Genomic DNA, 57,671 nt, shown 5'->3' with positions numbered 1-57,671 from the left:
ACCAAAGAAGACTTTGATAGTTTTAAGAGATATAAATACGTCAGTCGTACAAGCTTAGGTGAGAATACAGCAGAAATACTTACATCAGAACTTTTAGATTTAATCAATAACAATCCAAAACCAGAGAAATAAGAATATTTAAAAAACTTAACTTTTATATTATGAGAAGATATTTGATCCTAATCCCAATATTTGTCTTATTAATTTGCTCTTCTTGCAAAGATAATTCAAAGCAAAATAAAGACTTAACCGTAAATGGTACCTCGACAATACCATTTGAAGTCACTCCCAGCAATGCCTTGGAAAATTACTTAAGGATAGAAGATAATGCATATCAATGGGAACTAAAAGATACTTTTGAGTTGGAGGGGGTTAAAGCATATGACCTATTACTTACTTCTCAAAAATGGAGAGAACACACCTGGAAACATCAATTGACCCTATTTGTACCAAAAACGATTACCTATGATGGAGCGTTATTATTCATTACTGGAGGTAGTTTAACAGATGGCATGCCCAATTGGAAAACGAAAGAAAAAGAAGGTAGAGAATCGGCTCCTATGGCTAAGATTGCACAGAAAAACAGTGCTATTGTAGCAGTCTTACGACAAGTACCCATGCAACCTTTATACGAAGATGATTTGGTAGAAGATCAACTTATATCGTTTACGCTTCATAATTTCAAAAATGATAAGGATTATACATGGCCCTTACTATTCCCGATGGTTAAAAGTGCTGTTAAAGGCATGGATGCTATACAAGAATTTTCTAAGAAAGAATTAAATAAAGACATCACCCGATTTACCGTTTCTGGAGCTTCGAAAAGAGGTTGGACTACCTGGCTCACAGGTGCTAGTGACAAAAGAGTAGAAGCCATTGGGCCCATGGTAATTGATGTGCTGAATATGCCAGTGAGTCTTGATTATCAATTGACGGCTTGGAATGAATATAGTATTCAAATTCAAGACTATACAAATTTAGAAATTCCTCAGGCAGTAAGTACTCCCGAGGGAAATGCACTTACGCAAATGATAGATCCTTATTCATATAAAGAGAAACTTACCATGCCCAAATTAATATTTATCGGAACCAACGATGAATACTGGCCAATTGATGCCATTAAAAATTATATAAAGGAAATACCAGGTGAAAATTACATTCATTACACACCCAATGCCGGTCACAATCTTGATGGAGGGGAAAAAGCGTTAAAAGCCTTGAGTGCATTCTGGGGCCAAACTTTGTCGAAACAACCATATGCCGATTTAGAATATGAACTGGTCACCGATAATACATCTGCAACTCTAACAGTAGATTCTCACTCTAAAAACCTTAAAGCTAGTTATTTGTGGCTGGCCGATTCTGATGATCGGGATTTCAGAGATGAAGAATGGATTTCTACCAAAATAAATTTATCTAGTAAAGGCGAAGTCATTGAGAAAATTCTATTTCCTAAAAAAGGATATAAAGCATTTTACATTGATTTTGAATATGATGATCCAAATGGAGGCACATATACCAAAAGTACACGTGTATACCTAGCTGATGATGATGAAGTTCTCTAAAAAAAAACGGAATTGGCTCATAGTAATACCCTTAATAGGGATATTCGGCTTTGCGATTTTAAAAATTTTTAGCGGTACCCAAAAAAGTTTACCGGTTATAAAATATTATGAATATGATCAGGCAATACCTTTAAGTGATTCTGTCGAGATATTGATAGACACCACCAGTTTTAAATTATTATACGTTAAATATACTAGTGTTAACGATAGAAAAGTTACTGGTCTTTTAAGTCTTCCTAAAAATGTCACCGGTCCATTACCGGTAATTATTTTAATGCATGGTTTAGGTGATCACAAGGCCGTAGATTATGTGGAGTTCGGAAATGATTTATTTTTAAAGAATGGCTATGCGGTAATGCGTATTGATATTGGTGACCACGGTGATAGAAAAGGAGAAGTTTTTGACTTTGATTTAACCGGACCTTATAAGTATTGGTCACGCAGTATCATAAGTCAAACCGTTTTTGACCTAAGACGAACAATTGATTTCATTGAAACCCGAAAAGAATTAGATTCAAAAAGAATTGGATATTACGGTATTAGTCTTGGAGGAATTATCGGCACTATTTTTTGCGGTGTAGATGAGCGTATAAAAGTACCTATTGTAGCACTTGCAGGCGGACAACTCAATTTACTTTACGAACAAAATGCCTTTTCTAAAGATGCAAAAGACTTTGTAAGCATTATTGAGCCTTTAAATTTTGTATCTCAAATTTCACCTCGCCCTTTTTTGATGCTGAACGCCAAAAATGATGAAATAGTACCTCCTACTATGAGCAAGTTATTATTTAATAAAGCAGAAGAACCTAAGAAGATTATTTGGTATAATGCCAAACATAGAGATGCCCCGTTAGACACAATTTATGGCGATGGCCTTAAATGGTTCAATAAAAACTTATAATCTATAAAACATGAAAAATTCATTTGTAAATAAATTGACGTTAGCGCTGTGTTTACCTTTATTTTTAGGAAGTTGTTCAGAAAAGAAGAAAAAAGATACTGAACAGGAAATCGTTTCAAACAATATTGAAATGACTAGTGAAGAACCAAACACTTGGGCCGAAAAGCTAGGTTGGCCAGCAAATAAAAAAGTAATCATCCTTCATGCAGATGATATAGGCATGTGTCCCGAAGCCAATATGTCCGCAAAAAGGCAATTAACGGAAGGGGTTATTCAATCTGCCGCAGTTATGATTCCCTGTCCTAGTGCACAAGAATTCATTACATGGGCCAACGACCGGCCAAATCTCGATATTGGTTTACACCTAACATTAACCAGTGAATGGAAAACCTACAGATGGGGAACGGTCAGTAACGCTGCAGAAGTACCTGGTCTTTTAGATGAAGATAAAAAAATGTGGCATGAGGTGCCTCAAGTGGTAGAGCACGCTTCCGCCGAAGAGGTTGAAAAAGAAATACGGGCACAGATTGAACAATCTATTGCTTGGGGTCATAAACCTACCCATATCGATACTCATATGGGTACCCTATTCGGACATCCAAGTTATGTAAAAGCATATATGAAAGTAGCTGAAGAATATGGTATTCCCGCCAATATTATTGATATATCAAACCCGAAAGTATTGGCAGAGTTTAGAAGCAAAGGGTATCCTATGGATGATAGCGTTGTAAAAATGTCGGAAGCTTATTCGCTTCCAAAACTAGACTACTTTACCAGCGCGCCCAATGGAAAAACCTATGAAAATAAAATTGAAAATTTCAAAACACTAATTCAAGGTTTGGATTCAGGGCTAACTGAAATCATTTTTCATCCATCTGAATTAACCGATAATTTAAAAACCATTACCAATTCATGGCAACAAAGATCTTGGGAATCACAGATGTTCTCTGATCCAAACCTAATCGAATTCTTAAAAAATGAAGGAATCATCTTTACCAATTGGCAAGAAATCATGGAACGTTTTAATACGTTGAAATGATAAAATATGATGTATAACAAATAAGATAGCATTAACAGGCTATTGTTTTATTGGGTTTCTTTGTAGGTAAACGCTTAATTTCTAACACTTAAAAAATGAATTCTACTACAGGAATCATTCTAGCTATTTCGTTGATTATAATTATGTTCGGCATGGGATTGTCTTTGACCGTTACTGATTTTAAACGAATATTTATTTATCCGAAAGCAATAATCATAGGTCTTTGTTGCCAAATTTTAATCTTACCATTAATTGGTTTTACTATTGCTACTACTTTAAACCTTTCTCCTACAATTGCAATAGGTATTATGCTTTTATCAGCATGCCCTGGTGGGCCAACTTCTAATATGTTAACATTTTTAGCTAAGGGCGATTTAGCATTATCAGTATCATTAACTGCTGTAGCTAGTATCCTTACCATTTTCACCATACCGATAATTGTTCAGTTTGCAATAGAAGAATTTTCAAATGAAAGTCAAATTATCAGTGTTGATGCCCCTACCATGATCAAACAACTAATGGTAATTGTACTTATTCCTGTTAGCTTGGGTATGTGGGTGAAACATAGATTTGAACGATTTGCCTCGCGAATGGAAAAACCAGTAAAAATCATATCTGCAATAATATTCATTTTAGTTGTCGTAGGAATTACAATTAGTATTCGAGATGTACTAATGACCTATTTAAACGAAGCAGGCCTTCCAGCTATTTTACTAAATGTTTGTACTATGACCATTGGTTTTACTTTGGCCATACTATTCAAATTGAACAAAAAACAAGCAATAAGTATCTCTATTGAAACAGGTATACAAAATGCAACACTAGCTATAACTTTAGCAACTATAGCATTGAACAATGCTGAATTTTCGATAGTGCCTGCTATTTATGGCCTATTGATGTATTTATCAGCTACTGCAATTATTTTAACCAGAAAATATTTGGGTGTCCCTAATTAAACAATCGAACAAACTATAATAACTACCAATATTAAATTTACCTTTATGAGAACAGCTTTTTTATTTGCTATTTTAGTCACTCTTTTTTCTTGCAAGGAAAAAGCATTTCAACTACCTGAAGTTATGCCTATTATCCATCCAGCGGTGGTTACGCAAGAATTCATCTACGAACTAGAAGATGCATTAACTCCTGAATGCCACGCATCTACAGTTGAAGTTAGTAATGGTGTAGTTGTCGCTTCTTGGTTTGGAGGTACTGAAGAAAAAAATAAAGATGTAGGCATATGGGTTTCTAGAAAAATCGATGGCAGCTGGTCAACACCCAAAGAAGTTGTAAACGGAATACAAACAGATGGCACCCAATACCCATGCTGGAACCCAGTTCTGTTCAAACCTAAAGGAGAACCTTTATATCTGTTTTATAAAGTAGGACGTAGTCCGCAAGAATGGTGGGGTCTTCAAATGACTTCTATTGATGATGGTGAAACTTGGTCAGAACCTACCCTATTAGAAAATGGTATACTGGGACCAATTAAAAATCAACCAATTCAATTGGCTAATGGGGTCATACTTTCACCATCAAGTAATGAAACTACAGATGGGGACTGGACCATTCATATAGAAACAAGCAGAGATAGTGCAAAGACCTGGACAAGCTCAGGGCCATTAAACAACCCTGAAATTTTCGGAGCCATTCAACCAGTAGTTTTAAATTACGGTGATGGAAAAGTACAATTGTTGAGCCGAACTAAAAATGATGTAATAAGTGAAAATTGGTCAACGGACAATGGAGAAACTTGGGGTCAAATGGACGCAACTTCTCTTCCAAATCCGAATTCAGGAGTAGATGGAGTTACTTTGAAAGATGGTCGACAGTTTTTAGTATATAACCCAACAGGTAAAAACTGGGGAGATCGTGTGCCATTAAGTATTGCGCTATCTACCAATGGAAAGAACTGGAAACGCGTTCTTGACTTAGAACCGTTAAGAGAAAACACAGACAAAGAAGGTGAAGAATATTCGTATCCAACAGTTATTCAGGCGGAAGACGGCAAAATACATCTGGTATATACTTGGAATCGGAAAACAGTTAAGTATATAGTTTTAGACCCTACTAAATTGCAATAAATGCGAACTAAAAAATGGCAGCGAAGGTTATTTCGAGTACTAGGTGTACTAGCACTTATTCTGTTGCTCATATTTTATTTTTCTACCAATACAATTGATACTACACCCTATTTTGAAACAACCTACTACAAGAATACCATTCAAAAAATGGATTCTGCAATTCAAGATATAAAAGTCTCGAAAGGTGAGTTATTGGCAGGTTTCGCAAAAATCAATATTACGCCCAAAATTGTAAAAGACCAACCAGACCCCTCCAAAGGGGAGTTCAATGCTATAAAAATGGCTGGCAATGGCAGCGGACAAATAGCGAAAAGAGTTCACGATTCAATTTTCGCAAAGGCAATAGCTCTGAATGTTGAAGGTCAAGAGGTGGTCTTTATTAGTGCTGATATGGTTATTATTCCCGAATTAGTAGTACTAAAAGTTGCCGAAAATTTAAAAGGAAGAATAGACAGAAAACAATTATTTTTTGGCGCCACCCATACACATTCTAGTATAGGAAATTGTATTCCAGGTTTCGTGGGTAAAAGTTTCGGTGGGGAATATCAACCTGAAGTTGTGGACTGGCTGAGCAAAAAATTCACACAACTTGTTCTCAATGCCCTTGAAGATGAAAAACCTTCAAAATTCTCAAATGGGTATATAAAAACACCTAATTTGATCCGTAACCGTATAATTGGCGAAACAGGTAGACTTAACGATAAATTGAACCTGATATCTTTTGTACAAAACAACGGTAGAAAAGCAGTTATTGGAATATTTGGTGCTCATGCCACTACCATTGGAACTTGGAACGATGCATATAGTGCTGATTATCCTGGTTACTTTCAAAGGAGTCTTGAATCCGATACTATTGATTTAGCACTATTCTTTGCAGGAACTGTAGGTAGCCATTCAAACAAAGGCGAAGGAGAAAAATTTGATAAGGCTCAATACATAGGTGAAACATTAGCAGATTCGGCCAAGACCTTGATACGTACTATGGTTTATGATTCGGTAATTTCTATGACTAGAATAACCAGCGAATTGGAAATACCCGAGTTACAGGCTTTTTATATTACAGACCGATTGCGGGTTTCACCCTTTATTAGTAAAAAACTAATGGCTGAGATGGGGCCAATTTATCTACAGGGATTAAAATTGAATAATTTTATATGGTTAGCTATGCCTTATGAACTTAGCGGAGAATACGGAATTGATTTAAAAAACGCTTTAGAATTGGAAGGCTACACCTCTGCTTTAACTAGTTTTAATGGGCAATACTTAGGATATATCGTACCACAAAAGTATTATTACTTTGATTCATACGAACCCAGATTAATGGGGTGGTATGGCCCGAGTATGGGTGATTATTTAATGGAGTTGAACTTTAAGCTGTCCAATGCATTGACCGATAAACGATTATAGAAAGTAAGGTTATGAAGAAGTTTTTTAAAATTTTAGGCATGTTAATCCTTTTGATCGTTTTGGTCATTGGTGGAATATTTATGTATAACTGGAGGGATAGGCAACCTGGTTATGCGATTGACTTAAGGTTAGAAAACCAAAATGCTACCACTATACAAGCTGGCTTTGCAAAAAAACCTATAACACCTACCATTGTTGATACTTGGAACGATGCCAATGCCGATAATAAATACAACAAGGACGATGGTGATACGTATAACGACATTAACAAAAACGGAAAGTTCGATGCTTTTTGGATTGCAGGTATGAGCAATGCTAAGCCTGCCCAAGGTGTACATGACGATGTTTGGTCACGCGTCATGGTTTTAGACGATGGAAAAAGTAGAATTGCTATGATTTCTATGGATGCCATAGGTTTTTTACATGGTGATGTTATTGATATAAGAAAGCGGATTCCTAAAGAATTGAATATTGATTACACCCTTCTTTCTTCTACCCATACACATGAAAGTAATGACCTAGTGGGTATTTGGGGAGAAAATATGTTTAATTCTGGCGTGAATCCAGAAATGATGGAATATGCAAAAGAACAAACAGTGGCTGCCATAATTGAAGCTGCAAAAAATCTGCGTCCAGCAAAGCTTGTCTTTGCTGAAGATCTCACAGAGAATGATTCTTTACTTATTAAAGATACCCGTAAACCCATCGTAAAAGCCACAGGAATTCATTTAATGCAGGTCTTAGATGCAGAAACTGACAATACATTGGGTACGCTTATCAACTGGTCAAACCATCCCGAAACCCTCTGGAGTCATAACCTATTAATAAGTTCAGATTTTCCACATTATGTACGAGAGGCTATTGAAAATGGGGTGTACAATGACAGTCAACTCATGCAAGAAGGATTAGGTGGAGTAGCTATTTATTTCACTGGGGCGATCGGTGGTCTTATGGCACCCCACCCATCAATTTCTATTATGGATCCTTTTACAGGAACAGCCTACTCAGAACCTAGTTTTGAAAAAACAAAAGCACTGGGTGACCAAATAGCACTAATGTCATTAGAAGCACTTAGAACAAAAGGTGATACGATTATAACCTCTAACATCACGGTAAGGGCTAAAACGATATTTGCACCATTAGATAATACAACATTTAAAATCGCAAGCGGAATAGGGTTGATAAAAATGGGCATGCCCGAATATTTTAAGACACGTACAGAGGTTGGCGCTATTCGAATAGGACCCGCAATGTTTCTTAGCATACCGGGAGAAATTTACCCAGAAATTGTTTTTGGTGGTGTTGAAGCACCAGAAGGAAGGGAATTTGATATTCAGCCCATTGAAACTCCGCCGATTCAGACTTTTATAAAGGATAAATACAAATTTTATCTAGGTCTTTCAAATGATGAAATCGGATACATTATTCCCAAAAGCGAGTGGGACACTGAGAAACCTTATTTATACAATGATGAAAGAGACACCTATGGAGAAGGGAACTCCCTTGGGCCTGAAACGGGACCTATCATTTATAAGTCACTTATTGAGGTAATCGAAGATTTAAATTAGCACATGATGATTTCATTACAAAGCTGCCTATAAGCTTTGTAGTAATTCATCTGTAATCTCAGAATAGTCGTCAACTATGCAATGGGCTAAGGTTAGTTTATCACGATTCTCGGTATTGGGCAGTGCAATACACTTCATTCCTGCAGCTATGGCAGACCGTATTCCATTTTCCGAGTCTTCTATTACTACACAATTATCACTAGATACTCCAAGTTTTTCGGCCGTTAACAAGTATGGTTCAGGATCAGGCTTACCTCTTTTTACATCGTTTGAGCTGACTATCACTTTAAAAAGGTTTTCTATTTCCAGTTGGTTAACAACGGTCTGTGCTTCTTCAAAGGTAGAACTGGTCGTCAGCGCAAGTGTATACTTCAAGCAGAGATTTTCAATCAATCTAATTACCCCAGGATAAATCTTCAAATTATCAGCAATAAGCTCTTGGTATAAGATTGACTTATCATTTATAATAGAACTTACCTCTTGGTCTTTTAAATGAAAATTACCGATTAAATCAACAAAGGCCGATGCATCTGTTCTACCAAGACAATATTGGCGATATATATCAGGTGTTATACTTAATCCAACTTTTTCAAAAGTTTTTTGAGTAGCTAATTCATGAAGGTCTTCATCATCAGTTATTACCCCATTCATATCAAAAATTACTGTGGTTATCATTATTGAGAATTAGAATAATTAATAAGCGATGAATTTTAAATATTTGCTTCCTTACTCTTTTGTTTTAAACGTAGCAGTTTTAGACCAAACGCTCCAGTTCAAATTTTGATCACGATACCTAACCCGCCAGAAATAAGTTGTATTTGCTTTCAAACGTTCGGTTTTTTCATCGGTAAGATCATCTGATTTCTGTCTATTTTCCAAATAATACCAATTCTCAAACTGTTTCCAGCTTTCGAATGCAATAGATGAAAAATCTTCGGAGGTAGATATCTGCCAATTAGATGCCGCATGAAAAGCTCCACTGCCGTTACTTTTAAATTTACCAGCTTTTAGTACAATTCCCATGGTATCGACAACTTCATTAATTGGGTAAATAGTCTCTGGCATTTGAGGTTTTCGCTCTTTTCTCCATACCGTAATACTATCGGTCATTTCATTATTGCGTACAACATTTGCATTCCCCCTACTAATTCGTTTAATCGTAAATTTTGGATCGTCAGGATTAGCATCCACTTCTACCACTACAAAACCATGTTGGTCTTGAGTCACTGTAAATTCGTCATAGTCCCTTCCTTCAAATTCCCCCCAATTATCCAAAGACCCACCAGCAGATGCCACATTTATCCAAAGGTGTTTATGGTCTTTTGATTGCCCTCTAGAATACCCGTGGGTATGACCAAAGAAATGAACACTAGGCTTACCGGTTTCGCTACTAAATTTTTCCAAAAGCTGTACTACTTTACCTGTACTCTCCTCCTCACCTGGTATCCATAGCTCAGACTTATAGGGATGGTGCAATTGTGCAAACACAAAATCAATATCTTGATTTTTGCTCGTGTCGTCCAAAACTTTCTCTAACCAATCATACTGTTCTTTTATATCTCTATAGCCATCGTTAGAATTCAAGCCAATTACTCTAGTATTACCATAATCCTTATACCACCAATGCTCAGCATAGGCAGGCGAACCGTTCTCAGGAAGACTAAAATATTTAAAGTAGTATGTGGAATTTTTCTCATGATTACCAAGCACAGGATAAACAGGCACTTGACTGAACAATTTCTCAGCAGGATTAAAAAAATCTTTTTTCCATTGGTCATATTTGGTTCCATTCTCTACAAGATCACCAGGAATCAATACCAACGCTAAATTATCGGGCAGTTTACCTTTCATTTCCTTTTTCAAATACTGCAAGACCCCATCATTAACTACCTCTGCCCATTTTTCAGGATTGTTATGATCAATCTGCATATCGCTCATGGCCACCATATTGAAGGATTCATGATCACTAGCAAAAGGAGGCGTCTTAAATTGATAAATTTCTGATACAGCTTTACCGGTTTTAACGCGATAATAATACTCCGTAAACCGATCTAAACCTTCAATCTTAACTTCATGTATACGAGCACTAGTAAAATTGACATCAAAGGCTATCCCTTTAACTTTTCGACCCAATTTTGGAGTTATACCAAATTCCACGAGGCTTTCCTCCCCAGAGTTAGTTTCCCAGGATACTTTTATTGAGTTGGGGGTCGCGTCCTGTAAATACGGTTGTATAGAAATAGTAACTTCTTCGCTCTGAGCGCTTAATTGAAATATAGCTCCTATTAGCAAAGAAACGTTTAGAATGGTAATTCGCATTTGTAGATTTTTATAATTAATATGAATGCTATGGCAATGACTTAAAACTCATCTCAAACTCTAATAAGTGATTAATACCTATTTATTCTTAATTTATTAAGTCAAAATGTAAAATAGGTTATCTATCATTAGCTCTAGAATAGCAACTTTGACGGAACAACCAATTTTTTAAAAAAATCGAAATATTTAAACGATAATTAGAAAATGGATGAAATCGAAAAGATTTCAAATTCCGTTAATTCTAAAGTATTATCCCGTTGAAATAATCAATGCCTATTTTAAAATAAATGTTTTTCACGACCATGTAGATGTGAATAAAAATCTTAACAATTTTTCGACTCCCCCTTATTTTGTTTTTCTTCTTTTAACTTCTATGGTATCAAATTCGTTGCCATCAATATCTATTACATGCAGAATAGCCTTTTTCTCATTCACTTCTATATTCATGAAATGTTCTATTTTTTTATAGGATACCGTTTCAGGTTGTACTGCATCAATATCATATAAAGGCGCACCTGCACCTGCAGAAGTAATGAAATGAATCCCATTATCTAAAGCGTGATGATAATGATGATCATGTCCATTTATAAATGTTTGAACACCATGTCTTTTAAAAATATCTCCCCAAAATTCACGCACCATTTTAGATTCTTCCACGCGGCTTTTCTTCACACTATAAAGCGGCAAATGCTGAAAAATAAATACATAACCTGCTTGTCTATTTAATTTCAACACCTCTTCAAGCCATTTTTTTTGTGTCTTCATATAATCGATCCCAGATTCCTCCCAATAAGCATCTTTCATATTATCGGTCGTAAAAGCAGGTATTGTGGTTCGTAAACCTTCACTATCCAATACCACAAACAATGCATCACCTACCGTAAAATAATAATAACGCTCATTATTAGGCAAGTCAAAAAAATCATAGTAATAAGGTGAATCTTTTTCATGGTTTCCCAACACCGGATAATAAGGTGTATTTCGCATAAAATCTTCATTAACCTCAAAGAAAGATTCCCAGTCACCCATGGATAATCCATTTTCCACCAAATCCCCTGAATTCACAATAAACTTGGGATTCAGTTTTTGTACTTGAGATATAATTTTTTTATGTACATTATTTCTGCTGCGTGTATCGCCAATAGCTACAAAATTAAAAGGAACAGCTTTTTCAGGATAAGTCATTAATGTGCCTTTACCTTCATCTGAACCATCATTCAGTACATCATAAGCGTATTTTTTGTTCGGCTCTAGCCCCGCCAATTGAACCTTATGCTGCTTGTAATTGCGTATGGTATCTTTTTTTCCATTTTCATCAGTAATTATTACTTCGCCTTCTAACGTAGACCAGCTAATAATGGCATCTTTCATATTCATCTGTTGAATATAAGGACCAAAAGCAATTTTTTCATTGGCCTGCGCAACCACTTGAGATACTGAAGAAAAAGACAGAATTATAATTAATAGGGCTTTTCTCATAAGGAGTTATAAATTTTAAATTAAAAAAACATAAAGTATTGATTACTGAATTTCAAATCCAGAAAAAGCACGTTGTCAAATATATCTTTTTCTATTAAAAGGCAATGAAAGTATTTTACACCAAACAGATGTTATGTTAACCTTTGTTCTATTTTTTTCGAATTATTTTTGTATAAATAGTTAATATTCCAATACATATACTTCTTTTAATCTTGTAACATTTAATATAGATGACACAAAACAAAATCGTTTTAGGTATAGATTTTGGCTCAACAGCTGTTAGGGTCTTAACCATGGATTTAGAATCTGGAAAAGTTCTAAATACTACAGATCAAGCATACGAAGAAGGGGAACATGGAATATTTCTTTCCCTAGAAAATAATCTTGTGGCTAGACAAAAACCATCAGACTATATCCGTTCAATGAAAAAGGCATTAAAAAAAACAATGTTGCAAAACAAGGTTTTAGGTTTAGAGATGGCCTGTGTTTCTGGAATAGGTGTAGATGCAACCGGATCTACTCCACTGCCAGTTACGCGAGAGATGTCTTCGTTGTCTGACTTGGATGAATTCAAGGATAACCTGAACGCATACGCTTGGATGTGGAAAGATCATAGTTCTCACGCAGAGGCAGAATTCATAACTGAAACTATTACTGAAAACCGACCTCAATACCTCGAAAAAATTGGTGGTGCCTATTCGTCCGAATGGTTTTGGGCTAAGATACTTCATTGCAAAAATATAGATGAAAAAGTTTTCAATGCGGCATTTACATGGATAGAATTAAGTGATTTTATACCAGCAATATTGACTGGTTGTAATGATGCTTTGACTGTAAAACGTAACATTTGCGCTGCCGGTCACAAAGGGCTGTACAATGAAGAATGGGGTGGTTTCCCCGATAAACAATTTATAGAAGAAGTAGATTCTTCTTTATTAAGAATTTTACAAACCTTACCTGCACAGACTCTTTCAATAGCAAACACAAGCGGAACTTTATCTAAAAAATGGGCCGAAGAGTTTGGTATGCTTGAAGGTATACCTATAGGTATGGGTATTTTAGATGCCCATGCTGGAGCTATCGGATCAGGGATAAAAAATGGTAGTTTGGTCAAAATTATAGGAACCTCAACTTGCGACTTGGTTTTGGCCGATTTAAATTCAGGTAAATCGAATATTACGGGTGTAGCTAGTGTTGCAGAAGAATCAGTTTTACCTGGTTATTATGGAATTGAAGCTGGACAAAGTGCCGTCGGTGATATACTCGACTGGTTTGTCAAAGTTATCTTGAATAACAAAAAATCCCATAGTGAGCTTACACTAGAAGCCGAAAAATTAAAAGTTGGTTCAAGTGGATTGATTGCGTTAGACTGGAACAATGGCAATCGCTCGATTCTATCAGACCCAATGCTATCGGGCATTATAATAGGCCAAAGTCTACAAACTAAAGATTTTGAGATATATCGAGCTCTAATTGAAAGTACCGCTTTCGGGGCAAGAACAATAATCGAAGATATGGAAAGGCAAGGGGTAGTCATCGACGAGGTTGTTAATTGCGGTGGCATTACCCATAAGAACAGTCTTTTTATGCAGATCTATGCTGATGTCATTAACAAACCCATGAAAATTGCAGCCTCTAACGAAACTGTTGCATTAGGTGCGGCAATAATTGGTGCTCATGCGGCATATACAGAAGAAGGCACCCCTATTTCCTTTAATGCCCTTCAGGATAAGAGCTGCAAGGTATTGGAAAAGGTATACACTCCGAATGCGAAAAATGTTCAAACATATAATGAAATATATAATCTCTATAAAAAGTTACATGATGCTTTTGGTATTGAAGGCATCAAAATAGAGATGTTCGGGATAATGAAAAATTTGATTCAAATAAAAAATAAAGCAACCAAAAATGAGCAATAGATTAATAGGTAGACTTCCAAAAGTAGGAATCAGACCCGTAATTGACGGACGAGAAAGAGGTGTTAGAGAATCTCTTGAATTACAATGCATGGAAATGGCCAAAAATGCGGCCAAGCTAATTGAAGAAAACTTAAGGTTTCCGAGTGGCGAAAGAGTTGAATGTGTAATTGCCGATACGAATATCGGTGGTGTTGCAGAAGCAGCCCTCTGTGCCGATAAATTTGAACGTGAAGGGGTTTCAGTCTCTTTAACTGTTACGCCCGCTTGGTGCTATGGAACAGAGGTCATGGATGCTGACCCAAATACAACTAAGGCAATTTGGGGTTTTAATGGTACCGAACGTCCTGGTGCTGTTTATTTGGCGGCCGCCTTAGCCGGTTACGCACAAAAAGGATTACCTGCATTCAGCATTTACGGTCGTGAAGTGCAAGATACCGGTGATACTGAAATTCATGAAGACGTAAAAGAAAAAATTCTACGTTTTGTAAAGGCTGGTCTGGCCGTTGCCCAAATGAAAGGCAAGTCCTATTTATCACTCGGATATTCATCTATGGGGATTGTCGGGTCTATGGTAGATCAGAATTTCTTTCATGATTATTTAGGTATGCGTACTGAATTTGTAGATCAAATAGAGGTTACTAGAAGAATTGAGGAGCAAATTTATGATCATGAAGAGTACGAAAAAGCTTTGCAATGGACGTATGAAAATTGTAAAGAGGGAAAAGACTATAATATTGATGCATTAAAAGGAGATAAGGAGAGGAAAGAATGGGAGTGGAAAATCGTCGTTAAAATGACCTTGATTATTCGTGACCTCATGATTGGAAATCCAAAATTAAAAGAAATGGGGTTTGGAGAGGAAGCTTTTGGAAGAAATGCCATTGCCGCAGGTTTTCAAGGGCAACGCCAATGGACCGATCATATGCCGAATGGTGATTTTCCTGAAGCCATATTAAACTCTTCTTTCGATTGGAATGGAATACGACAGGCATTTATGGTGGCTACAGAAAACGATAGTTTAAATGGCGTGTCCATGCTTTTCGGACACTTATTGACCAATACTGCTCAAATCTTCTCCGACGTTAGAACTTATTGGAGCCCCGAATCTGTAAAACGGGTAACTGGAAAAGAGCTAAAAGGAAAAGCCAAGGATGGCATTATTCATTTAATCAATTCGGGATCTACAACCTTAGACGCGACTGCCCAACAAAGAAATGAAGACGGCAATCCGGCAATGAAACCTTTTTGGGAAATTTCAGAGAATGAAGCTAAAAAGTGTCTGGATGCAACCAAATGGCCACAAGCCGTTAAAGAATATTTTAGAGGAGGGGGTTATTCCTCCCAGTTTAAGACTGCCGGAGAAATGCCCGTAACCATGTGCCGAGTCAATCTCGTTAAAGGCATAGGTCCTGTTTTACAAATAGCAGAAGGGTGGACAGTAGTTTTAGATGACGATATGCATAAAACGTTAGATGATAGAACTAACCCTACTTGGCCAACAACATGGTTCGCTCCTATTACCACCGGTAAAGGTGCATTTAAAGATGTATATACGGTAATGGCAAATTGGGGTTCAAATCACGGGGCTATAAGTTATGGTCATATTGGTGCCGATTTGATTTCCTTAGCTTCTATGCTTAGAATACCAGTAAACATGCACAATGTTGATGAGAGTGCAGTTTTTAGACCTGCATTGTGGTCATCGTTTGGAACCGATAAGGAAGGGCAAGATTATAGGGCATGTAAAGCTTATGGTCCCCTCTATGGAATAAAATAAAGGATAATACCTACGTTTGTAGTCGGTAAGCTCAAAGTCCGGATTTATGAAGAAACTTGTTGCATTATGTATATTGGCATGTTTACTTTTTTCATGTGCAGGAAAGAATGAGTTTAAAAAACCTTCCCCTGAAGATTTACCAGTTTCAAATCTTTCGGGGAAGGAATTGGCGGAAATACATTGTGCACGTTGTCATGCTTTTGTCCCGCCCTCCTATTTATCCAAAACTATTTGGAAAACCGATGTATTACCAGCCATGGGCAATAGGTTGGGAATATACAACGGAAGTAGTCAACCGGATAGCATTTTCGGGCCACCACAAAACAGGGTGGTAATTCAAAAAGCAAATGTTTTTCCCGAAGAGCCTCTTTTGGCTGAGGCTGATTGGATGAAATTAGTTGAATATTATGTAGAAAATGCCCTTGACACTATTACGCCACCAGTTCATGATAAGAAAATCAAAATCGGTCTAAAACATTTTAAATACAAGGAAGCATTATATAACAATCGCCCACCGCTTACTACCCTAGTGAAGATTCTACCTAAAAATCGAGGTATTGTCTTTGGCGATGGTAAAGACAGGAAAAATGTTCTAACCTATCTATCCTCTGATTTAGAGCTTGATTACAACTTGAAGCTGGAAGAGTCTCCGGTCAATTATTATGAAAAATTGGATACGTTATTTTTAACCACTATAGGAAGGAATTTATTTCCGAACAACCTATCGCATGGCAAGGTTCATAAAATCGTTCACGATAAAAAAGAGAAAAAATATATAGACCCAAGCGTTCTTATACCTAATCTACAACGCCCAGTTTCTATGGCCTATGGTGATTTAGATAACGACGGATTGGAAGATGTTGTTGCTTGTGAATTTGGTGATCTGACCGGTAAACTCGTTTGGTATAAAAATGATGGAAACGACAGCTATACCTCAAACATTCTAAGTACAAAACCTGGAGCCATTAGCGCCATTATAAAGGACAACAACAATGATGGTTTAGATGATATTTTCGTATTAATGTCGCAGGGTGATGAAGGTGTTTTTTACTATGAGAATCAAGGTAATGGCACTTTTAATAAGAAGAGATTGTTGACATTTTCACCACTTTATGGATCTCAATATATGGAGTTGGCCGATTTCAATAATGACGGATTTGATGACATTATATATGTTTCTGGTGATAATGCGGACATAACTCCTATTTTAAAAGATTATCACGGAGTGTACATTTTTCTAAATGATGGCGAGCTTAATTTTCAGCAGGCCTATTTCTATCAGCAAAATGGTGCCTATAAAGCGATGCCTCGCGATTATGATTTAGATGGAGATTTAGACATTGCTACAATTTCTTATTTCCCTGATTATGTAAGCTATCCTGAAGAGAGTTTTGTGTATTTAGAAAATAATGGAGATTTAACTTTCGAGGCCTTTTCTTTTCCCGAATCAACAAAAGGCAGATGGATTGTTATGGATGCCGAAGATATGGATGCAGATGGTGATATTGACATTGCATTAGGTTCCAATGTGAATTTTTTAGCTAAGGACGATACCACTGGATTAAGCAAAAAATGGTTAAAGGAAAGTCCCTCTATTATCATTCTAGAAAACACTACAAAGCAAAATAGATAAGGTCAACCTCGGTATACAGTTTAAGGAATACTACAATACCAAAAATCAAAACGAAATTTGGTACGCCAACAGCCAATATTTCTCATATTACAAAGTGGCAACTTCGCTAATGGCTCGTGAAAATACCATTACTCATGTTAAACACATCACTTCAAGTAATTCTATACAAGGCTAACAACCAAGTGTTTTAGAAGTTATAAGTTAATATTCAATGTGAATTCAGTAAGATTGAGGGGGTTATCAATCTGCTTCATACTATATATTTGTTAAATCCATATAACATCGATTTAAATTCAAATAAAGGCTATAGTGGCACCGAGGATTTAATCATCAAAGTAAACTGTTCTATTTTTAAAATCAAATCAAATGAAAAAGGTACTACTGCTATTCTTTATCACAATTACGATTAACATACAAGCACAAAATGAAATGTTGTGCACAGGTAAATATTGGACGGAAGATGAGGCTAATTTGGTCATGAAAGATTTTGCTAAAGAATGGAATGACCTAGTTTCTTGGGAAAGTCGTGCAGATGTTATTCGCTCAGGCATTATCTCAGGTATGAAACTAGATCAAATGCCAAAAATTGAGGGTAATTTCAATCCGATAATTAACAGAAAACATACTTTTGACGGCTATATTGTAGAAAATATTGCAATCGAAAGTTTCCCTGGATTTTACATTACTGGAAATTTATATAGTCCGGCTAACCCCGGCAAAAAAAATGCTGCGATACTTTCGCCGCATGGTCATTTATCTGACAAAAGATTAAAAGAAGATGTACAAACGAGGTGCGCCACGTTGGCTCGAATGGGAGCAATAGTATTCGCTTACGACATGGTAGGCTATGCGGAATCAAACCAGACAACTCATAAAATGCCCATTGCGCTATTGTTACAAACATGGAACAGTAAAAGAGTATTAGAATACCTACTATCTAGACCAGATGTTGATTCAGAAAGAATCGGCATGACCGGAGGGTCTGGTGGAGGTACACAAACTTTTGTGCTGACTGCAATTGACCAACGTATAAAAGTAGCTGTACCTGCAGTACAGGTTTCAGCTCACTTTTTTGGCGGATGTGTATGTGAAAGCGGAATGCCCATTCACAAAAGTGAAGAACACCAAACAAATAATGTTGAGATTGCTGCCTTATGTGCTCCACGACCTATGCTACTAATTTCGAACGGGTCTGATTGGACCCGAAATACACCGCGTATCGAATATCCATATATTCAGAAAGTATACGCACTCTACAACGCAGAACATAAAGTAGAAAATGTACATCTACCGACTGAAAAACATGATTATGGATACTCTAAACGTGCAGCTGCCTACATGTTTTTTACGTATCACCTTAAATTGAAATTGAGCAATGTAACCATCACCGATGGGGTTCAAGAAGATTTTGTCACTATTCTCCCAGAAGATGATTTAAAAGTTTTCACGGCTAACAATCCTCGTCCTTCAGACGCAATTATTGGAGATAAAGCTATAATAGAATATTTAAATTTGAAATAAATATAAGTTAGTGTAATACTTTCAATAGCAAAGTAGTTTGACTAACAATTACTTACTCTTAGGTTTTTCGGATAATATGAATAATATTAAATGACCGTTTTCTAATTTATCACTTTAAAGAATGTGATACTCTATTAGCTAAAAAGAACCCATCACTCAATTAGCTTATCATCTGTACCAAGTAAAAAAGTTGCAAATTATTTTCAAATCAGTCCATATATCCTCTGTTTTTAACAGAAAAAAACCTTGATAATGTTCATTAGCACTATCAAGGTCTTTTTTAATAGGATTGAATTCCTTTATTTAGAAGAATCAAAAGTAAAGGTATCCCAGCTTTTTCCTTCGGTATCGATCATTTCGAAAGTAACATTGTCACCATTAACCTTTACTGAAACAACAAAGTACATTGCTTCATTAAATCTTACCTCTTCTCCTTCTGCAGAATGAAATAAAAACTCTTTATCATTTTCTACAGTTCGACCATAATAAGCATCCCCGGGAATAGCATCACCTGCCCTTTTCAGCTGATAAATATTTGCTCCAGCTCCTGCTGAAACTATGTAGTTTACACCATCACGAATGGTTCTGTAATACAAGTGATCATGGCCAGAAAACACCGCAGTAACATTATACTTTTGAAACAACTCAGTAACCGGAGTACTCTTTCCTTCTACGTCAGAATAACTTTTGTTTCCAACTGTATAGTAAGGTCTGTGTTTGAAAATAAATATTAATTTATCCTTAGCTTCTTTAAGTTCTTTTTCTAACCAATCCATTCGTTCTTTACTTTCCGTCGCCTTAATCCAGTCCATTGCAATAAACTTAGCATTACCGTAAGTAAAACTGTACAAAGGGTCTTCAAGACCGAAAAAATCACCAAAATTATGGACCCCTGAAGCATAATTATCCTCAGAAGGCTGATCTTTAGGTCCGGAAACCTCATGATTACCTAAAGTTGGCCAAGTAGGATACTTTCTAAAAAACCATCCAGATTCTTCATCCAGTTTTTTATATAGTTCCTCCCCGATTCCACCAGCTCCCTTATTTACAAAATCAGCTGTTGTAACAGAAAACTGTGGATTAAGCATATCGGCTCTTTTTAAGACATCATGCATATGCACGCTCCCTTTTGAATCTCCAAACACCAAGAAATGCATTGGTTTTTTTAATTTTATGGTACCATCACTTTTTGTTACCTCATATTTATTTTTGAGTTTTTCCATACCCGGCCTTGGATCATAGGGAGCCTTATTGGTTATGCTACTTATCGATGTATTTTCAACAACATTGACAGTTTGGTTTTGTATATTTTTCGAAGTTTTGCACGAATTCAAGGCTACTAGAACTATCAATGCAACGATTAATTTAAATTTCATTTGATTAATTTAATTGATTAGATACTTATTTATACCGTTTCTTTATTTGCTGTTTTTCGACGATTGTGCTCCAATCCATGGTCAATTTATTCCCTTGAAAAATCATAACCTACGACTTTAATCTTTATAAATTAATATATGGTATTCCCCCTTATTTCTAATAGCTAGAACCGATACCTGATATAACTTCATTGACATTTAATTTCTGAACCCTAAAATTATCATTTATAATTCATGGCAATATCAAGATTGTATTAACTTACATTAAAACATTCCACATCTAATAGGCTTTTTTAAGAAAGACTCCTTACAAATATAGCTGCAAATCCTATTATTATATTTCCGCTATCTTACTCTCTTTACATTGTATATTAACCTTTGAATTTAAAATAGTGCTTTATATTTGTCAAACTAGGTAATATTCTATAATGACTTAAAAAGCTCTGTATACATATAACCTTAGATGATTAGAAGAACCCAGCTTAAGTGTAATAATTCAAAATAATTTGATAAGCATATGAAATACTCCGACAAACTAATTAATACGTTGACCCTGATTTTAGTTGTTGTTCTTTGTCAAATTGGGCACTCCCAAACCAAAGAACCAGTTGACTATGTAGACCCTTTTATTGGAACCGATTTTTTCGGCCATACCTTTCCAGGTGCTTCGCTACCTAATGCCTTAGTACATTTGAGTCCCGATATAAATACAGAAGGCTGGAGCTACTGTTCTGGGTACGTTTATTCTGAAAGCTCTATTATGGGGTTTAGCCATACACATTGGAGCGGGGTTGGTATGGTCAATGGTGGCGAAATATTGTTAATGCCTACTACCAGCAATAAATTACAGATAGTACCCGGATCATTGGAAAACCCTGATGCAGGCTACCGTTCTCGTTTCGACCATGAAGATGAATCCGCCACACCTGGTTATTATTCCGTTAAGCTTAAAGATTATGATGTAACTGCAGAGTTAACAACAACACAACGAGCCGGATTTCATCGCTACACCTTTCCAAAATCTATGAATTCTCGTATTATTTTAGATGTCGGACATCAAATTGGTGATATGACCAAAGGGGAGCTTTCCGAACTAAAAATAATTGACAACAATCGTATTGAAGGTGCCAAAGCCGCAGGACTAGGAAAGGTATATTTTGTTGCAGAATTCAGTAAACCATTTTTATACTACGGTACTTTTGATGCCAGCTATAAAACCCCAGAATCTGACGGTAGCATTTTCCCTTATAAGAATGCAGAAGTTGGCGATAAAATAGGAGCTTTTGTACAATACCATACTGAAGAAAATGAACAAGTATTGGTTAAAGTAGGTATTTCGTATACCAGTATTGAGGGCGCTCGAAGAAATCTACACCAAGAAATACCAGATTGGGATTTTGACAACGTAAAGGAAAATGCAAAGAAAATCTGGAACAAAGAGCTTTCCAAAATAACAATTAACGAAGCTACCGAAGATCAAAAGCAAATATTTACCACAGCACTCTATCGGTCGCTTTTGTCGCAATACATATCGCAAGACGTTGATGGTAAATATTTTGGTTCTGATGGCAAGGTACATGAAGCTAAAGGTTTCGATTTTTATGGTTCCTTTTCTTGTTGGGATACCTATAGAACCCAGCATCCGCTAATGACGTTGATTTCGCCAGAGCATGTTAACGATTATGTAAAATCTATCGCTGCCAAAGTGGAAAATTACGGTTGGTTACCCGCACAGCATTTTTTAAATGTATACGGTGAATCTATGGTCGGTGATCATTTGATACCTGTTATTGTAGATGCATATATGAAAGGTTACCGTGATTTTGACATTGAACTTTTGTATAAAGCCATGCGAAAAAAAGCTTTGGAACTTCCTAAAGCACCCGTTCCACACGAAGCGGGCAGATCAGGGTTAACCTACTATTTAGAAAAAGGATATGCCCCTATTGATAAAGTTACTGAAGCTGTACCTAACACCCTTGAATTAGCTTATGATGATTGGTGTATAGCTCAATTGGCGAAAGAACTTGGTAAAACGAAAGATTATGAACTGTTTACTAAACGAGCATATAACTACAAAAACGTTTGGGATCCTAAAACAAAGTTCATGAGACCAAAAAAATATGATGGGCAATTTTTGCCCGAACTAGGTGATAACAAACAAGAAATTGTTACCGTTGGAGACCATAGCTACTACAAATACTTTGACCCATTATTGGTAGGTCGTCGTCCTAATCGTCACTATACCGAATCAAATGCATGGCAATATATTTGGTCCGTACAACATGATCCTCAAGGGCTCATTAATCTCTTTGACAACAAAAATCAATTTATTGATAAACTAGATACTTTTTTTGAGATGAGTCCGGTTATTACACCACCAAAATATGTTGGTGTTGTCGGTACTATTGGTCAATATGTACAAGGTAACCAACCTTCTCACCACGTAGCCTATTTATACAACTACGCGGGTCAACCATGGAAAACACAATATAGGGCCAGACAGGTAGCAGAAGAAATGTATAGAATTGGTCCAGGAGGTCTTCCCGGCAATGACGACATGGGCTCGCTCTCTTCATGGTATATTTTGAGCGCTATGGGGATTTATCCTATGGCACCGGGCAGTAGCACTTATACCATTGGAAGTCCGCTTTTCGGAGAAATCACACTAAACCTTGAAAAGAATAAAACGTTTATCATTCACGCTAAGAACAATTCAAAAGAAAACAAATACATACAATCTGCAACATTAAATGGAAAAACATTTAATAGAACCTGGATTACCCATGAAGAGATTACCAATGGAGGTATTTTACAATTTAAAATGGGACCAAAACCAAATACAAATTGGGGTATTTCTACAGTTCCTCCTTCACTAACAAAAAAATAGAAAACTTCAACTATTCTAACACTTTAAAACTAAAATTTGTCATCAGTGGTATTTTAAGATAAAATATCATGTAAATCATGTAATATATAGGAAGTAAAAAACGTCAAAAAAAAGTTAATTTGTTAATGGGTTATTAAGCTATGTTCTAGAACTGATTTAATCAAACTCACAACCAAACCTTCTAAATTTTGACGATTCTATGAGAAAAGTAAATCAATACTGCATTTGGGTAGTTTCATCACTACTTTTATCGTGCGGTAGTTCAATAGAAAAAAAAGAGCCAGTTGTTTCGGTACCCGTCTATAAAGATGTACCCTATAAACAAGATTTTGCTATAAAATTCAACACCCTTGATAAAGAAGCTTCTTTATCAAGAGTGTTTATGGATAGAAATAAGGTAATTCAAATTGCATCTTCAGAAGGAATTCTACGTACTCATGATGGTCAATTTCTCTATCCTGGTTCACTGGTAAAAGACAAGACTTATCGTCCGCTAACTGATAAACATGTACAAAATATTACCGTTTTAAAAGATCAATTTGTTTATTTAGATGATAAAGCAGTGTTTAGTAATTCATGGGCAGGTAGCTTATACCTTACGCATGAATTACCAAATGCATTTACCGTGGCGGCTGGTACTGATTTTGAATTTCTTATTAGCGATGGTAGCACTCTTCAATTTTTGTCAAAGGAAAAAGCGCCATGGACAGGTATATTAGTAAACGATCAAGTTCAAGACATTTTATTTGAAGAGAACAGTAAAAATTTCTGGATTTTAGGAAAAAAATCAATTGCTAGTTTTGATACTTCTACGAGCGAGCTTAGAACATTATATCAGGAAAAAAACCTGACTGCTTTTACCTTCTTCAATGATAATTTAGTTGTTGGTACAAAGTCTGGTTACATAACCATAGATCCATCATCGGGCAAACAAATTGGGGAAGTACAAAAAAAACTTCCTTTTGATGAAATTACTGCCATGACTACTATCGATGGTCAACTTTGGTTTGGTTCTACCAAAGGGGCTTTTAAATTACGTGAAGACGGTAAATATGATTATTACTTTGGAAAACGTTGGTTGCCAAGTAATCATGTAAAACATATTTCAAAAGGTATTGATGGATCAATATTGATACTTACTGAGGCTGGATTAGGTCAAATTATATTTAAAGAAATGACTCTCTTTGACAAGGCGATGTACTATGAATCGCAAGTTCGAAATAGACATATCCGTTTAGGCTTCAATGCTAATTTAGTTGATTTAGACGATGGGAATATTGATTCTGGTCGACTTTCAGATTCTGATAATGATGGCTTATGGACAACCATGTATTTGGCTGGTGAGGTTTTTAGATATGCCGTTACCAAATCTGATGATGCCTTGCAAAATTGCATAGAATCTATGGATGCCATGGAACGCTTATTTAGTATCAATCCGGTACCTGGTTTTCCTTCGCGTTCTTTTGAGCGTAGTGGCTATATTGAAAAATTGCATGACCCAGACCGTTGGCAACATTCAAGTGATCCTGAGTGGGATTGGAAATCTACAACTAGTAGTGACGAGGCGATTGGACATATTTTTGCGTATGGCGTTATGGCCGAACTTATGGACAATGAACTTAAAGACCGCGCAATTACTCTTATCGACACATTAATGAGCCATGTAGTTCGTAATGATTTATATATGGTTGATTACGATGGTAAACCAACAACTTGGGGTAGATGGAATCCCGAATATGTAAATGAAAGACCTAAAATGGTTGGTGACCGTAAAATAAACGCCTCCAATATAATTGCCATGCTACAAACAGCATATCATTTTACAGGAAAAGAAAAGTATAAAGAAAAAGCTTTCGATTTAATAGATAACCACGGGTATTTAGAAAACCTAATGTGGCCCATGAAAGATGTTGCTCGTGCTCCCGATGATGCAGATGATTGGAGTAAAATGCTATCGGAATCATGGAACCATTCTGATGATGAAATGTATTTTGTTGGGTATTGGGGCTTATACAAATATGCCTTTAATGATTCTCTAAAAGCAAAATACAAAGAGGCAATTATTGACCATTGGGAAATTGAACGCCCAGAAAAAGAAGGTGCATGGAATATTATGACCGCACTAACGGGTACTCCAGATTTTGATTTAGATGAGGCCGCATGGTATCTACGTGAACATCCTATGGATCTTGTTTCTTGGAATATTGAAAACAGTCATAGAAAAGACATTGAAATAATCGAACCTAATTTTAGAGAGCAAACGATAAAAGAAGTTCTCCCTCCTGATGAGCGCCCTGTACAACGTCACAACGGCAATATGTTTCGCTTGGATAAGACTGGTAATGATGGTACCGAAGAATATTCTGCTGGCGATATTTGGCTTCTCCCCTATTGGATGGGTAGATATTTAGGGGTAATAAGCGAACCTCAAGAATAGGCATAAACTTTCAAGGGTATTCAAAAGAAACAAATCATTCAATCTAATATATTATGAGGGCCATTTTATTACTAATTATAGTGCTATTTCAATCTTCATTTAAACCGATTGGGGAGGAAAACAAATTCAGACAAGATGTTGCGGTCATACACAATAGCGAACAAGGTCTTCCAAAAGGTGCTATTGATAAAATACAAATTCATAACAATGCGCCCTTGGTAATAGCTTCGGGCGAAACCTATCAATGGAACGGGAATGAATGGACAAAATCAGGAAGTTCGTACAATGAAAAATCGTTATCTAAATTTAAAAATCTGCTTGAGAATTCGGGAAGAGTACTTTCAGAAATAAGTTATCAAGGAAAAACATATATCGGTTGTGAAAATGGTTTATTTATTAAAGTTAAAAAAAACCAATGGAAACAGATATTACCTACCGATGAAAACTATAGCTGGGCACTAAAAGATGTGGCGGCCCTAGTGATAGACTCAAACGGTAATCTATGGTTTGGTTCCAAAGAAGGTATTGGTAAAAATACTAATGGCACATGGCAATTATATACAGGTAAAGAAGGCGTGCCTTTTAACAAGTTTACCTGTGCTTCTGCAGGACCTAATGGTGAAGTATGGTTCGGTACGGAAAATGGTGCCATAAGGGTTGAAAATGATTACTTCTACTATCGTTCTTCAAGACGTTGGTTACCTGACAATCAGGTAAATGATATTACAGTAGATAAAGATGGTACGGCTTGGATTGCTACCAATAATGGTATTGGTCAAATAATTTCTAAGGAAATGACCTATGAAGAAAAGGCAGCTTATTTTACCCAACAGACGGAAGAAAGACATAATAGAATGGGCTTCATTTGTCAAAACCAACTCAGTGAGCAATTTAATATAGACAGTTATGAACTTGCCATTTCAGATAATGATGGTCAATATACTGCGATGTATGGTGCAGCACAAGCTTTTCGATATTCCATTACAGGAGATAAAGAAGCAAAAGAAATAGCAGATAGAAGTTTTAAGGCTGTAAAATGGTTGGTTGATATTACTCCAGAACCTGGTTTCCCTGCTCGTGTTATCATTCCTGTTGATTGGCATGAACCGGTAAATGAGCAGTACAGCAAAGAATACAATAAAAGAAATCAAAAAAATGACCCATTTTGGAAAGATATCTACCCCAGATTTCCGTTAAGCGAAGATGGTAAATATCGATGGAAATGTGATACCAGCTCTGATGAATTGGCAGGACATTACTTTTATTATGGTATCTACTACGATTTAGTTGCTGAAACCCAAGAAGAGAAAACCGCTGTTAAACAAGTGGTTGCGGATATTACTGACCACCTTATTCGTCATAGTTTTAAATTGGTCGATTATGATGGTAAGCCTACACGTTGGGGCAGCTTTGATCCTGATTATTTCAATTCAATTTGGGGTTGGGATCAACGTGGATTGAATTCTATGATGATGCTTTCTTTTCTTAATGTTGCCAGTCATGTCACCGAAGATCCTAAATATGACGAAGTAGCGAAAATGCTACGTGATGAAGAAAATTACCACATCAATGCCATGCATCCTAAAGAATTTTTTCCACCTGAAAACGTAGTGCCTTGGGATAACAATCTTGGATTGATGAGCTTTTATGGTTTGATTAATTATGAAAAAGATCCAGAACTTTTAATGATGTATCGTCTTTCTCTAGAATATGCTTGGTTAAATATTAGCAAACAAAAAAATGCTTTTTGGGATGGACTTTATGGAGCATTAGCGAATTCTTTTACGAAAAAAGTAAACGAAGGCTATTTTAAGACAAGTGAACTTTTCAAAGAAAATCCCTTGTTTGCTCAATCAGTTATTGATCGCTATGGTAAAAGTAGTCTTGATACCAAATATATTAAAGAAACCCTGCAACGTATCCCCTTAGATCTTATTGGATACGAAATGGACAATACCCATCGTCTTGATATACTTTTCGATACAACACCAGCTCAGGAAGCCGATATGGGGTGGGGAGTGGACTCTTATGCACTTCCTGTTGATGAACGCGGGCATGTACGATTAGATAGAGATGCTTTTGACTTTCACGATTCAGAAGGAAATGGCTATTCAGAACACGAGGGCACTTTTTATCTTTTGCCCTATTACTTCGCGAAATATCATGATTTAATTCCTCAATAGGATAAATCGAGAAGCACGAAAAAATAGCGCCTGTTTGAAATCTAATCTTCCATTCTATTCGGAAATTAAATTTTAAACAGGCGCTTCATATTGTATAAAACATATTAATTGTTTGCTTCTACTTGAGCTAATTCATTAGCCCCAGGTTTATATCCGTAAAGCGCATAATAAATGATAAATGCGTAGCACGATAGTGGTATTATATAAGAAAGATGAAGACCTACAGCAGGCATATCGGCCAACACTCCCTGTAGTAGTGGTAATATAGCTCCACCAACGGGCGCCATCACCAAAATACCGGCAGCCTTATTTGTGTATTTGCCTAGACCTTTTACTGCCAATGTAAATATATTAGACCACATTATCGAGTTAAAAAGACCAACGGCCAACATTGCCCACATAGCCACATAACCATTTGTTAGTATGGTTACAGCCAGTAAAACTACAGAAGCTAAAGCTGAAAAGCATAGTACTTTTTGAGCACTCGCTTTTTGCAGAATGGCAGCACCAAGAAAACGACCTATCATCAAACCACCCCAATAAAGTGGAATATAAGTAGCAGCTTTTTTCTCAGCAAACCCAGCAATATTAGCTTCCCCTAAAAAGTTGACTATAAAGCTACCTATAGCCACTTCTGCACCAACGTAGAGCATTAAAGCAATAGCGCCTAATCGCAATTGCCTAAATTTCAATACATTCCCTTTTACTTTCACACCATCGGTTTCTAATACTTTTGGCAGTTTTAAGAAAAAGAAAACAATCGCAATCAAAAAGGCGAAAATAGCTAAGCATACGTACGGACCTTCTACAGCAGCCGCTGCCTCCTTTGGAGAATTATAGTGCCCTAATATTAAAAAACCACCTGCTAAAGGTGCAAGTGTGGTTGCTAAAGAATTAATGCCTTGTGCTAAATTCAATCGACTGGAAGCAGTTTCAGGATTCCCTAAAATAATCACATAAGGGTTAGCTACCACTTGAAGAATTACACTACCTGTAGCCATGGTAAACAAACCGAATAAAAATAACGGGTACGAAACAGACCATGAAGCAGGCAAAAATAAGAGCGCTCCCAAACCAATCGTAATCAAGCCGGCAGAAATACCTTTTTTATATCCGATACGCTCTATCAGTAGACTCGCCGGAATCGCCATTAAGAAATATGCCCCAAAGAAACAGAACTGTATTAGCATTGTTTCTGTGTAGCTCATATTGAACAAGCCCTTGAAGTGTGGAATTAAAATATCATTAAGTGAGACGATTATCCCCCAAATAAAGAAAAGTGTAGTCATTAGGGCAAAAGCACCCCTGTACTTGTTGGTTTGAGTCGTATTTTTCAATGTTGTAGAATTAAATTATTATTCTGTTTTTTTACCCATTCGGGCGTTTTATAAAGCAAGGGTATCTAGAAGCTCTAAAATGAATATTTGTTTATATTCATTATTTTGCTTGCCATCAATTATTCGTGATTCGCTAGCATGGGGCATATTTACATTATAAGCCAACATTTTCCCATCGGGAGATACGACCAATGCTTCTCGGTTTAAATTATCAGGAGTCAACATAATCGACTTTCCAAAATCGTCTGTACTACCTACATAACTAGCATAAACCTTTCCATCACTAATAGAAAACAACCATTCGTCAGAAGGATGCCAACGGACATTACTGGCATCGGCTGTATAATTTGTCACCTGTATCGGTCTCTTTTTTGTATCATTCACCATATCAGAGCCGTCAACAGGTATTATAAACACTTGTAATATGCCCTTTTCATCTTTTGATAAATAAGCAATCTGTTTGCCAGAGTATGCCCCTCGCACAATACCATCATCGTTTATGCTATGTGTCAATCTTTTTATTATAATGCCTTTTGGAGGTTCTGGATAAGTATTAGCATCACCAGAATAGGCAGAAGTAATATCAACAGAACTTGATATGTCAGCCACAAAAAGGGAAGTTTCATAATCAACTCCGTTTTCGGCGCGTACTTTTCCTATAAAGGCACGTTTTGACCCCAAAGAATCAACCCAAGAATCACCAAAGGCCTTTTCAATTTCCCCTGGTTTTGATTCGCCCTTTTTTACTGGTTTCAATAGTACTGCAAAATAATGACTGAATCCTTCCGGTGCATTAATATTGTTTTCCATATAACCTATGGTGCGATCATAATCTTGTTGTAAAAAGTCGTCGTAAGTGAAACCGATGCGTTCCCCATTTTTCGAATATTCATGTCGGTGTGTACCACCTCGCTGTGCTCCTGGAGTTGTTGGTCTATCGGTGGCTACATCCCTTAAATCGGCAATCGAAAATTCTCTTCTTCCGTCGGCGCTGACAATAGCTCCATTTCTATTTCTTATATCATAATATCCCCGAACATCAACTTCTTCCAACTTAGGTCCATGAATAAAAACTACCTTATTTTCTGTTGGATGATACGAGACAGCAGCAACACCCGGTGCAGCATTTTCTCCTGAAACCGATTTCGGTTGCCACAAAACTGTTTCCTCTCCACTTGCTATGGCTACTTTTTCAACAGACTTGGAATTGGCAAGATTGGTATTGAACACCATGTATCGGGTGTCGTAACACAAAAAATGCCCGTCTGGAGAAAAATTATCATTGTTATCCAAAGCATGGGACTTTGCATTGAAGGTAATTTGCTTTTCAGTCATTATTTCATTTTTGGACATTACTTTTTCTTTACAACTCATCATGAGAAAAAAAACCATGATTAATATGGCACTCGGAACTTTCAAACTACTCATTTGTTAAGTTGTTTCTTTAATAGGTACTATATAAAACACAGATATTAAATGTTTTAAAAAAAATTCTCCTCGACCATAATACAAAGAGCATGGTATACAGGTAAATGAAATTCTTGTACTGCTGCGGTACTTGTTGCGGGGACGCATACTGCCACATCGCACAAAGATTTGATTTTGCCTCCCGTCTCCCCAAGCAAACCAACGACCTTCATACCCAAAGCTTTTGCAGTAATGCAGGCATCTAAAACATTGACGGAATTCCCCGAAGTACTAATGGCCAATAAAACGTCATTCTTTTTTCCATAGCCCAACACTTGTTGCGCAAAAATGAAATCGCCTCCAATATCATTTGAAATCGCAGAAATTAAACCACCATGGGCGTTCAATGAGATTGCCGACAATCCTCTTTCTAATTTCGAAGCCAATATTGCCCCCCTTTCTCCTGAACTTTTTTGAAGTTTTTTTTCAAATTCATCGGTAACCGGACGTTTCTTGGAAAAGCTTTTCATCAATTCTCCCACGATATGATCTGAGTCGGAAGCACTTCCACCGTTACCACATACCAACAGTTTACCATCGTTTTGATAACATTCGACCAATACTGCACCCGCTTTTATTACCGATTCTTTACAGGTTTCAAGTGCTGGATATCGTTGTATTAAATTTTCGACTATATCTTCTAATTTCATATTCCCCTTCTTATATTTTAACATAAGGTTATTCATGTTAATTCCTATTTGTTCTTGGTTCTCCTATTTATTGCATGGCAACACCTAGCGCTGCATAATCTCCAATTTTATCTCCTAATTTGGCAGGTAAAATACGACACACTTCAAGCGCTGCGTGGATAGCTTCTTTTTCGAGTACCTCATAAACCAACGGTTTTAGCAAGGCTTCATTTCTAGCATAAATGCTACCGATGACTATACATTCAGGATTTAAGGTATCGATAAGTATGGCCAACGCCTTGCCGAGATACACTGCAGAAATTTTTACAATTTCCAGTGCTACCTGATCTCCTATTTGAGCTGCAGTAAAAACCGATTTCGCTGTAATGGTATCGATATCTTCCAAAGAAGAGCAAAACCTGACGGTATTATTGTTTTTTAGTTTATGTTCAACAGCACTTTTAGCCAATTGTGCAATACCTCCACCACTACAAAAACCTTCAAAAGACCCCGCTTTACCAAAACCTATAGGTCCGTCATCAGCCAAACGAAGGTGGCCCACCTCTCCCCCAAGGTCATTGGTACCCGAGTATATTTTACCATTTAGTATGAGTCCGGCACCCATTCCAGTTCCAAAGGTCAGAAATATCATGTTCTCGGTTCCTACTCCTGCCCCCATCATCCATTCAGCAAGCGCACAGGCATTGGCATCATTTTGAAGGGCTACACGCACCCCAAATTCTTCCTCAAGGATTTCTACTATTGGAATATCATCCCAGCCCGGTAAATTTGGTGGTGATTTTATCAATCCCATTTTTGAGCTAAGTGGACCGCCACAACTTATTCCTATTTTTATCAGCTTTTTACGATCATATTTTTCGAAAATCCGGTGAATATGCTGCTTAAATTCATCTAAGATAGCTGTAGGTCCACGCTCTACTTTTGTTTCAAAAAATACTTTCTCATAAATATTGAAATTACCATCACCCAACACAATGGCACATTTGGTACCACCAATATCAAGGCCTACATAAAAGGCCTTAGGTTCTTTTGAATGTGTTTGGTCCATCATTTATTTATATTTGTTTTTCTTAAATCACCAAGAACAAAGTCTGGTAAAAAAATATTGAAGATTACCTTTTACTGTTTTAATAGCCATACATCGGTAACTCTAGACTGCTTTCTCCAATTTAAATGTTCCTCATCGGGTTTATCAAAAGTGATCTTTAATTTTCCATCTTGAATCAGGTCTTTCGGAAGTGGAAATTCCTTAAATTGTTCAAAACCTTTTTCATATTTAGTAGGCTTCAATCTTTGACCATTAGCTCGTAAAAGCGCCTCACCATATCCAGAAACACGTATAAGATAATTTGTATCGGCTTCAAGTTCGTCATATTCCAAAGTTGGAGAAAACTGAAATAATTGGGTGGACAACCGTTTTCTACTTACTCCGTCATTTTCCCATAAATAGTCAATGGCGTCATCTGTTTCAGAGGTCACATGTTTGGCATCGGCACTCGAAATGTTATCATAAAAACTACCATCTCCAGGGAATTCGTACGTTCTAATAAATTCAAGTCTTGCCAATTTTTCCTTTTCGGTAGCGAGCTTTTCGACCTTTTCAAACTCATCTTCTAGCCACCATCTATTATTTAAAGGGTAATCTATAAAGTCTAGAATCGCCCCACGTTCCGCACTACGAGCATTATACTTTGACACACTTGTCTGTGCTCCAATGGAGTGAAACAGCCCTTCGGCATAGTCAAAAACTTTCTGTTTTAAATTTTGAGCCACCAACTCGGTATCCGCTTTTTCTAAAGAAATAAGCGCATCATTTACAGCTTTTTCTGTTCCTATAGTATCAGCATTGGCAAGAATTTCATAGGCTTTGAATTCGAGACCCTTTTCATAGGTAAGCCTTTCTTGTATATAAGCATCGTAATAAGCACGCATAACCAATTGCTGCCATCTCCAATTTTCGGATAACTCGGGGTGTTGGGTTTCTAATTTTTGCCAAATAGTCAAGGTTTCTGCAATAACGTTATTACCTAAAACAGGTCCGACCCAATTTTGTTCCAGAGCAAAAATTCCTTTTGCAGATTCTTCGGCAACTTTTGGTCCGAAGAAAAACTGGCAATATTCAAAAATAATATCATGCACATCTTGCTTGGAATCCCAACCCAATTGGCTCCAAACTACTTTATTTACGTCATCATGAGAACCATCGGAATAGGTAATAAAACCATCGGTATACCCAATATCCTTATTAAACAACTTAGTGTATTGAAGAGGTTGCGGATTACAAGGTTCACGCCCTAATGTCAAGGCAAATGCCTGATCCCATCGCTCTACAGGATAGTGACACCGTACCGTATGAGTGATATCAGGATAAAAACGGTGCAAATACTTTTCAGGCAATAGCTCACGTTCAACATCTATAGGCGGACTACTTGGCCCATAAACAAGCCCTTTTAACCAATCAGGATTATCAGTTTTCAGATACTCAAAAAAATAAGAAACCTTTTCTTCATTAAAACCCTGCAGAGACACCCAAATTCCAGCATCGGGATGATATTTTTTTAATACTACAGATAAATCTTTAAGATAAGGTATCAATTTGGAAGGATGGTTTTCGCCCGGATCGCCACCAGGAACAAATACACCATCTAATCTTGGGCATCGGGCATAAAATGCTTCTTGTTCTTCCAAACCCTTTTGATGTGCATTTGGGATGTTTAAATCATGCGGAGCAGGGGTCCAAACCCAATAATCCGCATCATATTTTTCGCATATTTCACTTAAACGAACTTCCATTTCCTGTGGATTCACTTTAAAATGAGGACTGGACGAAGGGTCTTGAAAAGGTATATTTTCAAAACTGTTGGCACCAAAAAGTACTTGTTCCCGAAAATGTTGGTCGAATTGTTCAACCGTCCAAGCATCCCAAGAATTCGCTGTATTTCGATACCCGAATTGATGTCCACGAAGCGCATATTCGGGAACTGAAACAATATCCAAATCATTGGCGATTTGTATTTGTCCAGTTTCCATTTCAGCAATCCGCAGCAGTTTACCAATACCATAAAGTACTCCTCGAGCATCGGCACCGATAATCCACATAATATCTTTTTTTCCTTCTTTTTCATGAACAATACGATAGCCTTCCTTTTTTATAGGTGATTCATCGACACCTTTCATATCAGGAACTTTTTTACCAATAACATCGGTATCGCCTTGCAAGACTAAGGCAATTGTAGTGTTTGAACTCCAATCGTTTGCTTTGGACAATTTAATTGTAGTGCGTTTTTCAATTTCCTCGACCAACACATTTTCCGCAGTTTCACGAATAGGGTTTTTAATATCTGTAGATACTAAAATAGTTGCATCTGATAGATCCAAACTATCATTCACTTGCTCAGTACAAGAGAAATTTAAGCCCAATAGCAGTAATAATAATATTGCTTTTGACATTATTTTTCATATTTCGAATTAATGGGTACTATTTTTTTCAATATCCATCACATATCTAAATCCTACAGGATAATCACTGATTTTTTCAGGTAATACATAGTACCGTTGTTAGGTACAAATGATCATTAAAAACTAGAACCATCGCGCATTACTTTCTAATTTTCTAGGTACTGTTCTTTCTCAACTTTATATATTATTGAGAATTTAATTGATTTTTAACCCCCTAATATGAGCATTACAGTTTGCTTATAAATTGACAATACTCTTTTTCATATATCTAAAGCTATTCTATATAAAATTGCCTGGGAAAACCCAGGCAATTTAAAAAACTAACACAAACAATATTATTGCAAAATAATCTCTCGCATAGAATTTCTATTACCACGGTTGTGAAACACCTTGTACTATCCAAGGTCTTGCATATGGACTGTCATTAGAATCAGTAGTACTATAAGGTGTACCTTCTAAAGAAGCAGCACCAGCGGCATTATTAGCACTATTTAAATCAATTTCATCACTAGGGTAAATAAATCTTAATGGCATAACATCTTCACGAGCAAATGGACCTGCTTTTAAGTCAGGAAAACCTGTTCTTCTCCAATCCATATAAGCTTCATCTCCATTGAACATATTAGCAATCCATTTTTGCTGCATAACGATATCTAATGTGCCATCGAAAGCAACACCTGTGTTTGTAATATAATCAGCATAGCTATCACCAATACCCCAAACATCTAAAGAAGCCTTAATTCCTTCCAAATAATTACCTTCTGCATCAGAACCCCAGCCTCTTACTGCTGCTTCAGCTTTTAAGAATGATAATTCTGCGTAAGAAAATAATCTAGATTTCAAAAGGTTTCCACCATCATCTTTCTGGTTGAAAACTTCATTCATTCTTGATACATAAGCGTTTGTACCCCCTCTTGAACCTTCTGAATTTAAGTTATACTCATATGGATCAACACTACTTACAGCCACCGGCAAACCAACATATACACTACTGGTATCAATTAGTTTTTTGTCTGCTTGTAAGTCTGCGGCATATGTTGCTGCCGAGTATATCGCGTAATTGTTGGCATCTAATGTCTCTTCATTAATATAACGAACACCGTCAGCTTCTACTAAATCACCTCCACCTGGCACCTCAGCAGCAGGTACTACCTTAGTAGGTATTGCAACAGGAGCAAACCAAACCGAAATTCTAGGGTCTTCTAATTCCTTTAACATGTCAGTTAAAGTAGTACAAGGCTTAACTCGATAAAATTCAGAAGCAGAACCGAACTGTCCACTATTAGGCCAAGATTGATCTTCAACACCGCCTAAATAATTCAATACTAGTTCATCATCGATTTCGCTAAACAAAGGTTTAGCAAGTGTACTTGTTACCCCGGCTTGAGCAAAAGCAGGTAGTTTTTCAGATAAGCGCATATAATAACGCAAAGCTAAAGAGTTGGCCAATTTTTGCCACTTTGAAGCGTCACCTCCATAAAATACATCTTGATTATCTAAGACTCCTTCATAATTTGCAGCACCTAAAAGACTTGAAGCAGTTTCTAAATCTGCAATGATTCCTTTATATACGGTTTCTTGCGAATCGTAAGCTGGTCGTTCTCCTTCTAACTCAATTCCTTGTAGGGCTTCAGAATAAGGGATGTCACCATAGTAATCGGTTAAATTACCGAACAACATTGAATTCAATATTAAAGTAACTCCCTCATGAAAGGTTAAACCAAGTTCTACCGCTCTGTCATAAGCAACTTTATTCGTTCGTAATAATTCGTAATTCTTTGACCATATGGTACCTGTTTCCCAATCGTAACGATTGCTTGACCAAGAATCACGCTGCGTAAATTGAGCAGCATTACCGGTATCATTCCCGTATCCTCTGGCTGTTGTAGTTGTTGCCAAACCAGTCATTACAGCACTCATCAACAAATTGGGGTCGGCCTCACTAGGCTCTACACCATTAGGGTTCTCATTTATTTCAACTAGATCGTTATCGCAAGAAACTACAAGCAATAATGGAATCAATAGAAATATAATAGCTATGTTTTTCATTATTTTCATCTTCTTATTTTTTAATTTTATTTAGAAACTTGCGTTCAATTTAATACCTACTGGAATTGCCCATGGCTGAACATTAAATCTTTCAACGCCCTGTGACAGTACACCTCCAGAATTTTGGAAAGCAGATTCTGGATCAATATTGATTCCCGCTTTTGTCCATAAGATGATATTACGACTAAACAACGAAAGCGATAAATTGCGCATTCCAATTTTCTGAGAAAATTTACTATCAAATGTATAGCCAATTGAAATCTGTCTTAGTTTTAAATAATCAGCATCAAAAGTAGAAGCTCTGGTAAAATCCCAAGCATAGTTATCACCGTAGGTATGATATTGTGTACCTGGTCCACCAATATTCTCTTGGTCAGCTACAAAATTACCATCTTCATCATAAGATCCGATGACCCCTGGTAAAAATACACCATCATTCAAATCATCAACCGGGAAACCGCCATATTCAGCTGTTGGCCCCCCAACAAGTGGGTAGAAATCACCATTTGGCGATAAAAACTGATCAGCATTATTTTTAATATAGGTTGGTATATCACCAACATCACTTAAATCATGTACTTTATCTAGCCATCTTGTTGTTTGAAGATCTGACTCATAATAACGATGTGTTTGAGAAACGAACTGTCCACCTTTTCTCCAGTCAAAATTCATTGATAGATTCCAGTTTTTGTACTGAATTGATGTTTGTAGACCCAATTTAAAATCTGGATTGTAATTGCCAATAACTGGAGCCGCTCTATTTCCATCTTCATCAGATAATGTACGATCACTATCTTCCCATCCTTCGTCATCTAATAAAGGCCAACCATTATATGGAGAATTTGGATCATCAACACGAACAAAATCACGATCTATAATTTGACCTACTTCTTCGCCTACCCAAGTATATGCTCCACCTTTTGCTTCGCCCCAAAATTTTACAAAATCAGTACCATCAGCTAATTCGGTTATAATCGTCTTGTTAGTTGAATATGTTAAATTCATATTCCAACGCAAATCTGCTTTGTCAATTAGAACTCCTCCTAAACTAGCTTCAAAACCAGTACTATTCAAATTACCTGCATTAAAAAGTTTACTTGATGCACCAGATGAAATAGGAAGAGATTTTTGAAAAATTTGATTTTCATTGTCAGACTCGTAATATGTTAAGTCCATAGTCAAACGATTCTTGAAAAGCGACAAATCAACACCATATTCCGTAGAAGTATTAAGTTCAGCTTTAATCTTATCGTTCTTTAAGTCAGCAGGCACTGTCAATTGTGACGCCGTGCCCCAATCACCAGAATTACTCAATATTGTAAACAAATTGTGTGCGCTGGTATCATTACCTGCCTGTGCCCAACCTACTCTTAATTTCAATAAAGACACGTTTGTACCTAAATTAAAAATGTTATTCATTAAGATACTTGTAGAGACCGATGGATACAAGAAACTGTTATCGCTATCAGGTAATGTACTTGACCAATCATTTCTAAGTGTTGCATCTACATACATCATGTCTTTATAACTAATATTACCCAAGGCATACAAGCTGTTTACACGCTCTTTTGTTTGTATTTCTGAATATTCAATATTGTCGGATGCAATGTTTGATAATAGGAAAAGGTTTGGTATGATTAATCCTGAACCACCATTTTTAGTTTGGGTAGATACAATACCATTATTTACATTTCTAGTATTACCACCACCAGATAAACCAAAACTAAAGTTCTCACTTAATTTATCTTTATAGGAAAGTAAAAAATCAGCGTTGCTTTCAACTCCATCAATATTCACTATACCGTAAGCTCCGTTTCTCTCTCTATTAAAGCCACTTGAAATCGTAGTCTCTCTAACTTCATGACTATCATTATAAGCGTAACGTAGCATAAGGGAAAGTTTGTCTGAAAATTTGTAATCCCCTTGAACGTTACCATATAATCTCTTTCTCTCGAAACCATTGTTTATTTCATTCGCAACAAAATAAGGATTATTAAACTCAAACTCAGATGGATCATCTCCAAAATTATAAGGTGTATTCTGACTCTGACCTTCTATTAACCAATAATCTTTTAAATCACGAACATCAATATGAGGATTAATATCATAAATTGCCTGTAACGGATTAGCATTTCTATCAGTCGTAGATGGGCGGTTATCTGCACCTGAAATAACATACTTTAAACTTGTCGTTATTTTTAATTTGTCATTTACATCAAACCCACTGTTGATTGCAAAAGTATTTCGTTCTAAATCAGAATTTGGAATAAAACCCTCATGCCTCATATTCGTATAAGACATACGATAATTCATGCGATCGGTATTATTTTCGATAGCAATAGTATTCGTTGAAGTAATTGCAGATTCAAAAAAGTTTTTTGCATTATTCTTGCCTCTAGAAGTTAAAGGAGTTGCATTTGCTACGCCACTTGCAATTTCATCAGCAGTATAAGGCCATTGAATTACATTTAAACCGGCATCTAATTCTGGACCGATCCATCCTGAAGAATTTTCATCAATTGCAGAAGTGGTTGGATCTGGACGGCTACCGTTAGCAAAGAGATTACTCTTTTCTAAGAACTTATATGGTGTTTCATATACATTGCTTGAACTAAAAGAAATACCTAAGCCCTTACTTTTTTTACCAGATTTTGTGGTAATTAGGATGACACCGTTACCACCTCTAGAACCGTACAATGCAGCTGCACTAGGTCCTTTCAATACGGATACACTCGCAATATCATCTGGATTCACATCACCAATACCTCCACCATAATCTACTGCAACACCGTCACCTACATTTCCAATATTAGTTAGACCACTTGAAAGAGGCACCCCATCAATTACGTATAAAGGTTGGTTATCTGTTGTTAGTGAAGATGCTCCACGTAGAATCACACTTACAGTAGACCCAGCACCACCGGTTGAATTTATCTGAACACCTGAGACCCTACCATTTAATGCATTTAATGCATTTTCTTGTGTAACTGTAGTAAGGTCGTCACCATCTACTTCGGCAACTGAATACCCAAGGGACTTTTTCTCCCTAGTAATTCCTAGTGCGGTAACTACTACTTCATCTAATGCCTCAGAGGAAGCCTCCATAGTCATATTAATAGTAGTGCGATTACCTACAACAACTTCTTGTGTAGTCATTCCCAAATAAGAAAACACTAAAACTGCACTATTATTTGGTACTTGGATGGTGTAATTTCCATCAAAATCAGTAGATACCCCGGTAATAGTTCCTTTGAGTACTACTGAAACCCCGGGTAACAATTCTCCATCAATACTGCTGACGACTCCCGTTACCTCTTCTTGAGCATGTGCGATGCCAAAAAACATGCTTAACAGAAGAAACATCAACCATTGTAAGTTTCTTTTTTTCATAGTTGTTCGATTAAAAAATTTTAGTTTAGTTATTTTGATAAAACAAATCTATCCTAAAAATTATGTTAAAACATATAGTATCATATTATATTCATGTGATATTTTATCTTTTTTGACTATTAATTAACTAATTATTTAATGAAAGGTTAATATTGCATTAGTCTTATTTATTGAAAGATTAAGATATTTATTACATTTTATATAAGTTTCCTCACTAAATGGCAACTATTTTAACGGAAAAGATCAATGCATAATATTTTTTATTCAGATAGGCAAAAAGCCTCGGTTATGTACTGATTTAATTTGAATTCTTAACACATTGGAAATTTGCAGAAATTTTAAAACTAAAATAAGAGTCAATGATTAAATCTAAATTGGAAACCTAGTATTATAGAAAACTTAGGATTCAAGAAAAGTGTTCTACTTGAACCAAAATAAAATAGTAGAAAATTCTTTAACTATTAAAATAGATGCTTTGACACCTATCTATTAAAATACAAGACAATAAATATCTTCTAGTTATTATTTTAACCATTAGCTTCATTGAGGAAAATTTTACCTGTATTTTAGATATACTTTTATACCTATAATAATAACGATTAAGTTTTTATAATTGAAATGGCTAATTAACCATCCCTAACAACTCTTTAGTAGATAGTTAAATTTTCTAAATTTTTCTTATTAATTAGTTAAGTACTACCATACCATATAAGTATAATAAGTTTTTACGAATAGTTAGTAGGTACTATTCCTAAATACCTAAGCTTTATTTTTGGATTTGTCCTAAAAGTAATAAGCCCTTCAGTCATATAACTATCTAATAACTTGATTTTCATAATATTACCTTCTATCATTTAATAAAACATTACTGTATTGGCTAGCAACCGCTAAAATAATAGTGTGCATGAATTAATAGACAAAACTGCATTCGATAGGCCATTTAAATTTTAGTCCTAGTTAAAATTACAGAAATACCAATTCCACAATATTATATGTATTTTAACTCAATTATCCCTATAATCTTGAAACAAAGGCCCCATGGGTTAAAATTACATGCAAACAAAATAAGATATAACAAATTCCATATCTCTAATTCAAGTTAATTTGTGAGTATTAATAAACGGAAACTATGCTCGCAGGAATAGATTATTTTATTGTTATCGCCTACATCATCGGAATGCTCTTATTGGGCCTCTACTTTAAAAAGTTCGTTAACAGTTCTGAAGATTATTTTCTGGGTGGAAAAAGTTTACCATTTTGGGCTATAGGTATGTCTATCGTCGTTTCTGATATTGGGGCCTTAGATTTTGTAGGAGTCTCAGGACAAGCCTATAGGTACGGAATTTCAGTTGGAAATTTTGATTGGGTTGGATCTGTACCTGCCATGTTGTTGGCGGCATTTATTTTTATTCCATATTTCTGGCGTGGAGGTATGTACACTATACCAGAATATTTGGGAAGAAGGTATAACCAAAAGGTAAGAACAATTGCTTCGGTAACTTGGATTTTATTTTTCGCCTTGGATTTAGGTGTTCTTTTTTGGGCCAGTGCGGTACTCTTAAATGTTCTAATGGGGTGGCCCATATGGATTTCTATTGTTTCGACTGCTGGAGTGGTTGGCCTATATACTTATTTTGGAGGTATTACCGCAGTAATCATGACCGATGTAGTACAATTTGTTATAATGTTTATCGGTGGTTTTGCACTGGTTTTTCTAAGTCTTTACGAAGTTGGAGGTTGGGACAACATGGTTGAAAAAATCGCAACAATGGGACCTGAGTATAGAAACCATTTCGACATCATACAATCACAGAATACGAAATCCCCCTTTCCCTGGACAGGGATTTTATTCGGTCTAACCTTTGTGATGGCCAACGCGTATATGATAGGTAACCAGTCTATTGTACAGCGCTGTCTTACCGCAAAAAACGAATGGCATGCAAAAGCAAGTATGATTTTTGGTTCTGCCCTTAAAATGTTTATCCCCATATTAGTTTTGTTTCCGGGTCTTATGGCTGTCGTAGTTCATCCTGGATTGGCAGATGGCGATCAAGCACTTCCTTTGATGATTAAATCTATTCTGCCTCCTGGTTTGGTTGGCTTAATGTTTGCGGCATTTTTCGCTGGCTTAATGTCTAGTGTAGATTCATTGTTAAATTCTACCGCAACCTTATTTACAAAAGATATTTACGAACCGTTTATTAAAAAGGGTGCCGATGACAAGCATTATTTAAAAGTTGGGCAGATTACGACCTTGGTTTTATTGGTAATAGGAGTAGCTACCTCTCCAATTAGCAGTGATTTTCCAGGTATTTACGTGGCTATTCAAACCTTTATGTCTTATTTCCAAGGGCCGATATTCTCCATTCTTCTATTAGGTATATTCTGGAAAAGATCAACGGAATGGGGAGGACTTTCGGCATTGGTTATTGGAATAGGATTTGCCGTTTATCTAAATGTTTTTAAAGAACAATTCTTTACTATAGAAGATCCATTTCTTTATATTTCTTGGTGGTCGTTCTTATTAGGTGTTATCATAAACGTATCCGTTAGTTCGCTGACTAAGAAACATACGGCGGAGCAATTGCAAGGCTTGGTGTTTAGTTCTAAAATTTTATCGAAAAATAAAAAACTGTAATATGTTCAATTTTGATTGGCTTTCCGATGTTTCGCAAGAAACTGCAAAAATGATATTTCTTTGTTTATATGCAGTAATAGGTCTTTTAGTCTTGTTATTACCCAATGAATATGTTTATGAGGGTATAGCAAAGGAAGATCGTCACTGGTGGAATAATTTAAAACTATGGTCAATTGCTGTTCTATGTATTTTGGCATCGATCTATAATCATTTTTAACCCCCCTTAATCAACAAAGTATGGAGACAAATGAAATAAATGCGGGCATAAAAGCCGCTCAAATTAATAATGCTCTTGGATTTTTCATTCTGGTTTTTGGGTTTATTGTACTTTTTGCTATGATTTATACGGAAACTTTTGTTGAACATATGACCGATATGATTGCAGGATTGCTTCTAATCTCTATTGGAGGAGGTATGATATGGAAAGCAAGAAAAACCATAAAAAAATTGAAAGCCAAGTAGTTTTTATAATGTAATCCGTATGTCAAACAAAACCTTCAAGATTAAGTTGACCGAGGACTGGAAAATCCAATCCTCAGAACATATTTCCCAAAACGGAAAAGAAATATCTACGAATACCAAACTTTCTACCAATTGGTTACCGGCCAAAGTTCCCTCTACTATTTTGGGTACTTTGGTTGCTAATCAAATATATAAAGATCCATATTTTGGTGAAAACCTAAAAAATATCCCAACTGAACAATTTGAAGTTCCGTGGTGGTATACAACTTCATTTCAAATTTCTAAGGACCAAGCAGATCTAAATGCCAGTTTTAATTTTGATGGTATAAATTACAAGGCTAATGTTTGGTTAAATGGAAATCTAATTGCCGACTCTAAAACTATAAATGGGGCATATCGTATTACTTCTTTCGATGCTAGTGCTGCTACTATTGAGGGTGAAAACGTATTGGCCATAGAAATTATCCCTCCTAAACCAGGGGACTTCAGTACTGGTTTCGTCGATTGGAACCCAGCTCCGCCAGATGGTAATATGGGTATATTTAGAAATGTAACACTTCACCTATTTGAGGGTATAGAAATTAAGAATCCCTTTGTTCAATCAAAGGTTGATCTTGAAAATTTAAATAAGGCATCACTTACCGTTTCTGCAGAATTACAAAACACTACTAGTGCAGCTATTTCTGGAATTCTAGTCGGTAAAATAGAAAATATACAGTTCGAACAAAAAGTAACCATAGGGGCAAATTGCTCAATACTCATCGAATATGACCCTGCAGCATACCCCCAACTGAACGTAGATAATCCTCGACTTTGGTGGCCTGTACATTTAGGAAATCCAGATCTTTATAAATTAGAATTTCAATTTATCATAAATGACAATATATCCGATACTATTGAAGTCAACTTTGGTATTCGCGAAGTTGAAGACTATTGGATAAATGATATTCACCGTGGGTATAAAATCAATGGTAAAAAAGTCTTAATTAAAGGTGCTGGTTGGACCGACGACCTTTTATTAATGGACACTGACGAGAATATTGAAGCACAGGTGAAATACGTCAAACAAATGAATTTAAATACGATTCGTTTGGAAGGTTTTTGGGGAAAAGACCATAAACTATATGACCTTTGTGACGAACATGGTATATTACTCATGGTTGGCTGGAGCTGCCATTGGGAACATGAAATTCATATGGGTGTACCCGTAAATGAACGTTTTGGAGGAGTTTACAAACCCGAAGACATTGATCATGTCGCCCAAGCATGGGAAGATCAGTTAATCTGGTTGCGTAACCACCCGAGCATATTCGTATGGACAGTCGCCAGTGACAAAGTACCCATTACCGAATTGGAACAAAAATACATTGATACCTTCGCAAAATATGACCCTACCCGCCCCTATTTGAATTCAACAGGAGGAGTTGGAAGTGACCAGCATGTTATAGGAAGTGAAGATGTTATCAGTGAAATTAGTGGCTCATCTGGAGTGAAAATGTTAGGCCCTTACGCCTATACCGCCCCAGTCTATTGGTTTACAGACACAAATTTTGGAGGTGCTTATGGTTTCAATACTGAAACGGGCCCGGGTGCCCAAGTACCCCAATTAGAAAGTTTAAAGAAATTTATTCCTGAAGACAAGCTTTGGCCCATAAGTGATGTTTGGAATTATCACTGTGGTCGCTATGAATTTGCAGACCTAAGTCGGTTTGTCACCGCCATTAATGAACGATATGGATCTCCGTCCAATATTGAGGATTTCGATAAAAAGGCACAGGCGATGAACTATGAATTGATGCGCCCTATGTTCGAGGCCTTTCAAGTTCACAAAGATCGGTCAACAGGTATCATTCAATGGATGTTGAATGCCGCTTGGCCAAAAATGTATTGGCAGCTTTATGACTATTATCTTATGCCAACTGGGGCTTTCTATGCTACTCAAAAGGCCTGTTCTCCATTACACCTTGTATACAATTACGGCGACCATAAAATTTATGCCATTAATGATTATTCACATATTGTTGAAAACTTACGGGCCCGAGTCCGCATTTATGATATCGAGGCAAATTTATATGTAGACAAAACCATAAAATTTAACATTTCAGAGGATACCTTTCATTCCTTATATGAAATTGAAGACTTGGATAACTTGTCCACTACTTATTTTATTGACCTGCGTCTAATTGACGACACAAATAAAGAAATCGACACAAATTTTTATTGGTTATCGACTAAAGAAGAAACATTAGACTATGAAGCTGATTTAGGCGAATTTGCCTATCATACGCCTAGTAAAATCTATGCCGATTTTACATTACTTAATACCCTTAATAAAGTTGATATCGCTGTGGATTATAATTTTGCACAAATTGAAGACGAGCAGCAAATGACGGTAACTCTTAAAAATACAGGTGATGCAATTGCCTTTTTAATAAACCTTAAATTGGAGGACAAAAATAACCGAGAACCTATTTTGCCTATTTTTTGGGAAGATAATTTTATTAGTCTACTCCCCGGGGAAAAAAGAACATTACACGCAACTTTCAAATACAACGCAGAGGTCGAACTTAAAGTAGAAGCCTGGAATTCAAATAAGATTACTTATGGAGAAATTAGCAATTAAAGGTGGAAGTCCCTGTCGCGATATAACGGCACAACCATGGCCTAAATGGCCAGTTTGGGGCAAAGAAGAAGAGGTTGCTCTTATTGAAGTACTTAATAGTGGAATTTGGTCCTATAATGGGCCAAAAGAGATAGAATTCAATCGACTTTTCGCTGAATTCACTGGAGTAAAACATGCTATTTGTACTGTCAATGGAACCATTACCTTACAAATTGCCCTTGAAGCTTTGGGCATAGGTGTGGGCGATGAAGTTATTGTGCCGGGTCTAACCTGGCAAGCTACTGCCGCTACCATAATTGACGTAAATGCTACTCCAATTTTGGTAGATGTTAGTGAAGAAAACTGGTGTATTGATCCAAAAGAAATTGAAAAAGCAATAACTCCAAGAACAAAGGCTATTATACCAGTGCATTTATACGGAGCTTTTGCCGATATGGATGCTGTTATGGCTATTGCCAAAAAACACAATCTTTATGTTATTGAAGATTGTGCTCACAAGCATGGAGGGGAATGGAATGGAAAAAAAGCAGGTAGTATTGGTGATATTGGTAGTTTTAGTTATCAATTATCCAAACATTTGACCGCCGGTGAAGGTGGATCTGTAACTACAAACAATTCTGAATTGGCCGATAAATTAGACGCACTTAGAAACTGTGGAAGAAGACCGGAAGCTGATGCCTTTGAAGAAGTAGATAAAGGTGCAGGAGATTATGGAGATGACGATGGTAATTTTATTCAGTCTGGAAATCTTAGAATAACAGAATTCCAGGCGGCCATCTTAGTTGAAGGTCTTAAACGCCTACCAGCACAAAATGCCAATAGGGATGCAAACGGCAAATATTTAAATGCATTACTTTCAGAAATTAAAGGGGTTGCTCCTATTGCCCGCGATAAAAGGGAAACTAAAAAAGCGTACTTTAATTTTGCGTTCAGGTATTATAAAAATGAATTTAAGGGCTTGCCCATTGAAAAATTCAGAAGTGCCTTGGAGGCTGAATTAGGAATTATAGTAGATGCCAGTTACGAGCCATTAAACAATTGTTCTTTATACGTGCCTCACACAAAACCTGCAAGACATAAATTAAACGATGCGTATTGGAAAGCTATTGACCCCAAAAGATTTTCTTTGCCTGTCTGTGAACGCATATTCAAGGAAGAGTCAGTTTGCGTCCATCACAAGGTATTAATGGGATCAAAGGCTGATATGGATGTAGTGGCACAAGCCATAAAAAAGATTTATACCCATGCCGAGGAATTGATGGATTGAGTAATTAACCCTGCTTACAAGTAGAAATTGCTAACTCTTAAAGGAAAAATATTTAAACATATGAAATTATCTATAGGTCTTGTTTTTCTATTCATGTGTTCTACTACTGTTTTTTCGCAAGATTCTCCGAAAATCCAAGAGCAAGACCGTTTACCTGAAAAGGGCATTTGTGCGCATAGGGGCGCCAATGAAACCCACCCTGAAAATACCTTGGCGGCATTTGAGGAGGCTATTCGGTTAGGTGCTCAGATGATAGAGTTTGATGTTCAACTGACCAAAGACAATCAGTTAGTGATTATGCACGATGATAAGGTGAACAGAACCACAAATGGCCGTGGGTATGTTAGTAACCTTACGCTAGATAAAATTAAAAAGTTTGATGCAGGGAAATGGAAATCCCGAAAGTTTAAAGGAGAAAGGGTTCCTACCTTGAAGGAAGTTCTTGATATAATGCCTAGGAATATATGGCTGAACATCCATTTAAAAGGAGATGAACGTTTAGGGGCGGCAACAGCAGAAGCCGTGATTGCAGCAAATAGAACACATCAATCAGTTATTGCCTGTGAAAATGATGCTGCAAAAGGTGTAAAGAGCGTAAATGCCAACCTTATGATGTGCAACATGGAACGTTTAACCACACGAGCCGATTATATTGATGGCACCATAGAAAATGGCTTTGCATTCCTTCAAATAAAAAGTAGTAGGGATGATGAAAATATTTTGACAGATTTAAAAAAGCTAAAGGAGAACGGGATTAAAGTCAATTATTTTCACTCCGAAGAGGAAACTGAAGTAAAGGCATTATTGGAAGCGGGAGTCAATTTTATCCTAACAGACCATTTAGTAGATATGCTCAATGCTTTCTCCAAAACGAATTAGATACTTAGTCAAACTACCCGAACATTGATATAAAAAATATAGTAAAATTCGAGTAATAAACACATTATTGTCAAATGAGAAAATACTTAATTGTTTCAACCCTATTATTAATTTTTTCCTGTTCCGAAACCAAGAAAGAAGAATCACAAAAAAATGCTTCTGTAAAAGAGGTGATGGATACTGTAATAACAAGATTGTATGAAAACGTAGCACCAAAGAACTACGATTCTATTGACGATACTTTTATGCTCAATTTTTTGACCGATAGCGAGAAATCGGTACTAGCTACCCGCTACCAATATTTTAAGGTAAACGTGCCTGTAACGGTTTCATTGATGAGACATGTAAATCAAGCCACTGTACCATTTTGGTTAAAAGAAAGCGGATTTGTAAAAACCAATGAACTCGTGAAAAATGAAGTCTATGAGTATGAAGTTTGGCAAAAAGATTTTAACGCAGGTTGGGTGAATCTGGGAATACCAGGTTTTGACATGGACAGAGTTACTTATTTTATTTCAGTAGGTACAAAGAATAGTAATGATCAGCTTAAAATCACAGAACGCTATCCTGAGAAATATTCTTTAGAAATCTTTAAAAAAGGAGCTTTTACATACCATGATTGGTCAGATTTGAAAATTACGGATTTGCCCAAAGAACTTGAAGGTCAAATATTATTTACAACAGTGAGGGGAAGGGCTAGGGAAGCGCATGTAGAAGGTGCTTTTCGAAAAACGATATTCCCATCATCGAATAAACTCGATCAAATTGTGCTTACCTGGAGTGAGGACCCTACAAGTTCTATAGATGTACAATGGAGGTCCAACACTACCGTCAAAGAAGGAACTGTACAATATTGGAAAAAAAACACTTCTGATACCATTGCCTCAAAAGCATCGGTATCAGGAATGGAAGATAGAATGTTATATAATGATAGATATATTAATCGATTTACATCTAATCTGAACAATTTGGAGGCTGGAAGCATCTATGAATATCGCGTTGGTTCTGAAGTAGGCAATTCATGGTCATCAGTCAGGAATTTTAAAACCGAAGCAAAGTATACGAAGGATTTCTCGTTTATATGGTTTGGAGATACACATAGAGACCCGAAATGGGCCGAACTACTTAAAGATGCGAACCTTCGACACCCAGAAACTTCATTTTATTCAATTGCAGGTGATGTTGTAACCACCGGACTCTACCGATCCGAATGGGATCAATTTTTTGGATATTCAGAAGATGTCTTCTCCTATAAACCCTTAATGCCAGTTCCTGGGAATCATGATCGACAAGATGGTTTGGGCGCCTGGATGTATTATCAACTATTTAGTTTACCTGAAAACGGACCTAAAAACGTAGATCCTGAAAGCACTTATGCATTTGAGTATGGAAATGCTTTATTTCTAATGATTGACTCCACCCAACCTAATGAAGCACAAACTCAATGGATAGAGAGTCAATTAAAAAATTCGGATGCCACTTGGAAGTTCGCCATGTTTCATTTCCCACCATATAATTTTGAGGAACCTTATTTAGACATTCAACAAGAATGGGGTGGCCTTTTCGATACATACCATGTTGATATGGTCATGTCTGGTCATATTCATTATTATATGCGATCAAAGCCTATTAATAATGGAAAAGTTGTGGACTCTTTTAAAGACGGAACTGTATATGCAGTATCTATCGGAACAAACGGAAATCATGATGATATTGGCGAAGAACCTTATGCTGAAAAGCGGTTCAAGGATGGTCAATTTTACCAATATATGACATTAACCGATAAGACTTTGAAATACACAACTTATAACAAAGTAGGAGAAATTGTTGATGAGCTTTTAATAAAAAAGTAACTATGAAAACTATTAAAATAGCACTTATTGGTGTTGGTTATATTGCAGACTTTCATGCCCGTGGATTGCAAACAATGCCCGATGTGGAGATTGTTTGTGTGGTTTCTAAACATATCGAAAGTGCCAAAAAATTTGCCGCTAAGTATAATATCAAAGAAGCTTATACAGATATCTCAAAAGTAATCGAGAATAATGAAATTGATGGTGTTATCATTAGTACGCCCAATCAATTTCATGCCCCTTACGCCATTTCATTTTTAGAAAGTGGAAAAGACGTTTTTCTTGAGAAGCCTATGGGAATTAATCCCAAAGAAGGACAGCAAATAAAAGCTGCAGCCAAAGCAAACGAAAGATTGGTTATGGTAGGACATATGTGGCGTTTTGATATCGACACTAATTATATCAAAGATGCAATCGATGCCGGGAGACTGGGAAAAATTTTCAAAACAAAAGGCTACGGAATTCACGAAAATTGGGGACCAGAAGGATGGTTTACGAATAAAGAATTAGCTGGTGGCGGTGCACTTGCCGATATGGGTGTTCATGCTATCGACACGGCAAGATATCTATTGGGAGACCCAAAACCTATTAAGGTTTATGCTAGAATTTCAACGCAATTCGGCGATTATGATGTCGACGATACTGGAATTATTGTGATTACATGGGACAACGGGGCAGAAAGCATTATTGAAAGTGGTTGGTGGCATCCGCATATGGACGGTCCAGAAGCAAGTACAGGCCTTTTTGGAACAAAAGGTTATGCAACTCTATTCCCTACAAAATTGAAACTAACGACAGGTGTAGAGTCTTTTGAAGAAATTATACCCGACCTTCCAAAGCGTGAAGATCATTGTGCCCAAATAATTTACACCAAACAAATGGAACATTTTGTGGATTGTATAAAAACTCGAACTCCCCCTATTCCTGGTATTTTAGAAGGACAAATTGTGTTAGATATTGTGAATGCAGCGTATACATCTTCAGAAACGGGAGAAGTTGTTAATCTTTGATGTAATAGACACTGTTTAGCTCAAAATGGTTATGTAATTTACATTGATTCATATTGAATTCTCAAAAAAGCCTTAAAAAATCATAGATTTCTTAAGGCTTTACAAATTATAGTCAGGATGACAAGATTAAACACATCTGCATAAAAACTTGTAAATCTATCAATAACACTAATAAAAATAAGCTATTTTCCGATTTGTTGACGATACAATAAATGAACTTTAGTTAAAATGCTTTACTTACTAATGTAACAAAATACAATTTCTTAAATATAAAATTATAAGTACAAGTTATATATTATTTCCTAAGACGAAATTCCGGAATACATAAACTTTTACGAAATTCTTAAGTAGGGTTAAACAGCATCGGGATTATTCGTTGTCATATTTATCCACGAAGCTACTTTAGCTAATTTGACTTTTTTCAAAACTCCATTCAGCAGACCATTTTCATAGATTGTTACTTTATATCATCAGTAAAACTGTATTATTTATATTGTTATTTTTGACACTACCAAACACTTATTTAAGTGTCTTTTCTTTTTGGTTTCTCCAGACCGTAATAGTTTTTATCTTATTTGCGTTCTTAAACCAATCATGGTTTTCAATAAAAAATTGAATGTTATTAATAGTATCATTATTTACTTTTATAATAACATCACCTTTTTGAAGTAATAACTTTTTGAACACACCTTCAGTTGGAACTTCTATTACAAGAGCTCCAACTTTATCATGCATACCTGTTGCAGATAATTCGCCCAAACTTTCAATCTCCTTTACTTCTCCATTATAAAATTTATAGGTTGATTGAAGCGCTTTTTCTGTAGTTTTTATAGATGGGATTTCCGGCTGTCTCGCTATTTTCTTAAGGTCTTCTTTTTGAACTCCAAATTGGTTCATTGGAATGGTCTTGAATCCTAAAGCATAAACGGGACTCTCACTTTTTAGTGAAAAATCGCCATCAGCGGGGTTAACAAATAAAGGATCCCCAAATCTGCTGTTCTGTTCTATTCCATATTTTTGGGATTCTATTAAATCTTGTTCTGATACAAACCAGTTGTAATCTACTTCTGTTCCCCACGTTTTTACTCTTATAGGGTGGTGAGCACTTCCAAAAATATTACCTCTAATAATATCTCCGCTATTTTCTAGCCATACATGTGGATGAATTGCATTGTTTAGAACAATGTTATTTTCTACCTTTCTATAATAACCTTCTCGTAACTTAATACCGTTTTTTAAACATAAATTATTATAAATATGATAGTTAGATGACCCATCATCTAGATCAATATCCCAACCATGATCACAACTCATTCTGTTATTACGTAAAACGGTAGTCTCAACTGCGTCCCATAAAACTGATTCTGGAAATTTTTCAACACGTTTTTCAGTTTCATCATTTCCGGCCATCCAAAAACGATCGCGTCCCCAACTGTTAAAACTACCATGATCAGAAGTTTCAAGAACCGTATCAAACACATCATTAAATTCTATAATATGACCTCCCCAAGCACCTTCACCAATATTAATACCTGCCCGTGGGGTATCGTAAATACTATTACGGCTTACAGTAATATTCATGGCCATACTAATTTGTACACCGGCTCCTTGTTTTTCCACTTTCCCCATATCGTGAATCAAATTATTATCTGCGATACAAAATGCAGGATATTTATTATTTTTGGGTCCAGTAATTGTATCTAATTCAGCTGCTGAAACTGGTGGGCCATAGGGTATAAATTTTGGATTTCTTACTGCAGATGGATCACCAATAAAGCAAATAGCACTGGCACCTACATCGAATATATGACAGCCTGTAATAGTTACATAACGATTATAACCACTTACAAAAACAGCGTTTCCTCCAATCTGGTTAAATTTACAATTCTCTATTTTGAAATGTTCTGCTCCCTCAATAAGTACAGCACCTCCTCTGTAAATAGTCCAATCGCTTCTTAACAATGGTTCTTTTGTTTTCATAAACGTTCTGACCGAACGATTGAAAGTGAATCCATCAAAAGTTATATGCTTTACCGGAGCTGTTTCTGTTCCTTTTATATGAATGAAATTTTCTAGATAAGCTATTTCTACATGAGTTTTTTCTAGGTCCAATCCAGAAACCGGCTTATAGTATAACGTGTTTTCTTCTTTATTTAAATACCATTCTTTTTCACTATCCAATTCTTCAAAAATATTTTCAACATAACGAAGTTCAGGATGTAGTCCGTTTTCAGGACGATTATTTTGCCAACCGCCTGTCATTTCTAATTTACCATCTTTATCTTTCCCCGTCATTTTAAAATGAAAACCTCCCCAAAGAGCTTTGTGAATTACATGAAAATACCCTCCTTCGGGATTACTCCATTGATCTACTTTTTCTTGGGAGATTGCATCTTCGGCCGTACCATTGAAAATACGTACTTGATTATCATAATTAGGGTACCTAGCCAATATCTGTTGCTCGTCGTTTATGTATAGCGACTCAAATTCAACACCTTTTGGAACTTTAGCTTTAAAAATTCCTTCTTTGTACTTTTCCCATTTTAATGAGAGTTGCTTACCTCCTATTATAACAGGAGATTCTCCAGGATAGGCGCTATAGCTGACTAAAGCATCCTTACCTCCTGAATCTTCCGCTGTAAAAATTGCTGATTGAGTTCGGTAATATTTACCTCCCCTAAAGTAAACCGTGATTGGTGTTTTGTTATGTTTCTTCTTAAATATTCTAACTAATTCTCTAGCACCTTCAAAAGTTGCTAAAGGATTTTCTATTGTACCTAAGTTACCATCATTACCCTGGGGAGAAACAAAAAAGTATTTGTGATGCAATTCTGCTTGTCCAAAAAGACCAACATGCAATGAAAAAAACAAAAACAAAAAAAACATTAATTTACCCTTCATTATTATATATTTAATTATTGCACTTTTTTCTTTGCAAATCAAAGATTCTATATCTTAATTATTTTTCAAAAAAACACTGATTATTGGATCTTGAAACTTTAATTCAATGAGCTATATAGAAAATTCCACCTTTAACTCTATACTTAAAATATCTTCTTTTGATATTAATATGACAACATGCTTTTAAAGCGTGCCGAGTTACTACCATCTAAATTCTTTTATATTTTTATCCATACTAAAAATATAAGGATAGTTTTCCCTCGCATTGGTCTCCAAAAAATCTATAGGAACGTTCTTTTAAACGCAATCCTGCAGCGAATTTACAAAACTTGAATACTAGCTCCTTACTTTCAATTCTATTATACTATTTTGTTTTATTTTGTTTCAATAATTATAATATTACTATCCTCCACCCTGTATTTCTGGCTACACGAAAAAATTGATTTTCCAAAAGGATTCATTAATTTTAATTCTCCTTCTTTTGTAAATCTTGTATTAACGTTTAAGACTTTACCCTTCTGTCTTACTGCCGAAGTTAGAAAAGCACCTTCCGTTCTTAGTTGTTCAAAGCTAACATCCAACCAATTTTCAGGAATTGCCGGAAAGAGATGAATTGTATCTGTGTGACTTTGAAAAGAGCATTTCCAGTAAATCCGCAGCAAAAACAAAAACCTTCTAGAGTAAAATGACGGTATGTAAAATTAGAATGGCCTTTTCCAGATTGTTCACCATTAATATGAAAGATATTAGATAAATGGAGAAGCTGTTAATCTTAGAACGTAATGAGAGAAAAATTAGCTCCAATCAAGTTCTTAAATTGCCAATATTTGAAGTAAATTTCACCAAGTATTCGCCTTTGACTAATTGAATAATCTAGGTTCTCTATCCGGACAGGTGGCACATTCTCACTTTTTGTTTCGAACGCTTTATGCAAAAGATGTTTGTGGCACGCATGAAAACAAAAAGTGAACTGTTTGCACAGCTCACTTTTTAATTCTGTCGGGATGACAGACTTAATTAAACTACTCTATCACTTTGATTATCAATATTTTACCTTGCTAATTTAAAGCTGTACACCGTTCTGCAATTTACATGCTAAATAGACACAAATGATGTAGTTCTTTATTTCTTAAAGTTAAGGATTCATTTTTTAAATTCAAAACTTATCAAATAGTTAAGCTATTATTATTTAGCAACTCAGGAAGAACGGTGTCTCTTTCGAAATGGTTAGAGTGAATATGCGATTTATACCGCATAAATTGTTATAATAATTATTTCATATAATCTTGCCAAGTGACTAATAAATATTTATTCTTCCCATTTTCGTTCTTATTTAAAAAACCGTATTCATACACAAATAGATAAACCTCTCCTTTTTGATTTTTCCAGTAGTGGGTAAAGAATTTTGGATCAAAACCTTCTTCAATTAGTTTAGATTTTCGAAGGGTTGTGAAACCAGATTTGTTATATTTCTTTAATATTTTTCTATTGGTTCTAAGCTGTCTTTCCACCATAAAATAAAAAGCTTCACTTTCTTGCCGTTTTTCATATTGGTCAATTGATTTGCATTTTGTGGAACAAAAGATTTTATCTGTGCGACCTTTTACAAGAGAACTGCAAATTGGACATTTTTTTGTGCTCATAATATTAATAGTATATTATACTTATAATATACTATTTAATTCATAAAACCTAGTTAGCATTGTATTATGAATTCTATGAAATCAATTACTCTCTATCATTTGATGATTAAAAATCAAAAGATGATTGGCATAAAATTTTCTCCTGATCGGCTTATACAAAGTTTGATAAAAGGCCTTCCAAACCCCAAATGGAGCAAACAGCACAACATGGCTTACATTCTTAATACTAAAGACAACCTTGGTATAATATTTATCACTTTTAAAGGTGTTGTATGGATTAATTACAATCGGTTTTTAACCAACAAACCAATTAATACAAACAACGACGAAGTTGATGTTGAATGGTTTCGTAAAAGAAAAACTGTACCAGATTACAGGCTCTGCCCTGAAGATTATTTATTAAAACTAGAGTTAAAAAAATATGCTAACAGTACGGTCAGAACCTATGTAGGTTTTTTTGAAATGTTCATTAACCATTACAAAGAAAAAGAATTGAACACCATCAATGAAAGCGACATCAGGGCGTTTTTGCAAAAACTAATTCATCGAAAGGTATCTAACTCGTACTTAAATCAAGCCATAAATGCCATCAAATTTTACTACGAAGTAGTTTTAGGAATGCCTAATAGATTTTACGAAATTGAAAGGCCTAGGAAAGAATCTAAACTGCCTATTGTAATTTCTAAGGAAGAAATACTTTCCATCATTAATAATACTAACAACATCAAGCACAAGTGTATTGTAGAGCTATTGTATGGTTCAGGCTTACGACGTAGCGAACTATTAAATCTCAAATTAAATGATGTGGATAGTAAGCGTATGTTGTTACGCGTAGAAAGTTCTAAAGGTAACAAGGATAGACAAACATTGTTATCTAAAACATCTCTTAGTCATCTAAGGCTTTACTTTGCGGAATATCGCCCACAAGTATATCTTTTTGAAGGAAGAAATGGAAAGAAATATAGCGGAGCTAGCGTGCTTAAAATTGTAAAAATAGCAGCAGAGAAAGCAAAAATTAGGGTTAGGGTTACTCCACATGTATTACGACATAGTTTTGCCACTCACCTATTAGAGTCGGGAACGGATTTAAGACAAATTCAGGTACTTTTAGGTCATGGATCATCTAAGACAACTGAAATTTACACCCATGTCGCAACAAATACTTTTGAAAGTATTAAAAATCCCTTAGATTAGTAATTCTAAAAAAGAAATATGCGTACTAGTACGCATATACAATTGTTAGGCAACATTTGAAAATGAAATTCAACAAGGAATTTGACGAGCTATCAAAACACAGCAGAGCAACAGCTATTGAATGCGGTTGGAGTTATCTTTCGTCGTATCATTTCCTAATTGGAATGCTAAAATTTGATAATGTGCCGAACAAAATATTTAAAAATAGAAATTGGGAATTTGAACAACTTTCAAAATCGCTGATTAAAGAAAAGAATGAAGAAGTCAAAGGGAATTACTACTTGACTAAAGAAATAGAAACGAGTATAAAAAACGCAAAATATTATTCTTGGATTTACGGAGATACAGAAATCAAACCTGAACATTTAATTTTTGCAATGCTCGCTGACAAAAAAAGTGATGCTGGAAAATATTTAAACTCGGTCGGAATGGATTACTCGGAATTTAAATCGGAATATGAAAATATAAAAGAATTGAATGCAAACAAATTATTGGAATCGATAGGTAAAAGTAATCTGGCAATACAAATCGGAATTCCTAAATTGATTAATAAACTAATAAAAAACGTTGCCTAACACCGTGTATAATTAATTGCTTTATTGAGCTTACTTGCGAATATTCCTGCGGAATATTCACGGGTTCGTAAATGTTTGCTAACTTAGTTACTTAACCACGCAACTAACCATACACAATCACGTTAGCAAAAATTAAAACCAACTGACAGATGAAAAGAAATATAATAAGATTAATT

General features: G+C 36.0%; 39 protein-coding genes (1 of these 39 running past the window's edge). 25 read left to right on the top strand and 14 right to left on the bottom strand.

Going from position 1 to position 57,671, the window contains the following annotated elements; all coding sequences use genetic code 11:
- The 8 genes from AAC084_RS10040 to AAC084_RS10005 form a co-directional block, all read left to right on the top strand.
- Window positions 1-132, top strand: partial view of a hypothetical protein gene (locus AAC084_RS10040; RefSeq protein WP_339840044.1) — the 3' portion only. It extends 1,158 nt beyond the left edge of the window; 132 of the gene's 1,290 nt are visible here — the last part of the coding sequence; its start codon lies off the left edge, out of view; its stop codon occupies window positions 130-132.
- Between the two features lie 29 nt (window positions 133-161).
- The gene (locus tag AAC084_RS10035) at window positions 162-1,565 is read left to right on the top strand and encodes a PhoPQ-activated protein PqaA family protein (RefSeq protein ID WP_339840043.1); all 1,404 of its coding nucleotides are present in this window, start codon (window positions 162-164) and stop codon (window positions 1,563-1,565) included.
- Window positions 1,546-2,466: an acetylxylan esterase gene (locus tag AAC084_RS10030; RefSeq protein ID WP_339840042.1), complete on the top strand. Its 921-nt coding sequence runs from the start codon at window positions 1,546-1,548 to the stop codon at window positions 2,464-2,466. Before AAC084_RS10035 ends, AAC084_RS10030 begins: the two co-directional genes overlap by 20 nt.
- 10 nt (window positions 2,467-2,476) lie before the next feature.
- Window positions 2,477-3,505 (top strand): polysaccharide deacetylase family protein, encoded by a 1,029-nt coding sequence (locus tag AAC084_RS10025; protein ID WP_339840041.1) that lies wholly within the window; start codon window positions 2,477-2,479, stop codon window positions 3,503-3,505.
- A 95-nt stretch (window positions 3,506-3,600) separates the two neighbouring features.
- Window positions 3,601-4,461: a bile acid:sodium symporter family protein gene (locus tag AAC084_RS10020; protein ID WP_339840040.1), complete on the top strand. Its 861-nt coding sequence runs from the start codon at window positions 3,601-3,603 to the stop codon at window positions 4,459-4,461.
- A 45-nt stretch (window positions 4,462-4,506) separates the two neighbouring features.
- Window positions 4,507-5,589, top strand: coding sequence for a sialidase family protein (locus tag AAC084_RS10015; RefSeq protein ID WP_339840039.1), 1,083 nt, complete (start codon window positions 4,507-4,509; stop codon window positions 5,587-5,589).
- Window positions 5,590-6,996, top strand: coding sequence for a hypothetical protein (locus AAC084_RS10010; RefSeq protein ID WP_339840038.1), 1,407 nt, complete (start codon window positions 5,590-5,592; stop codon window positions 6,994-6,996). It begins immediately after the preceding gene.
- Between the two features lie 11 nt (window positions 6,997-7,007).
- Window positions 7,008-8,564 carry a hypothetical protein gene (locus tag AAC084_RS10005; RefSeq protein ID WP_339840037.1) on the top strand — a complete coding sequence of 519 codons (1,557 nt, stop codon included), beginning with the start codon at window positions 7,008-7,010 and terminating at the stop codon, window positions 8,562-8,564.
- A gap of 27 nt (window positions 8,565-8,591) precedes the next feature.
- Here the strand turns inward: AAC084_RS10005 and AAC084_RS10000 are convergent, their stop codons facing one another.
- The 3 genes from AAC084_RS10000 to AAC084_RS09990 form a co-directional block, all read right to left on the bottom strand.
- Complete coding sequence (locus AAC084_RS10000) at window positions 8,592-9,239, bottom strand: HAD family phosphatase (RefSeq protein ID WP_339840036.1); 648 nt, start codon at window positions 9,237-9,239, stop codon at window positions 8,592-8,594.
- A 51-nt stretch (window positions 9,240-9,290) separates the two neighbouring features.
- Window positions 9,291-10,883, bottom strand: coding sequence for a fibronectin type III domain-containing protein (locus AAC084_RS09995; RefSeq protein ID WP_339840035.1), 1,593 nt, complete (start codon window positions 10,881-10,883; stop codon window positions 9,291-9,293).
- A 345-nt stretch (window positions 10,884-11,228) separates the two neighbouring features.
- A complete protein-coding gene (locus AAC084_RS09990; protein WP_339840034.1) occupies window positions 11,229-12,362 on the bottom strand; it encodes a metallophosphoesterase in 1,134 nt (377 codons plus the stop codon).
- A 230-nt stretch (window positions 12,363-12,592) separates the two neighbouring features.
- Here AAC084_RS09990 and AAC084_RS09985 point away from each other — a divergent pair, with 230 nt between their 5' ends.
- The 4 genes from AAC084_RS09985 to AAC084_RS09970 all read left to right on the top strand — a co-directional run bounded on the left by AAC084_RS09985 (window position 12,593) and on the right by AAC084_RS09970 (window position 19,212).
- A complete protein-coding gene (locus AAC084_RS09985; RefSeq protein WP_339840033.1) occupies window positions 12,593-14,281 on the top strand; it encodes a ribulokinase in 1,689 nt (562 codons plus the stop codon).
- Window positions 14,271-16,058, top strand: a complete 1,788-nt coding sequence (locus tag AAC084_RS09980; protein ID WP_339840032.1) for an L-fucose isomerase — start codon at window positions 14,271-14,273, stop codon at window positions 16,056-16,058. The genes AAC084_RS09985 and AAC084_RS09980 overlap by 11 nt, the downstream gene beginning before the upstream one ends.
- Before the next feature lie 46 nt (window positions 16,059-16,104).
- Window positions 16,105-17,691, top strand: coding sequence for a VCBS repeat-containing protein (locus AAC084_RS09975; protein WP_339840031.1), 1,587 nt, complete (start codon window positions 16,105-16,107; stop codon window positions 17,689-17,691).
- Between the two features lie 366 nt (window positions 17,692-18,057).
- Window positions 18,058-19,212, top strand: a complete 1,155-nt coding sequence (locus tag AAC084_RS09970; protein WP_339840030.1) for an acetylxylan esterase — start codon at window positions 18,058-18,060, stop codon at window positions 19,210-19,212.
- A 299-nt stretch (window positions 19,213-19,511) separates the two neighbouring features.
- Here AAC084_RS09970 and AAC084_RS09965 read toward each other — a convergent pair whose 3' ends face one another.
- Window positions 19,512-20,588, bottom strand: coding sequence for a metallophosphoesterase (locus AAC084_RS09965; protein ID WP_339840029.1), 1,077 nt, complete (start codon window positions 20,586-20,588; stop codon window positions 19,512-19,514).
- Between the two features lie 517 nt (window positions 20,589-21,105).
- On the opposite strand from AAC084_RS09965, the gene AAC084_RS09960 reads away from it, so the two are divergent.
- From AAC084_RS09960 to AAC084_RS09950, 3 genes are all read left to right on the top strand, one after another.
- A complete protein-coding gene (locus AAC084_RS09960) occupies window positions 21,106-23,478 on the top strand; it encodes a GH92 family glycosyl hydrolase (protein WP_339840028.1) in 2,373 nt (790 codons plus the stop codon).
- A 199-nt stretch (window positions 23,479-23,677) separates the two neighbouring features.
- Window positions 23,678-25,915, top strand: coding sequence for a hypothetical protein (locus AAC084_RS09955; RefSeq protein ID WP_339840027.1), 2,238 nt, complete (start codon window positions 23,678-23,680; stop codon window positions 25,913-25,915).
- Window positions 25,916-25,968: 53 nt separating this feature from the next.
- A complete protein-coding gene (locus AAC084_RS09950) occupies window positions 25,969-28,098 on the top strand; it encodes a two-component regulator propeller domain-containing protein (protein ID WP_339840026.1) in 2,130 nt (709 codons plus the stop codon).
- A 104-nt stretch (window positions 28,099-28,202) separates the two neighbouring features.
- On the opposite strand, the gene AAC084_RS09945 is transcribed toward AAC084_RS09950, so the two are convergent.
- From AAC084_RS09945 to AAC084_RS09915, 7 genes are all read right to left on the bottom strand, one after another.
- The gene (locus AAC084_RS09945; protein ID WP_339840025.1) at window positions 28,203-29,435 is read right to left on the bottom strand and encodes a sugar MFS transporter; all 1,233 of its coding nucleotides are present in this window, start codon (window positions 29,433-29,435) and stop codon (window positions 28,203-28,205) included.
- A 48-nt stretch (window positions 29,436-29,483) separates the two neighbouring features.
- Window positions 29,484-30,863 carry a DUF3748 domain-containing protein gene (locus AAC084_RS09940; RefSeq protein WP_339840024.1) on the bottom strand — a complete coding sequence of 460 codons (1,380 nt, stop codon included), beginning with the start codon at window positions 30,861-30,863 and terminating at the stop codon, window positions 29,484-29,486.
- Between the two features lie 53 nt (window positions 30,864-30,916).
- Window positions 30,917-31,588 carry an SIS domain-containing protein gene (locus AAC084_RS09935; RefSeq protein ID WP_339840023.1) on the bottom strand — a complete coding sequence of 224 codons (672 nt, stop codon included), beginning with the start codon at window positions 31,586-31,588 and terminating at the stop codon, window positions 30,917-30,919.
- Window positions 31,589-31,619: 31 nt separating this feature from the next.
- Complete coding sequence (locus tag AAC084_RS09930; RefSeq protein ID WP_339840022.1) at window positions 31,620-32,603, bottom strand: ROK family protein; 984 nt, start codon at window positions 32,601-32,603, stop codon at window positions 31,620-31,622.
- Between the two features lie 68 nt (window positions 32,604-32,671).
- Window positions 32,672-35,002 carry a hypothetical protein gene (locus tag AAC084_RS09925; RefSeq protein ID WP_339840021.1) on the bottom strand — a complete coding sequence of 777 codons (2,331 nt, stop codon included), beginning with the start codon at window positions 35,000-35,002 and terminating at the stop codon, window positions 32,672-32,674.
- A 378-nt stretch (window positions 35,003-35,380) separates the two neighbouring features.
- On the bottom strand, window positions 35,381-37,069 hold the full coding sequence (locus AAC084_RS09920; protein WP_339840020.1) for a SusD/RagB family nutrient-binding outer membrane lipoprotein: 1,689 nt from the start codon (window positions 37,067-37,069) through the stop codon (window positions 35,381-35,383).
- A 21-nt stretch (window positions 37,070-37,090) separates the two neighbouring features.
- Window positions 37,091-40,450, bottom strand: a complete 3,360-nt coding sequence (locus AAC084_RS09915; protein ID WP_339840019.1) for a SusC/RagA family TonB-linked outer membrane protein — start codon at window positions 40,448-40,450, stop codon at window positions 37,091-37,093.
- A gap of 1,129 nt (window positions 40,451-41,579) precedes the next feature.
- On the opposite strand from AAC084_RS09915, the gene AAC084_RS09910 reads away from it, so the two are divergent.
- From AAC084_RS09910 to AAC084_RS09875, 8 genes are all read left to right on the top strand, one after another.
- A complete protein-coding gene (locus AAC084_RS09910; RefSeq protein ID WP_339840018.1) occupies window positions 41,580-43,088 on the top strand; it encodes a sodium:solute symporter family protein in 1,509 nt (502 codons plus the stop codon).
- A gap of 1 nt (window position 43,089) precedes the next feature.
- Window positions 43,090-43,305 carry a hypothetical protein gene (locus AAC084_RS09905; RefSeq protein ID WP_339840017.1) on the top strand — a complete coding sequence of 72 codons (216 nt, stop codon included), beginning with the start codon at window positions 43,090-43,092 and terminating at the stop codon, window positions 43,303-43,305.
- A 20-nt stretch (window positions 43,306-43,325) separates the two neighbouring features.
- Entirely contained in the window at window positions 43,326-43,550 is a 225-nt protein-coding gene (locus AAC084_RS09900) for a hypothetical protein (RefSeq protein WP_339840016.1), read from the top strand.
- Between the two features lie 19 nt (window positions 43,551-43,569).
- Entirely contained in the window at window positions 43,570-46,173 is a 2,604-nt protein-coding gene (locus AAC084_RS09895; RefSeq protein WP_339840015.1) for a glycoside hydrolase family 2 TIM barrel-domain containing protein, read from the top strand.
- A complete protein-coding gene (locus tag AAC084_RS09890) occupies window positions 46,154-47,440 on the top strand; it encodes a DegT/DnrJ/EryC1/StrS family aminotransferase (protein WP_339840014.1) in 1,287 nt (428 codons plus the stop codon). Before AAC084_RS09895 ends, AAC084_RS09890 begins: the two co-directional genes overlap by 20 nt.
- A 60-nt stretch (window positions 47,441-47,500) precedes the next feature.
- Complete coding sequence (locus AAC084_RS09885; RefSeq protein WP_339840013.1) at window positions 47,501-48,319, top strand: glycerophosphodiester phosphodiesterase family protein; 819 nt, start codon at window positions 47,501-47,503, stop codon at window positions 48,317-48,319.
- Between the two features lie 74 nt (window positions 48,320-48,393).
- Window positions 48,394-50,172 carry a metallophosphoesterase family protein gene (locus AAC084_RS09880; RefSeq protein WP_339840012.1) on the top strand — a complete coding sequence of 593 codons (1,779 nt, stop codon included), beginning with the start codon at window positions 48,394-48,396 and terminating at the stop codon, window positions 50,170-50,172.
- Window positions 50,173-50,174: 2 nt separating this feature from the next.
- Entirely contained in the window at window positions 50,175-51,182 is a 1,008-nt protein-coding gene (locus AAC084_RS09875; protein WP_339840011.1) for a Gfo/Idh/MocA family oxidoreductase, read from the top strand.
- Between the two features lie 519 nt (window positions 51,183-51,701).
- On the opposite strand, the gene AAC084_RS09870 is transcribed toward AAC084_RS09875, so the two are convergent.
- From AAC084_RS09870 to AAC084_RS09860, 3 genes are all read right to left on the bottom strand, one after another.
- Entirely contained in the window at window positions 51,702-54,083 is a 2,382-nt protein-coding gene (locus tag AAC084_RS09870; RefSeq protein ID WP_339840010.1) for a peptide-binding protein, read from the bottom strand.
- A gap of 374 nt (window positions 54,084-54,457) precedes the next feature.
- Window positions 54,458-54,664 (bottom strand): hypothetical protein, encoded by a 207-nt coding sequence (locus AAC084_RS09865; RefSeq protein WP_339840156.1) that lies wholly within the window; start codon window positions 54,662-54,664, stop codon window positions 54,458-54,460.
- Window positions 54,665-55,354: 690 nt separating this feature from the next.
- A complete protein-coding gene (locus tag AAC084_RS09860; RefSeq protein ID WP_339840009.1) occupies window positions 55,355-55,726 on the bottom strand; it encodes a hypothetical protein in 372 nt (123 codons plus the stop codon).
- A 120-nt stretch (window positions 55,727-55,846) separates the two neighbouring features.
- Here AAC084_RS09860 and AAC084_RS09855 point away from each other — a divergent pair, with 120 nt between their 5' ends.
- Entirely contained in the window at window positions 55,847-56,920 is a 1,074-nt protein-coding gene (locus AAC084_RS09855; RefSeq protein WP_339840008.1) for a site-specific integrase, read from the top strand.
- Between the two features lie 62 nt (window positions 56,921-56,982).
- Window positions 56,983-57,495 carry a Clp protease N-terminal domain-containing protein gene (locus tag AAC084_RS09850; RefSeq protein ID WP_339840007.1) on the top strand — a complete coding sequence of 171 codons (513 nt, stop codon included), beginning with the start codon at window positions 56,983-56,985 and terminating at the stop codon, window positions 57,493-57,495.
- Window positions 57,496-57,671: the final 176 nt, after the last annotated feature.

Source organism: uncultured Maribacter sp. (assembly GCF_963977385.1).
GTDB lineage: Bacteria > Bacteroidota > Bacteroidia > Flavobacteriales > Flavobacteriaceae > Maribacter.
This window is presented reverse-complemented; position numbering and strand designations above follow the sequence as displayed.

Excerpts from the sequence above, each read along its gene's own strand:
- AAC084_RS10035 (WP_339840043.1), top strand. The coding sequence starts at position 162 with ATGAGAAGATATTTGATCCTAATCCCAATATTTGTCTTATTAATTTGC.
- AAC084_RS10030 (WP_339840042.1), top strand. The coding sequence starts at position 1,546 with ATGATGATGAAGTTCTCTAAAAAAAAACGGAATTGGCTCATAGTAATA.
- AAC084_RS10025 (WP_339840041.1), top strand. The coding sequence starts at position 2,477 with ATGAAAAATTCATTTGTAAATAAATTGACGTTAGCGCTGTGTTTACCT.
- AAC084_RS10020 (WP_339840040.1), top strand. The coding sequence starts at position 3,601 with ATGAATTCTACTACAGGAATCATTCTAGCTATTTCGTTGATTATAATT.
- AAC084_RS10015 (WP_339840039.1), top strand. The coding sequence starts at position 4,507 with ATGAGAACAGCTTTTTTATTTGCTATTTTAGTCACTCTTTTTTCTTGC.
- AAC084_RS10010 (WP_339840038.1), top strand. The coding sequence starts at position 5,590 with ATGCGAACTAAAAAATGGCAGCGAAGGTTATTTCGAGTACTAGGTGTA.
- AAC084_RS10005 (WP_339840037.1), top strand. The coding sequence starts at position 7,008 with ATGAAGAAGTTTTTTAAAATTTTAGGCATGTTAATCCTTTTGATCGTT.
- AAC084_RS10000 (WP_339840036.1), bottom strand. The coding sequence starts at position 9,239 with ATGATAACCACAGTAATTTTTGATATGAATGGGGTAATAACTGATGAT.
- AAC084_RS09995 (WP_339840035.1), bottom strand. The coding sequence starts at position 10,883 with ATGCGAATTACCATTCTAAACGTTTCTTTGCTAATAGGAGCTATATTT.
- AAC084_RS09990 (WP_339840034.1), bottom strand. The coding sequence starts at position 12,362 with ATGAGAAAAGCCCTATTAATTATAATTCTGTCTTTTTCTTCAGTATCT.
- AAC084_RS09985 (WP_339840033.1), top strand. The coding sequence starts at position 12,593 with ATGACACAAAACAAAATCGTTTTAGGTATAGATTTTGGCTCAACAGCT.
- AAC084_RS09980 (WP_339840032.1), top strand. The coding sequence starts at position 14,271 with ATGAGCAATAGATTAATAGGTAGACTTCCAAAAGTAGGAATCAGACCC.
- AAC084_RS09975 (WP_339840031.1), top strand. The coding sequence starts at position 16,105 with ATGAAGAAACTTGTTGCATTATGTATATTGGCATGTTTACTTTTTTCA.
- AAC084_RS09970 (WP_339840030.1), top strand. The coding sequence starts at position 18,058 with ATGAAAAAGGTACTACTGCTATTCTTTATCACAATTACGATTAACATA.
- AAC084_RS09965 (WP_339840029.1), bottom strand. The coding sequence starts at position 20,588 with ATGAAATTTAAATTAATCGTTGCATTGATAGTTCTAGTAGCCTTGAAT.
- AAC084_RS09960 (WP_339840028.1), top strand. The coding sequence starts at position 21,106 with ATGAAATACTCCGACAAACTAATTAATACGTTGACCCTGATTTTAGTT.
- AAC084_RS09955 (WP_339840027.1), top strand. The coding sequence starts at position 23,678 with ATGAGAAAAGTAAATCAATACTGCATTTGGGTAGTTTCATCACTACTT.
- AAC084_RS09950 (WP_339840026.1), top strand. The coding sequence starts at position 25,969 with ATGAGGGCCATTTTATTACTAATTATAGTGCTATTTCAATCTTCATTT.
- AAC084_RS09940 (WP_339840024.1), bottom strand. The coding sequence starts at position 30,863 with ATGAGTAGTTTGAAAGTTCCGAGTGCCATATTAATCATGGTTTTTTTT.
- AAC084_RS09935 (WP_339840023.1), bottom strand. The coding sequence starts at position 31,588 with ATGAATAACCTTATGTTAAAATATAAGAAGGGGAATATGAAATTAGAA.
- AAC084_RS09930 (WP_339840022.1), bottom strand. The coding sequence starts at position 32,603 with ATGATGGACCAAACACATTCAAAAGAACCTAAGGCCTTTTATGTAGGC.
- AAC084_RS09925 (WP_339840021.1), bottom strand. The coding sequence starts at position 35,002 with ATGTCAAAAGCAATATTATTATTACTGCTATTGGGCTTAAATTTCTCT.
- AAC084_RS09920 (WP_339840020.1), bottom strand. The coding sequence starts at position 37,069 with ATGAAAATAATGAAAAACATAGCTATTATATTTCTATTGATTCCATTA.
- AAC084_RS09915 (WP_339840019.1), bottom strand. The coding sequence starts at position 40,450 with ATGAAAAAAAGAAACTTACAATGGTTGATGTTTCTTCTGTTAAGCATG.
- AAC084_RS09910 (WP_339840018.1), top strand. The coding sequence starts at position 41,580 with ATGCTCGCAGGAATAGATTATTTTATTGTTATCGCCTACATCATCGGA.
- AAC084_RS09905 (WP_339840017.1), top strand. The coding sequence starts at position 43,090 with ATGTTCAATTTTGATTGGCTTTCCGATGTTTCGCAAGAAACTGCAAAA.
- AAC084_RS09900 (WP_339840016.1), top strand. The coding sequence starts at position 43,326 with ATGGAGACAAATGAAATAAATGCGGGCATAAAAGCCGCTCAAATTAAT.
- AAC084_RS09895 (WP_339840015.1), top strand. The coding sequence starts at position 43,570 with ATGTCAAACAAAACCTTCAAGATTAAGTTGACCGAGGACTGGAAAATC.
- AAC084_RS09890 (WP_339840014.1), top strand. The coding sequence starts at position 46,154 with ATGGAGAAATTAGCAATTAAAGGTGGAAGTCCCTGTCGCGATATAACG.
- AAC084_RS09885 (WP_339840013.1), top strand. The coding sequence starts at position 47,501 with ATGAAATTATCTATAGGTCTTGTTTTTCTATTCATGTGTTCTACTACT.
- AAC084_RS09880 (WP_339840012.1), top strand. The coding sequence starts at position 48,394 with ATGAGAAAATACTTAATTGTTTCAACCCTATTATTAATTTTTTCCTGT.
- AAC084_RS09875 (WP_339840011.1), top strand. The coding sequence starts at position 50,175 with ATGAAAACTATTAAAATAGCACTTATTGGTGTTGGTTATATTGCAGAC.
- AAC084_RS09870 (WP_339840010.1), bottom strand. The coding sequence starts at position 54,083 with ATGAAGGGTAAATTAATGTTTTTTTTGTTTTTGTTTTTTTCATTGCAT.
- AAC084_RS09860 (WP_339840009.1), bottom strand. The coding sequence starts at position 55,726 with ATGAGCACAAAAAAATGTCCAATTTGCAGTTCTCTTGTAAAAGGTCGC.
- AAC084_RS09855 (WP_339840008.1), top strand. The coding sequence starts at position 55,847 with ATGATTGGCATAAAATTTTCTCCTGATCGGCTTATACAAAGTTTGATA.
- AAC084_RS09850 (WP_339840007.1), top strand. The coding sequence starts at position 56,983 with ATGAAATTCAACAAGGAATTTGACGAGCTATCAAAACACAGCAGAGCA.